General features: G+C 41.0%; 28 protein-coding genes, 1 tRNA gene and 1 pseudogene (2 of these 30 running past the window's edge). 21 read left to right on the forward strand and 9 right to left on the reverse strand.

Going from position 1 to position 57671, the window contains the following annotated elements; genetic code table 11:
- From GOP56_RS20715 to GOP56_RS20750, 8 genes are all read left to right on the forward strand, one after another.
- Positions 1 to 4823, forward strand: the 3' portion of a protein-coding gene (locus GOP56_RS20715) for a non-ribosomal peptide synthetase (RefSeq protein ID WP_163246507.1). It extends 9031 nt beyond the left edge of the window; 4823 of the gene's 13854 nt are visible here — the last part of the coding sequence; its start codon lies beyond the left edge, outside the window; its stop codon occupies positions 4821 to 4823.
- 29 nt (positions 4824 to 4852) lie between these two features.
- The gene (locus GOP56_RS20720) at positions 4853 to 12478 is read left to right on the forward strand and encodes a non-ribosomal peptide synthetase (RefSeq protein WP_163246509.1); all 7626 of its coding nucleotides are present in this window, start codon (positions 4853 to 4855) and stop codon (positions 12476 to 12478) included.
- Positions 12479 to 12507: 29 nt separating this feature from the next.
- Positions 12508 to 20088, forward strand: coding sequence for a non-ribosomal peptide synthetase (locus GOP56_RS20725; protein ID WP_163246511.1), 7581 nt, complete (start codon positions 12508 to 12510; stop codon positions 20086 to 20088).
- 27 nt (positions 20089 to 20115) lie between these two features.
- Positions 20116 to 27591: a non-ribosomal peptide synthetase gene (locus tag GOP56_RS20730; RefSeq protein WP_163246513.1), complete on the forward strand. Its 7476-nt coding sequence runs from the start codon at positions 20116 to 20118 to the stop codon at positions 27589 to 27591.
- A 60-nt stretch (positions 27592 to 27651) separates the two neighbouring features.
- A complete protein-coding gene (locus tag GOP56_RS20735) occupies positions 27652 to 28374 on the forward strand; it encodes an ABC transporter ATP-binding protein (protein ID WP_003335199.1) in 723 nt (240 codons plus the stop codon).
- Positions 28375 to 28393: 19 nt separating this feature from the next.
- Entirely contained in the window at positions 28394 to 29875 is a 1482-nt protein-coding gene (locus tag GOP56_RS20740; protein WP_101667534.1) for a hypothetical protein, read from the forward strand.
- Positions 29876 to 30009: 134 nt separating this feature from the next.
- A complete protein-coding gene (locus tag GOP56_RS20745) occupies positions 30010 to 31023 on the forward strand; it encodes an aldo/keto reductase (RefSeq protein ID WP_096886609.1) in 1014 nt (337 codons plus the stop codon).
- A gap of 86 nt (positions 31024 to 31109) precedes the next feature.
- Positions 31110 to 36353 (forward strand): SDR family NAD(P)-dependent oxidoreductase, encoded by a 5244-nt coding sequence (locus GOP56_RS20750; RefSeq protein WP_163246515.1) that lies wholly within the window; start codon positions 31110 to 31112, stop codon positions 36351 to 36353.
- 116 nt (positions 36354 to 36469) lie between these two features.
- Here GOP56_RS20750 and GOP56_RS20755 read toward each other — a convergent pair whose 3' ends face one another.
- Positions 36470 to 37189 (reverse strand): thioesterase II family protein, encoded by a 720-nt coding sequence (locus GOP56_RS20755; protein WP_051876104.1) that lies wholly within the window; start codon positions 37187 to 37189, stop codon positions 36470 to 36472.
- 490 nt (positions 37190 to 37679) lie between these two features.
- The gene (locus GOP56_RS20760; protein ID WP_254068489.1) at positions 37680 to 38306 is read right to left on the reverse strand and encodes a YdcF family protein; all 627 of its coding nucleotides are present in this window, start codon (positions 38304 to 38306) and stop codon (positions 37680 to 37682) included.
- Between the two features lie 42 nt (positions 38307 to 38348).
- On the opposite strand from GOP56_RS20760, the gene GOP56_RS20765 reads away from it, so the two are divergent.
- The 4 genes from GOP56_RS20765 to GOP56_RS20780 all read left to right on the forward strand — a co-directional run bounded on the left by GOP56_RS20765 (position 38349) and on the right by GOP56_RS20780 (position 41504).
- Positions 38349 to 39371: an aminoglycoside adenylyltransferase domain-containing protein gene (locus GOP56_RS20765; RefSeq protein ID WP_254068491.1), complete on the forward strand. Its 1023-nt coding sequence runs from the start codon at positions 38349 to 38351 to the stop codon at positions 39369 to 39371.
- Between the two features lie 206 nt (positions 39372 to 39577).
- Positions 39578 to 40615: a methyltransferase gene (locus tag GOP56_RS20770; protein WP_163246518.1), complete on the forward strand. Its 1038-nt coding sequence runs from the start codon at positions 39578 to 39580 to the stop codon at positions 40613 to 40615.
- Between the two features lie 257 nt (positions 40616 to 40872).
- Positions 40873 to 41067 carry a helix-turn-helix transcriptional regulator gene (locus GOP56_RS20775; RefSeq protein ID WP_101667539.1) on the forward strand — a complete coding sequence of 65 codons (195 nt, stop codon included), beginning with the start codon at positions 40873 to 40875 and terminating at the stop codon, positions 41065 to 41067.
- A gap of 41 nt (positions 41068 to 41108) precedes the next feature.
- Positions 41109 to 41504 carry a hypothetical protein gene (locus GOP56_RS20780; protein WP_101667540.1) on the forward strand — a complete coding sequence of 132 codons (396 nt, stop codon included), beginning with the start codon at positions 41109 to 41111 and terminating at the stop codon, positions 41502 to 41504.
- Between the two features lie 152 nt (positions 41505 to 41656).
- Here GOP56_RS20780 and GOP56_RS20785 read toward each other — a convergent pair whose 3' ends face one another.
- Complete coding sequence (locus tag GOP56_RS20785) at positions 41657 to 42007, reverse strand: BLB8/JUQZ-1 family protein (RefSeq protein ID WP_163246519.1); 351 nt, start codon at positions 42005 to 42007, stop codon at positions 41657 to 41659.
- A gap of 821 nt (positions 42008 to 42828) precedes the next feature.
- On the opposite strand from GOP56_RS20785, the gene GOP56_RS20790 reads away from it, so the two are divergent.
- Together GOP56_RS20790 and GOP56_RS20795 are read left to right on the forward strand one after the other, a co-directional pair.
- Positions 42829 to 44847 carry a serine hydrolase domain-containing protein gene (locus GOP56_RS20790; RefSeq protein WP_163246520.1) on the forward strand — a complete coding sequence of 673 codons (2019 nt, stop codon included), beginning with the start codon at positions 42829 to 42831 and terminating at the stop codon, positions 44845 to 44847.
- A gap of 307 nt (positions 44848 to 45154) precedes the next feature.
- On the forward strand, positions 45155 to 45706 hold the full coding sequence (locus GOP56_RS20795; RefSeq protein WP_101667542.1) for a GNAT family N-acetyltransferase: 552 nt from the start codon (positions 45155 to 45157) through the stop codon (positions 45704 to 45706).
- A 177-nt stretch (positions 45707 to 45883) separates the two neighbouring features.
- On the opposite strand, the gene GOP56_RS20800 is transcribed toward GOP56_RS20795, so the two are convergent.
- Positions 45884 to 46606 (reverse strand): copper amine oxidase N-terminal domain-containing protein, encoded by a 723-nt coding sequence (locus GOP56_RS20800; RefSeq protein WP_003339082.1) that lies wholly within the window; start codon positions 46604 to 46606, stop codon positions 45884 to 45886.
- Between the two features lie 353 nt (positions 46607 to 46959).
- On the opposite strand from GOP56_RS20800, the gene GOP56_RS20805 reads away from it, so the two are divergent.
- Positions 46960 to 47616, forward strand: a complete 657-nt coding sequence (locus GOP56_RS20805) for a DJ-1/PfpI family protein (protein ID WP_163246521.1) — start codon at positions 46960 to 46962, stop codon at positions 47614 to 47616.
- Positions 47617 to 47672: 56 nt separating this feature from the next.
- Here GOP56_RS20805 and GOP56_RS20810 read toward each other — a convergent pair whose 3' ends face one another.
- Together GOP56_RS20810 and GOP56_RS20815 are read right to left on the reverse strand one after the other, a co-directional pair.
- A complete protein-coding gene (locus GOP56_RS20810) occupies positions 47673 to 47855 on the reverse strand; it encodes a hypothetical protein (RefSeq protein ID WP_163246522.1) in 183 nt (60 codons plus the stop codon).
- A gap of 174 nt (positions 47856 to 48029) precedes the next feature.
- Positions 48030 to 48105: transfer RNA gene (locus GOP56_RS20815), tRNA-Ala, on the reverse strand.
- A 297-nt stretch (positions 48106 to 48402) separates the two neighbouring features.
- On the opposite strand from GOP56_RS20815, the gene GOP56_RS20820 reads away from it, so the two are divergent.
- Complete coding sequence (locus tag GOP56_RS20820) at positions 48403 to 49752, forward strand: methyl-accepting chemotaxis protein (RefSeq protein WP_163246523.1); 1350 nt, start codon at positions 48403 to 48405, stop codon at positions 49750 to 49752.
- Between the two features lie 139 nt (positions 49753 to 49891).
- Here the strand turns inward: GOP56_RS20820 and GOP56_RS20825 are convergent, their stop codons facing one another.
- Positions 49892 to 50230, reverse strand: a complete 339-nt coding sequence (locus GOP56_RS20825) for a TM2 domain-containing protein (RefSeq protein WP_022584535.1) — start codon at positions 50228 to 50230, stop codon at positions 49892 to 49894.
- 209 nt (positions 50231 to 50439) lie between these two features.
- Positions 50440 to 52458 (reverse strand): methyl-accepting chemotaxis protein, encoded by a 2019-nt coding sequence (locus GOP56_RS20830; protein WP_254068493.1) that lies wholly within the window; start codon positions 52456 to 52458, stop codon positions 50440 to 50442.
- Positions 52459 to 52772: 314 nt separating this feature from the next.
- Here GOP56_RS20830 and GOP56_RS20835 point away from each other — a divergent pair, with 314 nt between their 5' ends.
- From GOP56_RS20835 to GOP56_RS20850, 4 genes are all read left to right on the forward strand, one after another.
- Positions 52773 to 53270 (forward strand): cation:proton antiporter regulatory subunit, encoded by a 498-nt coding sequence (locus tag GOP56_RS20835; protein WP_003335176.1) that lies wholly within the window; start codon positions 52773 to 52775, stop codon positions 53268 to 53270.
- A gap of 7 nt (positions 53271 to 53277) precedes the next feature.
- Entirely contained in the window at positions 53278 to 54507 is a 1230-nt protein-coding gene (locus GOP56_RS20840; protein WP_003339076.1) for a cation:proton antiporter, read from the forward strand.
- 186 nt (positions 54508 to 54693) lie between these two features.
- Entirely contained in the window at positions 54694 to 55719 is a 1026-nt protein-coding gene (locus GOP56_RS20845; RefSeq protein ID WP_371807976.1) for an acyltransferase family protein, read from the forward strand.
- A 224-nt stretch (positions 55720 to 55943) separates the two neighbouring features.
- Positions 55944 to 57107 (forward strand): hypothetical protein, encoded by a 1164-nt coding sequence (locus GOP56_RS20850; RefSeq protein ID WP_163246524.1) that lies wholly within the window; start codon positions 55944 to 55946, stop codon positions 57105 to 57107.
- A gap of 149 nt (positions 57108 to 57256) precedes the next feature.
- Here the strand turns inward: GOP56_RS20850 and GOP56_RS24100 are convergent, their stop codons facing one another.
- Positions 57257 to 57400, reverse strand: coding sequence for a sigma factor (locus tag GOP56_RS24100; RefSeq protein ID WP_082457671.1), 144 nt, complete (start codon positions 57398 to 57400; stop codon positions 57257 to 57259).
- Positions 57401 to 57585: 185 nt separating this feature from the next.
- On the opposite strand from GOP56_RS24100, the pseudogene GOP56_RS24455 reads away from it, so the two are divergent.
- Positions 57586 to 57671: pseudogene (locus GOP56_RS24455) on the forward strand (siderophore biosynthesis protein); its annotated part runs 43 nt beyond the window's last position; the annotation flags it as partial.

The following is a 57671-nucleotide window of genomic DNA, read 5'->3' on the forward strand; positions in this document are numbered from 1 at the left end:
CGTTCACTTCTAATGGGAAGGTGAACAAACGCGCTTTACCAGAGCCGGAAGGACAAATTACTAGTGTATATGTGGCCCCAGAAACGGAGACAGAAGCAAAAGTAGCAGCGTTATTCCAAGAGATTTTGGGTGTCGAGAGAGTTGGTACACAGGACATGTTCTTTGAGCTGGGTGGTCATTCGCTAAAAGCGATGATGCTCGTTTTACGAATGAATAAAGAACTGGGCATCGAGGTGCCTTTGAAAGAGGTATTTGCACATCCTACTGTCAAGGAGTTGGCAGCAACGATCGACCTTCTTGATCGATCAGGCCACTCAGAGATTGAGCCTGCTCCAAGGCAGGAATTCTATCCAGTATCCTCCGCGCAGAGACGGATGTACGTGGTGCAGCATTTAGGAAATGTCCAAACAACCAGCTACAATATGCCGCTTTTCCTTGAAGTGGAGGGAGCTTTAGAAATTGATAAGCTTCATCTAGCACTTGAGAAATTGGTCGAAAGACACGAGTCGCTGCGAACCTCCTTTCATATGGTTGACGAAGAGCTGATGCAGCAGGTGCATGAAGAGGTGGCCTGGGATTTAGAGATCATGGATGGAACGGAAGGAGACCTTGCAAGCATCACAGCAGGATTTATACGTCCGTTTGATCTCAGCCAAGCTCCATTGTTCCGTGCAGGCATCGTGCGGATTAGCCCTGAGAGATTCCTTTTCATGCTAGATATGCACCATATCATCTCAGACGGAGTTTCTACCAATGTATTGTTCCAGGATATAACGCAGCTCTATCAAGGAAAGGACCTGCCTCCTCTTCCGATACAGTACAAGGACTACGCTGTGTGGCAACAAGCTGATGCTCAAGTGACTCGCTTACAAGATCAGGAAAGCTATTGGCTACATCAATTTGCTGGAGAAGCTTCTGTCTTGGAAATGCCGACAGATTTCCCGCGTCCTGCAGTCCAGCAGTTCGAAGGAGATGTATGGACCTTTGAGATTGATGCTGACATTCTCAGCCAGTTGAAAAAATTATCAGTGAGTCAGGGTTCTACTCTATATATGACTTTATTGGCGGCTTATCAGGTGTTGCTGGCCAAGTATACCGGTCAAGATGATATTATTGTCGGTTCACCAATTGCGGGACGCCCTCATGCGGATGTAGAGAGCATCGTCGGTATGTTCGTCAACACGCTAGCTTTACGTGGACAGCCTGTAGGAGAGCAGACGTTTATTTCCTATCTGGCACAAGTTAAGGAACAGGTTTTACAAGCTTATGCCAATGCAGAGTATCCATTTGAGAAATTGGTAGAGAAGCTCGATTTACAACGAGATATGAGTCGCCATCCACTCTTCGATACGATGTTTACTTTGCAAAACATGGAGATGACTGATATTGATTTGGCAGGCTTGACCTTCAAGCCATTTGATTTTGAATGGAAAAATGCCAAGTTTGACATGGATTGGACAATGCTTGAGGAAGAAACACTCAAGGTAGCTATTGAATACAGTACAAGCCTGTATACAAAAGAAACCATTAGCAGAATGGCTCAACATTTCACCTATGTTTTACAACAAATTATTGAGCATCCAGCCATTCGTTTGGCTGAAATCAAAATTGCTACTCTGCCAGAAATTGAACAGATTCTAACGCAATTTAATGATACTAGGGCCAATTACCCTGATAACCAAACCATTCATAGCCTATTTGAGCAACAAGTGGAGCGTACACCAGAACAGATAGCTGTTGTCTATCAGGATCAATCCATCACGTATCGTGAGCTTAATGAACGTGCAAATAGATTGGCACGTTGCTTGATCGATAAAGGGATACAGAGAAATCAATTTGTTGCAATCATGGCGGATCGTTCCATAGAAACCGTTATTGGAATGATGGGAATTCTCAAAGCAGGAGGAGCTTATGTTCCAATTGATCCTGATTACCCTCTAGATCGAAAGCTGTATATTCTTGAAGACAGCCATGCATCACTATTATTGTTCCAGCAAAAGCATGAGGTCCCCTCAGAATTCACAGGTGATCGGATATTAATTGAGCAGATGCAGTGGTACCAAGCGGCTGATACGAATGTGGGGATCGTCAATACAGCTCAAGATTTGGCGTATATGATCTATACCTCAGGTTCTACAGGTCAACCAAAAGGGGTAATGATTGATCATCAGGCAGTATGTAATCTATGCTTAATGGCCCAAACCTATGGAATCTTTGCGAATAGTCGCGTTCTACAGTTTGCCTCCTTTAGCTTTGACGCTTCCGTAGGAGAGGTTTTCCATACCCTTACAAATGGAGCCACTCTCTATCTGATGGATCGCAATCTGCTAATGGCTGGCGTTGAGTTTGTTGAATGGTTACGAGTAAATGAAATAACTTCTATTCCGTTTATCTCGCCTTCTGCATTACGTGCATTGCCGTATGAGGATTTACCAGCATTGAAATATATCAGTACAGGTGGGGAAGCATTACCTGTAGATTTAGTCAGACTATGGGGAACTGAGCGAATCTTCTTGAATGCATATGGTCCGACTGAAACAACAGTAGATGCAACGATTGGCTTATGTACGCCAGAGGATAAGCCACATATTGGTAAGCCTGTGTTGAATAAAAAAGCCTACATTATTAATCAGAATTATCAACTTCAGCCAATTGGGGTACCGGGTGAGTTATGCATCGGTGGAGTAGGGATTGCTCCTGGATATTGGAACCGCCCTGAACTAACTAAAGAGAAATTTGTGGATAATCCATTTGCCCAAGGCGAAAGAATGTATAAGACGGGGGACTTAGTACGTTGGCTTCCGGATGGAAATATTGAGTTTTTAGGACGTATTGATGATCAGGTGAAAATTCGTGGACACCGAATTGAATTGGGTGAAATTGAGACGCGGCTTCTTGAGCATGAGCAGGTAATAGAGGCGGTTGTGCTGGCGCGTGAAGATGAACAAGGTCAAGCTTATCTGTGTGCTTATCTGGTAGCAGCAGATGAATGGACGGTAGCAGAACTGCGCAAACATCTAGGAAAAACACTCCCCGATTATATGATTCCTGCTTATTTTATCGAGCTTGAGGAGTTTCCTTTGACACCAAGCGGGAAGGTGAATAAAAAAGCTTTACCAGAGCCTGATGGACAAATACAAACGGGAGTGGAGTACGTAGAGGCTACTACCGAAAGCCAAAAAATCCTTGTTGAGGTTTGGCAAGAGGTGTTACGTGTCGAGCGGATCGGTATTTACGATAACTTCTTTGAGCTGGGCGGTGACTCCATCAAAGCAATTCAAATCACAGCAAGATTGCGTCGTTACCACCGCAAGCTGGAAATCAGCCATCTGTTTAAGCACCCAACGATTGCAGAACTTGCTCCATGGATGCAAACCAGTCAGGCATTACTTGAACAAGGAACTGTTGAAGGCGAAGTTATGCTTACGCCAATTCAAAAAGCATTCTTTGAAGAAAATCAGGAACAGCCGCAGCATTTTAATCAGGATTCGTTACTGTACAGCTCGAATGGCTGGAACCAAGATGCGATCGAGCAGGTATTTGAAAAAATAACGGAGCATCACGATGCCCTGCGAATGGTGTATCCGCATACCGAGGGCAAGGTGACTCAGATCAACAGGGGACTTGAGGACAAGGCGTTCACATTGCAGGTGTTCGATTTTACCCAAGAACCAACTAATACGCAGGCAACGAAAATTGAGCAAATCGCTACTCAATTGCAAGCGAGCTTTGATTTAGAAAAGGGACCTCTGGTACGACTTGGCTTATTTACCACCAAGGCTGGGGATTATTTACTGATCGTGATCCATCACCTAGTGATTGACGGCGTCTCTTGGCGTATATTGCTTGAGGATTTTCATAATGCTTATCAGCAAGTCATTCAAGGTCAAGCAATTGTACTTCCTGAAAAAACGACCTCCTTTAAAACATGGAGTGAGCGCTTGAATGAATATGCAAATAGTCATGCTCTTTTACATGAGATTTCATATTGGAAGCAGATGGAAGAAATATCGATCGCCCCTCTTCCTAAAAAAGGAAACAATGACGGTAGATATTATGTGAAGGACAGCGAATATGCCACGATGAGTCTAACAGAAGAAGAAACCCAAAATCTTCTTACTCGTGTACATCGAGCTTATCGAACGGAGATTAATGATCTGTTGCTTGCTGCATTAGGATTAGCAAGTAAGGAATGGACAAAAGAGAATCGAGTGGCTATCCACTTAGAGGGTCATGGTCGTGAGGAAATAGGTGAAGGGGTAGATGTCAACCGCACTGTTGGATGGTTTACCTCACTATTCCCAGTCGTGATTGATTTAGAAAATGACGAATTGCCTCTCATCATTAAATCGGTAAAAGAAACCCTGCGCCGAGTTCCTAATAAAGGCATGGGCTACGGCATACTCAAGCATCTGACAAGCGATGCGAACAAACAGGAGGTAACCTTCTCGCTTCGCCCAGAGATCAGCTTTAACTATCTGGGGGTATTTGATCAACAAGAGGAGGAGAGCGAATCTGCTGGGATTCCTACTGGTCAGCCGATCAGCCCGCAATATTATGACACGCACCTGCTGGAGTTTAATGGAGCGGTCTCGAATAACCAGTTGCATGTAAATTGCCGATTTGCTCCTGCAGCCGTTGATCGAGCGATTGTTGAAATTTTGATGGAGCGCTTCAAGCACCATTTACTTCTAATTAGTAAGCATTGCTTGGAAAAGGATACCGTAGAATTTACACCTACTGATTTTACAGAAAAGGAATTAAGCCAAGAACAGCTTGACGATCTATTAGATGATTTGTTTGAAGACATAGATGATCTGTAATCGCAATGAGATAGGTGGTGCCACACATCGTGCAAAAAAAAGACAAGATCAAAGATATCTATTCACTTTCTCCGTTGCAAAAGGGTATGCTATTTCATTCCATGAAAGACCCGCAAAGCGATGCCTATTTCGAGCAGGTTACCCTTTTGCTGGAGGGGGTTGTAAACCCAACCTATTTGGCTGAAAGTATTCAGGGACTCGTACAAAAATACGACATGTTCCGAAGTGTGTTCCGCTATAAAAAAGTAGACCCTGTTCAGGTTGTGCTTAGTGAACGAAAAATAGATTTACAGCTTGAGGACCTTACTCAAATCAATGAAGAAGAGCAACGGAAATTCATTGAGGAATATAGAAAAAAAGACCGGGAAAGAGGCTTCGACCTTTCCCGGGATATCCTGCTACGTTTTACATTGTTTCAAACAGCCGCCAATCGGTATGAATTACTGTGGAGTCATCATCATATCCTGATGGATGGCTGGTGTACGGGTATCGTTTTTCAGGATTTATTTCAAATGTACCAACGTCGCTTGTCAGGACAGGCCTTACTTCCAGAGGTGGCCCCTCAATATAGCGAATATATACGCTGGTTAAAGAAACAAGATGACCAACAAGCATTGGCATTTTGGAAGGAGTATCTACAGGGGTTTGAAAACCTTACGGGAATCCCGCGTCTAAGGTTAGGCAATCATCCCTACAAGCAAGAGGAATTCATTTTCTCCTTGGGAGAGGAAGCTACACAAAAACTAACGCAAACGGCTCAAAAGTATCAGGTGACCTTAAATACTGTTGTGCAAACAATTTGGGGAGCGTTATTGCAAAAATACAATAACACGAATGACGCGGCCTACGGTGTGGTTGTCTCCGGACGACCCGCCGAGGTGCCCAATGTTGAACAAATGGTGGGGCTATTTAGTAATACCATTCCTATTCGTATTAAAAAAGAAGCAGGAAAAACGTTTGGGGAAGTGCTGAAAAACGTACAGCAAACAGCGCTGGAGGCAGAAAAATACGGATATCTTTCTTTAGCCGATATCCAGGCGAGCGCAGCTTATACGCATCAATTGCTTGATCATATTTTAGCGTTTGAAAATTTCCCGATGGATCAAGAAACATTTAATCAAGAAAACGTACTCGGATTTGCCGTGAAGGATGCCCACACGTTTGAGCAGACGCACTATGATCTGACCGTGCTAGTCATTCCTGGCAAGGAATTAATCTTTAAGTTTATGTATAACGAAAGTGTTTATTCAAAAGAGTACCTCAATCTTTTAGAGCTGAATATGAAAAAGCTGGTCTCTTTGGTTATTGAGCAGCAGGATATCTTTGACCCAGCTACCGAGTTAGTATCTGATTTGGAAAAGGATAAGCTTTTAACCATTTTTAATCGTACGGATGCAAAGTACCCAAGAGAAAAAACGATTCATGAGCTGTTTCAAGAGCAGGTTGACAAGAACCCTGATCAAGTGGCACTCGTATTTGGCGAGGCTCAACTAACATACCGCGAGTTGAACGAAAAGGCGAATCAAATGGCCCGCGGTTTGCGCAAACAAGGGGTTTTACCTGATCAGGTGATAGGGTTACTTACGGATCGTTCCTTAGAGATGATCATAGCCATTCTAGCGATCTTTAAAGCTGGTGGCGCTTATATGCCTATCGATCCATCTTATCCGAGTGAACGCATTCAATACATGCTAGCAGATAGTCGTACCCATTTGCTATTGGTGCAAAAAGCTGAAATGATCCCAGCTAATTATCAGGGCGAGGTACTACTGTTAAAAGAAAATAGCTGGATGGATGAGAATACAGATAATTTAGATTTGGTCAACCAAGCACAAGACCTTGCTTATGTTATGTATACCTCAGGTTCAACAGGTAAACCAAAGGGAAATCTGACAACCCATCAAAATATCGTCAAGACCATCATGAACAATGGTTACATGGAGATTACGCCAAATGATCGTCTTCTCCAGTTGTCCAATTACGCGTTTGATGGATCTACCTTTGATATATACAGCGCATTGTTAAACGGAGCTTCTCTTATTTTAGTACCAACGCATGTACTGATGAATCCGACTGATTTGGCATCGGTCATTCAAGACCAGCATATTACCGTGTCCTTTATGACAACATCTCTATTTAACACTCTGGTTGAGCTGGATGTGACTAGTCTCAAACACATGCGTAAGGTGGTGTTTGGAGGAGAAAAGGCTTCGATCAAGCACGTAGAAAAAGCGCTGGATTATTTGGGAGCTGGACGTTTAGTCAATGGGTATGGACCAACAGAAACTACTGTTTTTGCCACTACCTATACGGTGGACCATACGATCAAGGAGACGGGGATTATGCCGATAGGTCGCCCGTTGAACAATACGAAGGTGTTTATTTTAGGAGCAGACAATCAATTACAGCCGATAGGTGCATTAGGCGAGTTATGTGTGAGCGGGGAAGGGCTTGCCCGCGGGTATCTCAATCTTCCAGAGCTGACTGCTGATCGTTTCGTTGAAAATCCTTTTGTGCAGGGAGAGAGAATGTATCGCACAGGGGATTTAGCGCGTTGGTTACCGGATGGAAGCATTGAGTACGTAGGTAGAATAGATGAACAAGTTAAGATTCGGGGACATCGGATCGAATTAGGTGAAATTGAAGCTAGATTACTAGAGCATCCTGCTATTAGCGAGACTGTTTTGCTGGCAAAGCAGGATGAGCAGGGGCATTCCTTCCTATGTGCCTATCTAGTGACAAATGGTGCCTGGTCAGTCGCAGAGCTTCGCAAGCATATCAAGGAAACATTGCCGGATTCTATGGTGCCATCTTATTTTATCGAGATAGATAAAATGCCGCTCACTTCAAATGGCAAGGCAGACAAGCGTGCATTGCCAGAGCCAGATGTTCAACAAGTAAGCTCTTATATTGCTCCTGAGACCGAAACAGAGGAAAAGCTGGTTCAATTATTTCAAGAAATCCTAAGTGTTGAACAAGTCGGTACGCAGGATAATTTCTTCGAGCTGGGCGGACATTCGTTAAAAGCGATGATGCTGGTTTCAAGAATGCACAAGGAATTAGATATAGAGGTACCGCTCAAGGACGTGTTTGCTCGACCTTCAGTAAAAGAATTGGCCGCATTTCTTACAAACACAGAAGTGTCGGATTATATAGCGATTGAACCGGCGGCAAAACAGGAATTTTATCCGGTTTCTTCTGCACAGCGCCGAATGTATGTAGTAGAGCAAATCGGTAGCAGTAATACAACCAGCTACAACATGCCTTTTTTGCTTGAAATAGGAGGAGCCCTCGATGTAGTAGGGTTACAAAAAGCATTAAAGAAACTGGTCATAAGACATGAATCGTTGAGAACGTCCTTTCACATGGTTGATGAGGTATTAATGCAGAAGATCCATTCTGACGTGGAATGGGATTTAATGGTCATGGAAGCAAAAGACGAGGACCTTCCGCAAATCATTGATGGTTTTATCCAGCCGTTTGATTTAAGTGACGCTTCTTTATTTAGAGCGGGACTCGTACGAATGGAAGCTGATCGACATCTACTGATGCTTGATATGCACCATATTATTTCAGATGGGGTATCAACCAATGTATTATTCCAAGACCTGATGCAAATCTATCAGGGCAAGGAGCTCCCTTCTCTTAGAATTCAATACAAGGATTATGCTGTTTGGCAGCAGGCAGAAGCCCAGGTTAATCGTTTACGAGAACAGGAGCAGTATTGGCTTAACCAATTTTCGGGAGAGTTACCTGTACTGGAAATGCCTACCGATTACACTCGTCCATCTATTCAGCAGTCAGAAGGGGATATATGGTCATTTGAAATTAGTGCCGAGATCATAAACAAAGTAAAGAAACTGTCCTCCTCGCAGGGTACAACCTTGTATATGACATTGCTGGCCGCCTACCAAGTATTATTGTCAAAATATACGGGGCAAGAGGACGTTATTGTGGGTTCTCCTATTGCTGGCCGACCTCATGCGGATGTAGAAAAGATTGTTGGTATGTTCGTGAACACGTTAGCCTTCCGAGGGCAGCCAAAATCAACTCAAACCTTTAGTACATATCTGTCCGAGGTTAAGGAGCAGGTATTGCACGCCTATGACAATGCAGAATATCCGTTTGAGGAATTACTTGAAAAGCTTGATTTAGAAAGAGATTTAAGTCGTCATCCACTGTTTGATACCATGTTTGCTTTGCAGAATATGGAAATGGCTGAAATCAATATCATGGATCTCTCCTTTCAGCCGCGGGATTTAACATGGAAAAATGCAAAATTCGACCTGACATGGATGATGGCGGAAGCGGAAAATTTGTATGTCACCATTGAGTATAGTACCTCGCTCTTTAAGCCAGAAACAATTGAGCGATTAGGCAAACGATTCACCCATTTACTAAAACAGATCGGGGATGCTCCTGAACGTTTGATTGCTGACTTAGAAGTAGCGACGGAGGATGAAAAACATCAGATTTTATCGGTATTTAATTTGACTCAATCGGATTATCCAGTAAATAAAACAGTTCATCAGCTCTTTGAGGAGCAAGTGCAAAATATGCCTGATCAAAAGGCGATAGTATTTGGTGAAGAGCAAGTAACATACAAAGAATTAAACGCCAAAGCCAACCATCTGGCTACCCTCTTAAAACAAAAAGGCATAACAAACGAGCAACTTGTGGCTGTTATGATTGAGCCTTCCATCGAGTTTTTTGTAGGCATTCTAGCTGTTCTAAAAGCAGGAGGGGCTTATCTACCAATTGACCCAACTTATCCGGCGGAACGAATTGCCTATATTTTGGAGGATAGTCAATCAAAGGTTCTGTTAGTGAGAGGTCATGAACAGGTACAGACACAATTTGCTGGGGAAATCTTGGAAATTGATAGCAAGAAGTTGTCTACCGAAGAGCTGAAAGACGTACCTATGAATAACAAAGCAACCGATCTAGCCTATGTCATTTATACGTCGGGTTCCACTGGGCAACCAAAAGGTGTCATGGTGGAGCATAGATCGTTGATGAATCTTTCAGCTTGGCACGTTCAGTATTTTGGCATCACAAAGGATGATCGAAGCACCAAATACGCAGGGGTTGGATTTGATGCATCTGTATGGGAGGTCTTCCCTTACTTAATAGCTGGTGCAACGATTTACGTCATCGATCAAGAGACAAGATACGATGTAGAAAAACTGAATCAGTACGTAACAGATCAAGGAATTACGATCAGCTTTTTACCTACGCAATTTGCTGAACAGTTTATGCTGACAGATCATACGGATCATACTGCCCTACGCTGGTTGCTTATCGGCGGTGATAAAGCCCAGCAAGCCGTTCAGCAGAAGAAGTATCAGATTGTAAATAACTATGGGCCTACTGAGAACACGGTTGTAACAACCAGCTATATAGTGAGTCCTGAGGATAAAAAAATCCCGATAGGGCGTCCAATTGCTAATAATCAGGTATTTATCCTGAATAAAGAGAATCAATTACAGCCAGTAGGGATTCCAGGTGAACTATGCGTGAGCGGCGACAGCCTAGCACGCGGCTATCTGCATCGTCCAGAGTTAACGAGTGAGCGTTTTGTAGCTAATCCGTTTGTCCCTGGCGAACGCATGTATAAAACCGGAGATATTGCCCGCTGGTTACCAGATGGAAATATTGAGTATCTAGGTAGATTGGATGATCAAATTAAGATCAGAGGATACCGGGTTGAATTAGGTGAGATCGAATCCGCTATTTTGGAGCATGAAGCAATTCAGGAGACAGTAGTGCTCGCAAGACAAGACGATCAGAATCAGACATATCTATGTGCTTATGTTGTACCGAAAAAATCTTTTGATGTAGCCGAGCTTCGTCAATATCTAGGCAGAAAGCTACCTCATTTTATGATTCCGGCCTTTTTTACGGAAATGACAGAGTTCCCAATTACATCGAATGGGAAAGTAGATAAAAAAGCACTCCCACTACCGGATTTGTCCAAGCAATCAGAGATCGATTACGTTGCCCCAACCACCACGTTAGAAGAAACGCTGGCGGAACTATGGACAGAAGTGCTAGGAGTTTCCCAAGTGGGAATCCATGATAACTTCTTTAAACTGGGTGGGGATTCGATCAAGGCTATTCAGATTGCAGCAAGATTAAATACGAAGCAATTAAAATTGGAAGTTAAGGATTTATTCCAGGCACAAACGATTGCTCAGGTTATTCCATACATCAAAACCAAGGACAGTAAAGCTGAGCAAGGAATTGTTCAAGGAAAGGTAGAGCTAACCCCTATACAGGAATGGTTTTTCCAGCAATCCTTCGATATTCCACATCATTGGAATCAGTCCATGATGTTTTATCGAAAGGAAGGGTGGGATCAGCACGTTGTACAAAGGGTGTTCCAAAAAATTGCAGAACACCATGATGCCTTGCGAATGGCTTATCAGCAGGAAAATGGCAAAACGATTCAGATCAATCGCGGAGTGGAAGGCAAGTTGTTTGAGCTAAGCATTTTTGACTTTAGACAACAGGCGAATGTGCCAGAGCTGATCGAGCAAGCAGCTAATCGTCTACAATCCGCAATGAACTTGCAGGACGGTCCATTGGTTCAACTGGGACTCTTTCAGACATCTGAGGGGGATCATCTTTTGATAGCAATTCATCACTTAGTGGTCGATGCCGTTTCATGGCGAATCATTACGGAGGATTTCATGAATGGCTATCAACTAGATTTGCAGGGAGAGCCGATTGCATTTACGAGCAAAACAGACTCCTACCAAAAATGGGCCAAGAGCCTGCTAGAGTACGCTACTAGTGAAGAAATTCAATCAGAGCTGAAATACTGGCAAAGCATGATTGCAAAAGAGCTACCTGCATTGCCAAGAGATTCAAAAGTAGGTGCCTCGTATCTACTCAAGGATGTACAAGAGGTCGCTATCCAATTGACAAAAGAGCAAACGAATAAACTATTAACGGATGCCCATAACGCCTACAACACACAGATTAACGATCTTTTGTTGACAGCATTAGCTCTAACTATTCAGGAATGGGCACAAAGCAATTCAATCGCAATTACACTAGAAGGCCACGGACGCGAGGATATTGGGGTGGACATTGACATTAACCGTACAGTTGGTTGGTTTACGTCCATGTATCCAGTGGTATTTGATTTGCAGAAGCAAGGGATTGCAAATGCGGTGAAGCAAGTAAAAGAAGAGCTGCGACAAATACCGAATAAAGGGATTGGCTATGGGGTTGTTAGATACCTATCGAATCAAGGAAGTACAGAGCTGGATCTAAGCTCCCATGCGATAAATCCAGAGATTAGCTTCAATTACCTTGGGCAAATGGATCAATCTGGACAGGAAGAGGAGTATCAATTGTCCCCATTGTCTTCCGGTCAACAGATTAGTCAGATGAATCAAGGCTTGTTCCCGATAAATGTGAGTGGAATTGTAGTGGAAAATCAGTTGTCCATTCAAATATCTTATGATAGCCAAGCTTATCATGATTCTACTATGGAAAAGCTGATTCAACGTTATCAATATCACTTGTTGGAGATTATTAATCATTGTGTTCAGCAAACAGAAACAGAATTAACCCCGAGTGATTTTTCCACCAAAGAGCTTTCGATGGAGGATTTAGAATCAGTATTTGAGTTACTAGATGAATAAACTTTGGTTATGTCATTAGGAGGCTTTATATGTTAAGTAAAGCAAATATTAAAGACATCTATACATTATCTCCGCTACAAAAAGGCATGTTATTTCAGCATTTAAAAGAAGAAAGCACGGCTTATTTTGAGCAATTACACTTTACGATTAAGGGACAACTATATGTAGATAGCTTCGAAGCCAGTTTTCAGCATCTCATAAACAAATATGATGTGCTACGAACCGTTTTTCTGTATAAAAATATGACCCAGCCCATGCAAATGGTTTTAAAAGAAAGAAAAACAAGTGTGCATTTTGAAGATATCTCCCACCTAGATTCTAAAGCTGTGAGTGAATATGTTGAAGAGTTTAAAAATCAGGATCGGGAGAAGGGATTTGAACTCTCGAAGGACATTCTCATGCGTTTTGCTATTTTGAAGGCTGGTGCTGAGTCCTATCATTTAATTTGGAGCTTCCATCATATTTTAATGGACGGCTGGTGCATGGGCATTGTGTTACAGGATTTGTTCAGAATGTATCAGCAGCATCGTCAAAATATACCGATTACCGTTGAGAGCGTTCCTGCCTATAGCGAGTATATCCGTTGGCTTGAGAAGCAGAATGTAACAAAGGCAAGGGATTACTGGAAAAATTACTTAGAGGGCTATGAGGAATTAACAGGTATCATTCGTCTCGATACGAAGCATACAAGTCATAACAACGAGGTACAGGAATGCGCCTTTACACTGGATAAGGACATAACGGAAGGACTTACTCAGCTTGCTCGTCATTATTCAGTGACAGTAAATACGTTTTTTCAAACAATTTGGGGCATGCTGCTGCAAAAGTATAACAATAAGGATGATGTTGTGTTTGGTGCGGTCGTATCTGGCCGCCCCTCTGAAATCCATGGCGTAGAAAACATGGTTGGCTTGTTTATCAACACTGTCCCTATTCGTATTCAAAAACAAACGAATGATACCTTTAGCCATTTATTAAAAAGAGTTCACGAATCTACGCTATTGTCTAAACAGTATGAGTTTGTATCCTTGGCAGATATTCAAACCGATGCAGGATTTTCTGGTCAATTGCTAGATCACATCTTAGTTTTTGAAAACTATCCGATAAGTGAAGGTTCTTTTGAGGAAGAAGAATTTACGATGGATAGTATAAAAACCTATGAGAAAACAAGCTATGACCTAAACGTGATGATTCGGCCTAATGAGGATCAGCTTGATATTGCCTTCCAATTCAACGATGACGTGTACTCAAGCGAAAATGTAACAAGACTGTTCCAGCATATGAAGCAACTGGCTCTAGCTGTAATCAAGAATCCGGATGTCCGGTTGGAAGAAATAGCAATGATCACAGAAGAGGAACGCTATCAAATCTTGCACGATTTCCAAGGGGAGATAGTTGATTTTGTAACAGAAAAAACGCTCCCTGAACTGTTTGAAGACCAGGTGAAACGAACTCCAGAAGCAATTGCACTTCGATTTGAAGATCAACAATTGACCTATCAGGAGCTAAATCAGCGAGTAAATCAATTAGCTTGGACACTAAGAATGAAGGGCTTGCAGCAAGAAGAACTCGTTGGAATTATGGTGCAGCGCTCATTAGAAATGATCGTTGGTGTGCTAGCCGTTATAAAAGCAGGCGGTGCATACGTACCAATTGATCCGGAATATCCGCTCGACCGAATCCAATATATGCTGGAAGACAGTGGAACCAATTGGCTGTTAACCACGAAACAGAGCGAAATTCCTTCCATCTATCAAGGGCATGTCCTGTATCTTGAGGAAGATACGGTGTATCACGAGCGGTCTTCAGATGTAGAGATTGTCAATCAATCCAGCGACTTAGCTTATATTATCTACACGTCCGGTTCTACTGGTCAGCCTAAGGGTGTCATGATTGATCATCGTGCTGTTCATAATTTGCATTTGTCAGCAGGAATCTATGGAATCGCACAGGGAAGCCAGGTTTTGCAGTTTGCCTCTTTAAGCTTTGATGCTTCGGTGGGTGATATCTTCCACAGCCTATTAACAGGAGCTACCTTGCATCTTGTAAAAAAAGAGCAATTGCTATCCGGACACGCCTTTATGGAGTGGTTAGACGAAGCTGGCATTACGACTATTCCGTTTATTCCACCAAGCGTCCTAAAAGAATTACCATATGCAAAACTGCCTAAGCTCAAAACAATCAGTACTGGCGGGGAAGAATTACCGGCCGATTTAGTAAGGATTTGGGGAGCAAACCGCACATTTTTAAATGCGTATGGTCCGACAGAAACGACGGTTGATGCTTCGATTGGTAATTGTGTAGAGATGACGGATAAGCCTTCGATTGGTACGCCAACCGTTAATAAGCGAGCGTATATTTTGGATCAATACGGTCATATTCAGCCAATCGGTGTTCCCGGGGAATTATGCGTAGGTGGAGAAGGCGTAGCTCGCGGATATTTACATAGACCTGAGCTTACAGATGAAAAGTTCGTGAACGATCCTTATGTACCAAACGGGAGAATGTATAAAACGGGAGACTTAGCTAGATGGTTGCCGGATGGAACAATCGAATTTTTAGGCCGTATGGATGGCCAAGTAAAAATTCGTGGATTTAGGATTGAGCTTGGAGAAATTGAAGCTCGGCTAAACCAAGCCCCATCTGTAAAGCAAGCTGTGGTTCTAGCTCGTTCAGGAGAACAAAAGCAGGTATACCTATGCGCATATTTGGTGACGGACAACGATTTAAAGGTTTCAGCCTTACGTAAGGAATTAAGTCAAACGTTACCAGACTATATGATTCCATCGTTTTTTATAAAAGTCGATAAGATTCCAGTCACAGTAAACGGAAAGATAGACAAGAAAGCCTTGCCAGAACCAGAAAAAGAAGTAGAGCTGCAAACCGAATATGTAGCTCCAACGAACCCAACAGAGGAGATTCTTGTACAGATTTGGCAAAAGGTGCTGGGAATGGAGCGAGTAGGGATAGAGGATAACTTCTTTGAGCTAGGTGGTCACTCTATCAAGGCAATGATGCTTGCTTCCAATATTTATAAGGAATTAAAGATTGATCTGCCTTTGCGTGAGATTTTTAAGCATACGACAGTAAAAGAAATGGCGCGTTTTATCGACGGTCGGGATGAAGAAGAATACGTCGGAATTCAACCCGCAGCCAAACAAGAATACTACCCTGTCTCTTCTGCACAAAAAAGGATGTATGTCATTCAATCATTGGAAGATAAGGCTCAAGGCACGAGCTATAACATGCCGTCTTTCTATAAAATGAAGGGCTCGGTAGATGCAGAGAAATTAGAGAAGGTATTCCAAACATTAATGGATCGTCACGAATCATTACGAACCTCCTTTCATATGATCGAGGAGCAGCTAGTTCAAAAAGTTCACGAACAGGTTTCATGGAAAATGGACATGAAAACCGTCAGCGCCAATGATGTTTCAAGATTAAAGGATTCGTTTGTCCAACCGTTTGACATCAGTACAGCTCCTTTGTTCCGAGCCAGTCTTCTTACGATTCATAAAGATGAGCACATTCTTATGATGGATGTACACCATATTGTAGGAGACGGCGTATCGACTACGATCTTGTTCCAGGAGCTTATCCAGTTGTATCAAGGGCAAGCGTTACCTGAAGTGAAGATACACTATAAAGATTACGCTGTGTGGCAATTGTCCCAGCAGGATCGTTTGAAAGAAAGTGAAAATTTCTGGTTGCAGCAATTTTCTGGAGAGTTGCCGGTGTTGGAGCTACCTACTGATTATTCTCGTCCCCCAATTCGCCGATTGGAAGGAGATTATGTAAGCCAAAGCCTACGTGGTGATCTCCATGAAAGCGTAACAGCCTTCATGAAAAATCACGAAGTAACGCTATATATGGTACTGCTTGCGACATATAACGTTCTTCTGCACAAATACACGAATCAGCGCGACATTATTGTTGGTACGCCTGTTTCGGACCGACCGCATCCAGATGTCATGTCCACTGTCGGTATGTTTGTAAATACGCTGGCAGTCCGAAATCAGTTGGAGTCTGAGCAATCCTTCGAAGAGTTTTTAGCAAATGTGAAAAATAAAATGCTAGAGGTCTATGGTCATCAGGAGTATCCGTTTGAAGATGTAATTGAAAAAGTAAAGGTTCAAAGGGATACAAGCAGACATCCGCTATTTGACACAATGTTTGGTGTACAAAATCTGGAGATATCCCACGTGGAGCTACCCAATTGGGGTATAGAAGCATTGGATATTGACTGGACTAACTCCAAGTTTGATATGAGCTGGATGGTATTTGAAGCAGACGGTCTAGAAATTGGCGTGGAGTATAGCACAAGCCTATTTGAGCGCAATACGATTCAGCGAATGATCGGACACTTTGAACATATCATCGAGCAGATTATGGAAAATCCTCAAATTCGTTTAGCTGATATTCAGTTGACGACAGAAGATGAGAGAATCCAAATCTTAGAGGAATTCAATCATCAACCAACAAAAATAACCTACGATCAGGCAATCCAAAACAGATTTGAAGAACAGGCTATGAAGACACCTGATGCAGTGGCACTTGTATATAAAGGTCAGGAGTTAACCTATCGTGAGCTTAACCAAAGATCAAATCAGATGGCTCGTACATTAAGAGAGCATGGGGTCGGGCGTGATCAAATAATTGCGGTCATGATTAATCGTTCACATGAGCTGATCATTAGTATCCTAGCCGTATTAAAGGCAGGAGGAGCATACCTGCCAATTGATCCAACGTACCCGCTTGATCGTATTGAACACATGCTAGAGGATAGCCAGACTGCAATGCTGTTAACTCAAAAAGAAATCCAAATACCTACAGGATATTCGGGGGAAGTTCTCTTCGTTGATCAAGCTGATATTTATCATGAGGATGCTACGAATTTATCTAGTATGAATCAGCCTGCGGATTTGGCCTATATTATTTACACATCAGGCTCTACTGGAAAGTCCAAGGGAGTAATGATCGAGCATCGTTCATTACATAATCTGATTCATATTTCTCACCCCTATAAAATGGGAGCAGGAAGCAGAGTCCTTCAATTTGCCTCTAGCAGCTTTGATGCCTCGGTAGCAGAGATCTTTCCAGCTCTTTTAACTGGATCAACTTTATATATAGAAGAGAAAGAGGAGCTATTAACCAATTTAGTTCCCTACTTACTTGAGAATCAAATAACAACAGTAGCATTGCCGCCATCTTTATTAAGATCCGTTCCTTATAGGGAACTGCCAGCTTTAGAGTGCATAGTTAGTGTCGGAGAAGCTTGCACATTTGACATTGTACAAACTTGGGGGCAAAACCGCACCTTTATAAACGGATACGGCCCTACAGAATCAACTGTTTGCAGTACCTTTGGTGTGGTTACAGCAGAGGACAAGCGTATCACGATTGGTAAACCGTTCCCTAATCAAAAGGCCTATATCATCAATGAAAATCAACAGCTACAACCAATCGGGGTTCCAGGTGAGCTTTGCATAGCAGGGGCTGGATTAAGCCGTGGGTACTTGAATCGTCCAGAGCTGACACAAGAAAAATTTGTAAACAACCCCTTTGCACCTGGTGAGCGTATGTATAAAACAGGAGACGTAGCTCGCTGGTTGCCTGATGGCAATATCGAATATGTCGGTCGTATGGATGATCAGGTTAAAGTACGCGGAAATCGGGTCGAGCTTGGGGAGGTTACCAGCCAATTACTTACGCATCCTTCGATTACAGAAGCTGTTGTTGTACCAATAGTCGATACACATGGAGCAACGACACTATGCGCCTATTTCATCGAGGATAAAGAAGTGAAAGTCAACGATTTGCGCCATCATTTGGCTAAAGCTCTACCTGAGTTTATGATTCCTGCTTACTTTATTAAAGTAGATCATATTCCATTGACAGGAAACGGAAAGGTAAATAAACAAGCATTACCTGACCCTTCCGAATTCATTTCAGCACAAACAGGCCATGAAATCGTTGCCCCTTCTTCTCAGGACGAGGAAATACTGGTTCAGGTATGGGAAGAAGTCCTGCAGTTCAAACCGATTGGGGTAGAGGACAACTTCTTTGAACGAGGCGGAGACTCCATTAAGGCATTGCAAATCGTAGCTAGACTTAGCAAATATAATCGGAAATTGGATAGTAGACATATTTTTAAAAATCCAACGATTTCCATGCTGGCTCCTTACCTTGAACAAAGAGGTGCTTTGATTGAACAAGATTCAATTGAAGGCGAAGTGCCACTTACACCGATTCAATCCTGGTTCTTTGAACAACCCTTTGTGCATCCACACCACTTTAATCAATCTATGCTTCTGCCAAATGAACAAGGCTGGGATCGTCAACGAATAGAACAAGCATTTACAACCATTGTTAGACACCATGATGCCTTAAGAATGAAGTACCAGTTTAGAGAGAAGATCATTCAAGAAAATCAAGGTATCGAGGGAGAGTTTTTTACCCTGCATGAGGTGGATGTAACCAAGGAAAGAGACTGGCAAATGCGCATCGAACAAGAAGCGGATCAACTCCAAGCAAGCTTTGATTTGACAACAGGCCCTCTTGTAAAGCTTGGCTTATACCATACGGCATATGGCGATTATCTTCTGATTGTCGTACATCATCTCTTAATTGATGGTGTCTCATGGCGCATCCTGCTGGAGGATTTCCAGACGCTTTATGAGCAAAAGGGTGAGTTGCCGGCGAAAACCACTTCCTTTAAGGCGTGGGCTGTACAACTGAAGGGGTATGCTCGCAGCAAAAAGCTACAAGACGAGGCAAGCTACTGGAAAGGGTTGTTGAATAAATCGGTAAGAGAGCTGCCTGCGGATAAGGAATCAAGCGATACATTCCTTTTTGGAGATACAAAAGAAGTACAGCTTACCTTTGATATAAATGAAACCCAAGACCTGCTTACGGATGCCCACCATGCTTATAAGACAAAAGCGGATGATTTATTGCTGGCAGCGTTGGTTCTTAGCATAAATGAGTGGACGAAGCAAAGCGATATCATAGTGAATTTGGAAGGTCATGGCCGTGAGACGATCGTCGAAGGCATTGATTTGAGCCGTACAATTGGCTGGTTTACTACAATTTATCCAGTTCTGTTTGAAGTAGAGAACCATCAACTTTCCAGCGTGATTAAACATGTAAAAGAAACGCTGCGCAATGTACCGAATAATGGTATTGGTTTTGGGATCTTACAACACATGTCTCATTCTGATGTAAGCCAGAGCCAATTAAGTTCTCATCACATAAGCTTCAACTACCTAGGTCAGATGGGAGAAGATTCCGCTAGTCAGTCTGAGACGGATAATGGAGTCCTTATCAATACAGGAGACCAGATAAGCCCAATGAACGCAAATCCGGGCTCGCTTAATATGACTTGCCTTGTAATGAATAACACGTTGCTTGTTACTTTTGATTATAATCCGAAACGTTACGAACAGGAGACAATTCAACGTCTGGCAGATCGTTATAAGAGCAATTTAAAAGCAGTCCTCGAACATTGTGTTCAACGAGAGCAGACAGAGCGAACACCTAGTGATTTTAGTACGAAGAAGCTTTCTTTAGAGGACTTAGACGACGTGTTTGCAACACTTAAAAATCTATAAAGGTATCCTGAGGAGGAGAAGATTAACTTGATTAATACCTCAGACGTCAAAGACATTTATAGTTTATCCCCGATGCAACGAGGAATGTTGTTTCATACATTAAAAGACAAAGAAAACCTTGCCTATTTTGATCAGACAACTTTTCAAATAGAAGGTGACATATGTGTCGAATCCCTTGAGAAAAGTTTTAACGAGCTGATTCGCAAGTATGATGTTCTGCGTACGATCTTTTTATATCAGAAATTAAAAGAGCCGATGCAGGTTGTGTTAAAGGAGAGAACAGCAAGCATTCATTATGAGGATTTCTCTATGAAGAGCGAGTCGGATAAAGAAAAGGCTCTTCGAGTAGCAAAACAGAGGGACCGGGACGAGGGCTTTGACCTCTCCCGGGACATCCTCATGCGGTTATCTTTATTAAAAGTCGCCCCTAACCAATACGAATTAGTGATCAGTAGCCACCATATTATCATTGATGGATGGTGTACAGGAATTTTGTATCAGGAGCTGTTCTATTTTTATCAATGCTTCGTAGCAAATCAACCTATCCCTGCTGAGAAATCGATTCCGTATAGCAGATATATTCGTTGGCTTGAAGAACAGGATGAAGAGGAAGGAAAAGCCTATTGGGGTGAATATCTACAAGATTTCGAGGGGGCATCTGTTATCCCTAAGCAAAACGCTAAGGGAGAGAAGGAAGTATGCTCCATTGATAAGGTAACCTTCCACTTTGATAAAAAGCTGACGGAGGAACTGGTGCAGGTAGCAAAAGCTTGCCAAGTAACAATAAGTACCTTGTTTCAAACAATGTGGGGCATCCTGCTCCAAAAGTATAATAACTCGCAGGAAGCTATATTTGGATCGGTTATTTCAGGAAGATCACCAGAGATTCCTGATGTGGAAAAAATAGTTGGAATTTTTATTAATACCATTCCTGTTCGCATTCGTACATTGGACAAGCAAACCTTCAAGGAATTGCTGATCCAGGTTCAGGAGGCATCTGTCAACTCTGAAAAATATAATTATCTAACATTGGCTGATATTCAAGCGGTTACCGGATCGAATCATGCACTTATCCATCATATTGTGGCATTTGAAAATTTCCCGATTGCCTCGGACAGCTTCGTAGATTCGAGTGAGTCCGATTCAGAAGAATTGAAAGTTGTGAACGTCATAGATGATCATGAAAAGACCAACTTTGATTTTAGTGTGCAAGTTCAGCTTGATACAGAGTTACTAGTAAAAATCTCTTATAATCAACATCTTTATCATAGAAGCTTTATTGAAAATATCTTTCATCACCTGCAACAGATTGCTGGGTCTATCATTCATAACCTAGATATTCAAATAAATGAGATAGCTATTGTTTGTAAGGAAGAGAAGAAACAACTATTACGCTATTCCACTCCAGCCAAGTCAGATTTTCCAATGGATAAAACCATTCATCAGCTATTTGAGGAGCAGGTATCACGGACACCAGAGCAGATCGCGGTCGTTTTTAAAGGGGAGTCCTTCACCTATCGCGAGTTAAATGAAAAGGCAAATCAATTGGCATGGGTGCTAAGAAAACGGGAGGTAAGACCTAACGAGATCGTTGCGATCATGGCAGAGCACTCTCTAGAGATGTTGGTTGGGGTGATTGGGACTTTAAAGGCAGGAGCAGCCTATCTTCCTATTGACCCATCCTACCCAGAAAAAAGAATCGCTCATATGCTACAAGATAGCAAAGCGGAGCAACTACTTATCCAGCCTCATTTGAATATGCCACAGGACTTTAAGGGAAGTGTCTTATGGTTAACAGAAGAGAGCTGGGCGAAGGAGAGTACGACCGATCTGCCGCTTGCAACGAGTGCAAATGATCTAGCATACATGATTTATACCTCAGGCTCAACAGGACTGCCGAAGGGAGTTATGGTTGAGCATCAAGCCCTGGTTAATTTAGTTATGTGGCATAACGAGGCATTTGGCGTAACCAAGACTGATCAATGCACGAAATTGGCGGGATTTGGATTCGATGCGTCGGTGTGGGAAACCTTCCCTCCGCTTATACAGGGAGCTACGCTTCATGTGTTAGAGGAATCGAGACGCGGGGATATTTATGCTCTGCATGAATACTTTGAAAAGAATGCGATCACCATTAGCTTCTTGCCTACTCAATTAGCCGAACAATTTATGGAGCTTACAAGCAGTACATTACGTGTGTTACTCATTGGCGGTGACCGAGCTCAAAAGGTTAAAAAGACAGCGTATCAAATCATAAACAACTACGGTCCAACCGAAAATACAGTAGTTACGACGAGCGGCCAACTGCATCCTGAGCAGGATGTCTTCCCTATTGGAAAGCCGATCACCAATCACAGCGTTTATATTTTAGATCAGAACAGACATCTTCAGCCGATCGGAATACCTGGCGAGCTGTGCGTCAGTGGTGCAGGGCTTGCTAGAGGCTACCTCAATCAGCCTGAACTCACCGTAGAACGCTTTGTTGATAATCCTTTTGTACCTGGAGAGAGAATGTATCGCACAGGGGACTTAGTTCGTTGGAGAATCGATGGTAGCATCGAATATCTGGGAAGGATTGACGAGCAAGTCAAGATTCGAGGATACAGAATTGAGTTAGGTGAGATCGAAACAAAGCTTCTTGAACATCCTTCCATTAGTGAGGCGCTCGTCGTGGCTCGAAATGACGAGCAAGGTTATACCTATCTATGCGCTTATATGGTAGCGACTGGGGCCTGGAGCGTATCTTCATTACGTGAGCATTTAATCGAAACATTGCCCGAATATATGATTCCAGCTTACATGATGGAAGTGGAAAAAATGCCGCTTACGGCAAACGGAAAGGTAGATAAGCGAGCGTTACCAGTGCCTGATAGGCAAAGAATGAACGAATATGTGGCACCTGCAACAGAGACAGAGGAAAAGCTAGTTCTACTGTTCCAAGAGATTTTAGGACTTGAGCGTATTGGTACTAAAGATCACTTCTTTGAATTAGGGGGACATTCGCTGAAGGCGATGATGCTTGTGTCTCGTATGCACAAGGAGCTAGGTGTGGATGTGCAGTTAAATGAGATGTTTGCTCGTCCAACGGTTAAAGACCTAGCTGCTTACATAGATCAGATGAATGGCTCTGCTTACACAGCAATTCAACCAGTGGAGGAACAGCCTTATTATCCTGTTTCTTTTGCACAAAGAAGAATGTATGTTGTACAGCAAATGAGAGATAGTGAAACAACGAGCTATAACATACCGGTTACGTTTGAGCTAAAAGGAAAGCTACATCTGGACAAGCTGAGAGAAGCGTTACAGATTCTGGTTCTACGACATGAAAGTCTGCGTACATCCTTTCATATGATTGATGAAAATCTTGTTCAAAAAGTGAATAAAGATATTTCATGGGATTTAGAAGTAATAGAAGCTCAGGAGTCAGAGATAGAAGTAAAACTGGAGGAATTTATCAGACCGTTCCATTTAAGTGAGGCTCCGCTTTTCAGAGCTCGTTTAATTTGCTTGAATCCACAGCATCATCTTTTGAGCTTGGACATGCATCATATTATTTCAGATGGAGTATCTATGAACCTGTTCCTACAGGAATTCATGACACTCTATCAGGGAGAAGCATTGCCAGCGCTCTCTATTCAATACAAGGATTACGCCGTATGGCAACAATCAGACAAGCAGCGAGCTAGATTAAAAGAGCAGGAAAAATATTGGTTACATCATTTTTCTGGAGAGCTGCCTACCTTAGAATTGCCAACAGATTTTCCACGCCCTGCAATACAGCAATTTGACGGAGATGAATGGGCGTTTGAAATGAATGCTGATCTTTTAGCGAAGGTCAAACAGATCTGCTCTAGCCAAGGCACGACGTTATATATGACGCTTCTCGCTGCTTATCAGGTGTTCTTAGCCAGATATACCGGGCAGGAGGATATCATTGTAGGTTCTCCAATTGCTGGACGTTCTCATGCTGATTTGGAAAACATGATAGGTATGTTTGTCAATACATTAGCTTTGCGCGGTAAGCCAAAGGCAGATCAATCCTTCCTCTCCTATTTAAAACAGGTAAAAGAGACCGTATTCCAAGCATACGCGAACGCAGAATATCCATTTGAAGAGTTGATTGAAAAACTCGATTTAGAACGAGATATGAGCCGTCATCCGCTATTTGATACCTTGTTCTCTTTGCAAAATATGGAAATATCTGAGTTCCAAATGAATAAGCTAGAGATTTTTCCTTATGAAACGGGACAAAAGAATGCAAAATTCGCTCTTAGCTGGTTAATAGCAGAAGGAGAGTCCCTTTATGTAACAATCGAATACAGCACCAAATGCTTTAAGCGAGAAACCATTAAACGCATGGCAAGTCATTTTGAAAAACTGCTAGCCCAAATTGTTGAGCAACCGGAAGCGCGCATTGGCCATCTGGAGTTAGTAGCAGATGCGGAAAGAAAAATGTTACTGGAAGACTTTAATCTGACAAAAGTCGACTATCCACGAGAAAAAACAATTCAAGAATTATTTGAAGAGCAGGTGGACAAAAACCCTGATCAAATCGCGCTTATATGTGGAGAGCAACAGTTTACCTACGAACAATTAAATGTGAAATTTAACCAATTAGCTCACGTATTAAGAAGAGAAGGCGTTCAACCTAATCAGGTAATAGGGCTAATTACGGATCGATCGCTGTCGATGATTGTAGGTATTTTTGGAATTATAAAAGCAGGTGGGGGCTATCTGCCAATCGATCCGACCTATCCAACCGAAAGAATTCAATACATGCTTGAAGATAGTCAAACTCACCTATTGTTGGTACAACACAGAGACATGGTTCCAGCAGGTTATCAGGGAGAGGTTTTGATAATAGAGGATGAGATAAGTCGAGATGAACAAGTAGCTAACATAGAATTGATCAATCAGCCGCAAGACTTGGCTTATGTCATGTACACATCTGGCTCTACAGGTAAACCAAAGGGGAACCTGACTACTCATCGAAACATTATCAAAACGGTATACAATAACGGATATATTGAGATAACGACTGAGGATCGTCTTTTGCAGTTATCTAATTATGCTTTTGACGGCTCTACCTTTGATATATTCAGCTCGTTATTACACGGAGCAACGCTGGTACTGGTACCAAAAGAAGTGATCTTGAATCCAACAGACTTGATTACATTGATACGCGAACAGCAGATCACTGTATCGTTTATGACTACCTCATTGTTTAATGCATTAGTGGAACTGGATGTAAGCAGTTTCCAAAATATGCGCAAGATCGCATTTGGAGGAGAAAAGGCTTCCTTTAAGCATGTGGAAAAGGCATTGGATTTCCTCGGAAATGGACGATTGGTGAATGGATATGGTCCCACAGAAACAACCGTTTTTGCTACAACCTACACTGTGGATGAGCGCATAAAGGAATGGGGGATTATACCGATTGGTCGACCGCTACATAATACCACGATCCACATTTTAAGCACTGATGACAAGCTACAGCCAATTGGAGTCATTGGAGAGCTGTGCGTAAGCGGTGAAGGATTGGCACGCGGTTACCTTAATCTACCAGAGTTAACGATGGAGCGATTTGTTGAAAATCCATTTAGACCTGGTGAAAGAATGTACCGCACAGGGGACTTGGCTCGTTGGTTACCAGATGGGGTTCTTGAATATGTAGGACGCAAGGATGAACAAGTGAAAATTCGCGGACATCGCATTGAGCTTAGTGAAATTGAAACAAGAATATTGGAGCATCCCGCGATCAGTGAAACGGTTCTGCTAGCCAAGCGAAATGAGCAAGGCAGCTCATACCTGTGCGCTTATATTGTTGCCCATGGCCAATGGAATGTCCAAGAATTGCGCAAGCATGTAAGAGATGCTTTGCCAGAACACATGGTGCCTTCTTATTTTATTGGCTTAGACAAACTACCACTTACCTCCAATGGTAAAGTCGACAAACGAGCATTGCCAGAACCAGAGGGCAGCTTGCAACTGACTAGAGAAATTGTCGCTCCACGCAATGAATCTGAAAAACAGTTAGTTGAAATTGTTGCTGAGGTTCTGGGACTAGAAGCTAGTGAAATAAGTATTACCGATAATCTTTTTGAGCTAGGTGGACATTCCCTAACGATTCTAAGAATCCTTGCTAAGGTTCATACATGTAACTGGAAGCTTGAAATGAAAGACTTCTATAATTGCAAGAACCTTGAGGAAATAGCAAGCAAGGCATCTGATATGCAGGAAAATCAAAATCTGTCTGGCAGTGGCTCAGTCTTTAAAAAGGGTGGGAAGAAATCAATCCCGGTAGTACCCGTCTGCGATAGACAAAAAGAGATGGAGCATGTTTTATTGCTCGGCTCCACTGGCTTCTTAGGTATTCATTTGCTACATGAGCTGCTACAGAAAACAGAAGCGACAATTCTTTGCGTCATTCGTGCAGAAAATGATGAGGCTGCTATGCAACGACTACGCAAAAAAATTGATTTTTACTTTACCTCACAGTACAGTAGCTCTCAAATTGATGAGTGGTTTACCCGCATCCAAATCATTCACGGTGATATTACGCAAGACAACTTTGGATTAGAGGCAAAACATTACGAGTCACTAGGAGCTGTCGTTGACACTGTCATTCATACGGCTGCATTGGTGAAGCACTACGGGCACTATGAAGAGTTTGAAAGAGCAAATGTACATGGAACTCAGCAAGTAGTTACCTTTTGCTTGAACAATAAATTACCAATGCACTATGTTTCAACCCTGAGCGTTTCGGGAACCACCGTTGAAGAAGCAACAGAGCTTGTAGAATTTACCGAGAAGGACTTTTATGTTGGTCAAAACTATGAGTCAAATGTATATCTGAGAAGTAAATTTGAAGCCGAAGCCGTACTTGTTGGCGGAATGGAAAACGGACTCGATGCACGTATCTACCGGGTTGGCAATTTAACAGGACGCTTTCAGGATGGATGGTTCCAGGAAAATATCAATGAAAATATGTTTTATCTCCTATCGAAAGCCTTCCTTGAGCTTGGAGGTTTTGATCAGGAAATTATGCAGGGTATGGTTGATTTAACCCCTATTGATATATGTGCACAAGCTATTATACACATCATCAACAGCAAAGGAATTGAGGAAAGAGTCTTCCATTTACAGAATCCGCACTTGGTAACATACGATGATATGTATCGTGTATTTGAAGGGCTTGGCTTTTCTAGACGGGTACAAAGTCGAGAAGATGTTACACGTGAACTAGATGTAATGATGTCTCAGGGTAATGAAAAGCTATTTTTGGCTGGGATTTTGACCACGATGTTGGATGATGTAGAGCGTGCTGAACAATTTAATGTTGCAGTCGATTCAAGTAGGACATTGCAGCTATTAGAGGATACCTCGTTTACCTATCCTGTTCCTGATGATGAGTATTTGCGCAAGCTGGCTATGCATATGATCAAAGTTGGGTTTGTTACTCCTAATCATACTGTTGCTGAAAAGATAGGAACTAGTCGTTAGCGCTATGCTAGCGACTGGTTCCCAACCTAAATGAATAGCTAAAGGAAGGAGAGGGAACCCATGGCAGTCATTGAACTAAAAAACCTTACGAAAAAGTATAATGAGGTCTATGCTGTTGATCATCTAAATATAGAAGTACCTCAAGGACATATTTATGCGTTTTTAGGTAGCAATGGGGCGGGAAAGACAACCACAATTAAAATGATGACGGGCCAATTGAACCCTTCAGAGGGAGAGGTTCTATTTCTAGGACGCAATATTTGGCAGGATCGTGAGGCAAGAAGAATTGCGGGCTATGCTCCAGACGTTCCACTTCTTCATGAAGGATTGACAGCCAGAGAAATGGTACGCTTTGTGGGGGCTCTTTATGATAGTGACGAAGATCTGAATAAACGTGTTGACACGTTGTTAGAACATTTTGAGCTGGCAGATAAAGCAGACCAGCTTATTAAAGAATACTCATTAGGAATGAAACGAAAGGTTTCGATTGCTTGCGCATTGATTCATCGCCCCAAAATCTTGCTATTAGACGAAGTTACGAATGGATTGGACCCAAAGGCGACCCGTGAAGTGAAAAATTATATTCGACATTTTGCCAAAGAAGAGGGTGGTACTGTTTTTATTACAACCCATATTTTGGACATTGTTGAAGAATTAGCCGATACCATTTCCATCCTGCATAAAGGAAAAATCAAAGTGACGGGAAGCATGGAAGAATTGCGCCATGTGGCAGGCAATGAAGAAGGTCGATTGGAAGATATCTTTTTATCCGCTATCGAGTAGTAGGAGGTGACAGAATTGTATGTGGGCACAAACGAAATGGATTAGTTTCTTTTACACAAGACCCTTCTTTAATCGCTTTTTTATCCATAGTCCTTCTAAATGGATCATTTATGTGGGCTTGGGAACCATTGCTATTGCCATGTACTTTTCGGAGAATTTTGGGCAGCTTCTCTTACATGCCAGTCTCAGTGCTAGATTGATGCTTCTCATAGGGGAATGTATTTTTGTCGGTTTGCTTCGTGGCATGAATACGTTGACACAACAAATGTACGCTGATCGATTACTGACATTGTTTTATGTATCGGGAGTTTCTCCGTTTCGGATGATCCTTGGGCAATCTACTTCAAGTCTACCTCTGTACACGTGGTCATCCATTATGATTGCTATTCCATTAACGATTGGCTATTCCGCCATGGAAAGAGTTCTGTATGTTTTGTTATTCCTAGTTGTTTCTCTATTGATGATTTGGTTAACAGACATCTTAAGCCGATTTTTAATGGTTCTGACCATGCGGTTTTTCCCTATTATTGTCAAAACATTCGTAGGTATCTCCTCACTTGCCTATGTTGCTTTAATTGGCCTATTGGTTTGGGCATTGATTGAGGTTGAAACAATTTCTCCAGAAGCTTGGCAGAGCTTAGAGCGTTTTATGGTATATGTTTTGTGCATTTTCGCGGTCGGTCTTGGAGCGTTGTTTCTATTCTCTGAACAAATTGGAAGGTTTTATTACGAAAGCTGGCTGAACCATGCGGAGTCGCAAGATAGGACCAGACCAGAAACACAGGAAAATCTATCGAATTTGGTCAAAAACGCTCATGATGCCATCGTTTTTAAAGACATAACGCTATTAATAAGAAACCCCATCACAAAAATCCGCTTCTGGTTTTGGGTGATTGCTATTATTACTGGAGCAGTTGTAGCGAAGTCGGGCGTGGCCAGTTCCTTTTTAACGGAAGCGAACCAAGCCTATTATGTCCTGTTGTTCGTTTCCCTGCTTACAGCACTCGTTTTTGGTGAGATTGTATCAGCTCTCTACCAATTTGAAGAACAAAACTACATTCTTTATTATGTAGCGGCTGTAAAGGGAAGTACGATTTTCTGGGCAAAAACAATGATAGCTTCGCTCTTGGTGGTAGCCCCAGCGATTATAGGTCATCTCATTCTAGCCATTGTCCTGCAATTCTCTTTCATGGAGTGGCTACTAGGTGGATTCCTTATTCTTGGCTTTACCTTTGGCTCCATAATCGTTCAATTAAGTATAGCCTCCCTTGATAAGAAGGGGAGAGGTGGAGTTAATCTTAAAGAAGGCTCGGAAGAAGAGGAAATGCTTAAGCAATCCCCGAAAAAGCCAATTGCCATCGTATCGTCTATTATGGGATTGATTTATCTAGGCGTATGTCTTTGGTTATATTGGATCAATATTGGCATTCCCATTCTAGCAACAATCGTACTGCTTACCTTGCTATTGAGTCTGGTTGGAGTTCGTTATAGCGCGAGATAAAAAGAGAATAATGTAATTTTGTGTCATAAATTGACTTTTAAGGTCAAAAATGTAAATATTAAAATAAGTTGTGTTCTACTTCATTTGTCTACTTATCTGTCAAGAGTGAAAAATATGATAGCGGAGGTCGTTTTATGGATTATGTACAATTAGGTTCATCTGAGTTAAAGTGCTCCCGTATTGGATTAGGAACCTGGGCCATTGGCGGTTGGGCTTGGGGAGGTACCAATGAAAAAGATGCCATTCAAGCGATCCATCGTGCTTTCGATATCGGGATAAATACGTTAGATACAGCTCCCATTTATGGATTTGGTTTATCAGAAGAAATATGCGGTAAAGCTATTAAGCAATATGGTCAAAGAGACAAAATTCATATCGCCACCAAGGCTGGCGTAGAGTGGGTAGGAGAAGAAGGCGTTTACTGGTGCAATTCCTCTAAAGAGCGTATTCTTCAAGAGTTCGAAGATAGCCTACGCCGTTTGCAAGTAGACTATATTGATTTATACCAGCTTCATTGGCCTGATCCGGGCTTACCGCTTGAAGAAACAGCAGAAATTTTTGCTCAGCTTCATAAGGAAGGCAAAATTAGAGCGATTGGGGTAAGTAATCTTTCCATTGAACAAATAGAACAGTGGCAAAAAGTAGCCCCGCTTCACAGTAGCCAAAACAGACTTAATCTGCTTCAAACAGAACATAAGGATACCTTCCTTTATTGCGATAAGAATCATATTAACACCATTACGTGGGGAACATTGGCACAAGGCCTGTTGACAGGAAAATTCACGAAAGACTCCACATTTGCTGAAGACGATTTACGCCATGGATATCCTTTATTTGCGCCAGAATATTTTGATCAGTATCTACAAGCAGTGGATCGTTTAAAAGAAATAGCTCAAGAAAAAGGAAAAACAATGGCACAACTGGCTGTACGTTGGACGTTAGATCACCCTGGAGTAAGCATATCTCTTTGGGGGGCAAGGAAGCCGTCTCAGTTAGACGAGGTATCTGGAGTAATGGGATGGTCTCTTTCAGCACAAGATGTAGAGCAAATTGATCAAATCATAAAAGAATCTCTGCATGATCCATTCCATGATCCGACATTGGGGCCACCTACTAAGGAAGAGTGGCAGGAGATGGGAGTTCTGTAAAAAAGAAAATACCTTAGTTCTTCTTCATGGACTAAGGTATTTCTGTATAGATTTTTCATGATACGAACATAGAGCAGGAGGAGACAATGAGTATACAAAAGCAATCTCAGATCGTTTTGGATATGGAGAAGAGTCTTAAAGGCCTAGAATATATCGATGAAGTTCGTGTGGTACAGGAAGAAAAAAATATAGGCAACCGAATATTGCATGCAAAAGATTTAATCCCAACCATGATGAAAACGGACAGGGTAAAAGTAGATACACCAAAATCAGAGCTGCTGCGGCAAAGCGAACGGATTGAAAGCTCTCTTCCCTTAGCAATTAGTCATGGGGATGAATTAAAGAGAACGTCTAGCAGTCCTACTACGTTAATTGATGTATTACTCAATGCTGCTAAGCTGGAGGATAAGGGAATCATCTATGTTTTGGATAACGGAGATGAAATTGAAACGAGCTATCGACAGTTATTTGAGCAAGCTAAGCGCCTATTAAAGGGACTGCGGAACATGGGGATCAAGCCTCAAGATCGGGTTATTTTTCAATTTCAAAAAAATCAAAACTATGTTCCTATGTTTTGGGCTTGCGTATTAGGTGGGTTTATTACTGTACCGGTTGCTACGTCTACCTCGTATGCAGAAAAGAATGCTGATACTATGAAGCTATACAATATCTGGAACATGTTAGATAAGCCAGTCATCATAACGGATGAAGATTTGCTGGAGGAAGTTAACAAGTTATCGGCAGTTTGGGAAACAGAAGAGTTTGTTATCAGCACGGCTGAGCAGTTAATGAATAATGATGAGGAACAAGAATTTTATACGTATCAAGAGGAAGATTTCGTCCTGTATTTGTTAACCTCGGGTAGTACTGGTTTGCCTAAATGCGTGCAGCATAGAAATGCTAGTCTGGTGGCGCGATCAATGGCCACAGCACAATTTAACCAATTTGACAGCGAAGAGGTTCTTTTATGCTGGATGCCATTAGAGCATGTTGGCGGATTGGTCATGTATCATATTTTAGGTGTTTATTTAGCCTGCCAACAGATATTACCACGAGTAGATTCATTTATTTCTCAGCCGCTGAATTGGTTGCATTGGATGGACAAGTATAAGGCTACCTTAACATGGGCTCCTAATTTCGCCTTTTCTCTGGTAAATGACCAAGAAAAGGCTATTGAAGAAGGTAGCTGGGATTTATCCAGTGTCAAACATATCTTAAATGGTGGAGAAGCAATTGTTGCTAAGACAGCTAAGCGATTTTTATCCATATTGCGTAAACATCAACTCCGTGACGATTGCATGTACCCCTCTTTTGGAATGTCTGAAACCTCTTCCGGTATTGTATTTTCCAAAACGTTCCGCAGTAAGCCTCAATCCGGCGTTCATTATGTAGATAAGATTTCATTTGAAACCCTACTTCGATTTGTAGATGATACGGAAAAAGAACATATTTGCTTTACAGAGGTAGGAGGACCAATCCCGGGTGTAAGTGTTCGAATTGTTGACGATAATAACCAGTTGCTACATGAAAATCATATTGGCCGCGTGCAAGTCACAGGCCCTACAATCATGGCAGGCTATTATCAAAATCAAGAGGCCAATCAGGAGGCCTTTATTGGAGATGGCTGGTTTTTCACAGGGGACCTAGGATTCCTCAATGAAGGTCGATTAACCGTTACAGGTCGTCAAAAAGATATCATTATTATGAACGGCAAAAATTATTATAATTACGAAATTGAATCATTAGTAGAAAGTGTTTACGGGGTTCAATCTACGTTCGTAGCCGCCGCAGCGTTTATTGATACCTCCAAAAGCGTTGAGGAGCTAGCGATCTTTTTTACTCCTATAAATAATATAGATGAAAGATTCCTAGGTTTTATCATTACAGAAATTAGACGAACAGTAAGTAGGAATTTAGGTATAACACCGAAACACATCATTCCGATTAGGAAGGAAACCTTTTCGAAAACGGAATCTGGAAAAATTCAACGAAATAAATTCACGGAGAGACTATATGCTGGGGAATTTGATGAGATTATAAAGCAAATAGAGACACAAAATGAGGACCCGCATCAAACCTTTCCAGAATGGATGTATGCAAGAAAGTGGGAAGAACGCCCTATTTCTGTACTAGCCTCCCCGCTTCCGCAAGAAACGTATCTTATTTTCCGCGATAAATTAGGGCTGGGAGATCAATGGTCAGCCTTGTCTCAGAATGGTTCTAGCACGATGATTATAGTGGATCAGGGAGAAAGCTTTAAAAAGCGAGGAGAATTCCACTACGAAATAAACCAGCATGAGCAAAAGGATTATCAGTTACTATGTGAGGAACTAAAAAAAGAATCGGTAATCATTCATCATGTTCTACATCTATGGACATATCAGGAGGACTTGGATGAAGCAAAAAAAGAGCTGTCCTATTTAAAAGAAAGTCAATTTTTAGGTAGCTTTAGCCTTATTTTCTTGTTACAAGCTTTACATAAAGAAGTAGGTATGCCAAAAACGTTGACATTCGTTTCTTCCAATGTATTCTCGTTAGAAAATCCTGAACATTCAGCTTACGAGAAAGCAACAATTCCAGGAATCATTAAGACAATGAAGCATGAATTTCCTAATACAATCGCTAAATTTGTAGATATAGACACGAACCATCCTCCTTATCATCCATTGCAAGCGTTACAAGCAGAGCAGGGGCTTCCGGACGAGGAAAGCGTGGTTATTTATTCAAAGGGCAAACGATTTGTCCCGAAACTGCAACAGGTAAATCTTCAAGAAGCTAACAAAAAACCATTGCCGCTGGTAGAAAAAGGATTTTACGTCGTTACAGGTGGTCTTGGCGGGGTCGGCAAGCAAATTGCTCACTATTTGATTCAAAAGTTAGATGCAAATATTCTACTACTCGGAAAGACTGCGCTTCCAGGTGCAACTGACACAAATACCGGTACACAGAGTGAGCGCTATCGAGCACTTCGCGAATTAGAGAAGCTGACTACTAGAGAAAATCAAATCATCTATAAAAGCACGGATTTATCAGATGCAACAGTATTGGAAGAGGCAATTCATGAATCAATGTTAGGTATGAATGCGGAAAAAGTGGATGGCATTATTCATTTAGCTGGCGTCTATTATGAAAAACCATTATTGGAAGAATCTATTGAATCACTGGAACATATGTATGAATCTAAAGTAGCTGGAACCTATCTATTAGGCAAATTGGTTGAAAAATACCCTGAAGCTATTTTGGTTACCTCCTCTTCCTCCAGTGGCTTGTTATCAGGCTATGGAGTGGGAGCCTATACTTCCGCCAATATGTTTGTGGAGACATTTACGGATTATGTAGCACAAAAACGTGATGGCGTACAGTGCTTTGCATGGAGCTTATGGAATGATATCGGTTTAGGGCAACAATTTACAGATATGAAAGATTTATTGATAAGAAAAGGACATCAACCGATCTCTGCACAAAAAGGAATCTTTTCATTTGAAGTAGGCTTGATGCTTGAACATAACATGCTGTATATCGGGCTGAATAAAGGGGTTTCCGAAATTGCAACGCTATGTTCTGAGGTGGTAGAAAAGGAACTAGTAACGACGGTTTATTTCTCCACTACCCATAATCAATTCTCCTTATCTGAAATGTACAACACTATTAGATTACACACCATTGATGAAAAGGGCCATTCCACAAAGGTTATTTTTAGACAGGTCGATCAGCTCCACTCAGATCAGGCTGAGGATCACCTTGTAAGTAATAACCGAAGAGTGGAAGAGGAAATCAAGCAGCTATGGTCTGAAATCCTACAGGTCGACCAGCTTCAGGCTTTTGATAGTTTCTTTGATTTGGGAGGAAGCTCACTAAAGGCAACGCAATTACTCTCCTCTGTACAGTCACGTTTTGGTGTAGCCATTCCTCTAAAGGTATTTTTTGAAAATCCTACAATTAAGGGATTAATCCATCGCATGGGAAATGTAGCTGGGACCAAGGCCAACGTCATGCGAATCTATGAGCCAGCTAAAAAGAGGGAAAAGATCATCGACTTATCTTCATCGCAAAGAGGGCAATGGTACTTATATCAAACGCGGCCAGACAGTCCTTTTTATAACATCACCTTCACTCTTACCTTTGAGGAAAATGTGAATAGACAAGCTTTATTAAAAAGCATACAGGCGGTTATTCAATCACAGGAAGCACTACGTTCCGAAATCAGAATGATCGAGGATGATCCAAAGCTATTTATCCACGATACCTATGTAGTGGGGATACCGATTATCGATTTATCCTCCTATCCTTTGGAACAAAAAGAACAGAAACTGGCAGCCTTGATTGATACGGAAGCAAACACTCCTTTTCAAATGATGCAGGAGTCTCTGTCAAGGTTTACCCTTATTCATGTTGGCGACAATGTACACATCCTATTGGGAAGCATGCATCATATTATTTCAGACGGCTGGTCAATACATGTATTTACCAAAGAGCTATTACGTTTTTATAAGGAAATACAAGAAAACGGTGTGATTGATAGGAAAGAGCTAGATTATACCTATACAAACTATCTGCTAGACCAAAAGGAATGGCTGACAAAAGAGAACCCAGAATATGCTGATCAACTATATTATTGGAAAGAGAACTTGGCAACTGAAACAGCACCATTAACCCTGCCTATTCAACTCTCACGCCCAGCTATTCAAAGCTATCAAGGGATGACCATTGAACAGCTTGTGACCCAGGAGTTAACGCAAAACATCATGGAAGCAAGTAAACATATGAAATCTACACCGTATATGTTTTTACTTTCTACTTTTGCGGCGCTATTATTCCGCTATTCCGGGCAGGATACCTTCCGTCTTGGGACGGTTTTAGCGAATCGGAACATGCCGCAAACAGAAAAGATTATCGGCTATCTAGCCAATACGGTGATACTATCCTTTGATTTCAAGGAAGAGCTCACTTTTGACCAATTACTAGATAAGGTAAGAGGAATGGCGTTAGAAGCGCATGATAATCAGAATGTCCCACTAGAAACTGTTTTACGTGAGTTACAAGTAAGGCATACTGCCGATATGGCGCCTTTGTTCCAAATTGTCTTCACAATGCAAAATGCGGTACAGCATCTCTATCAAAATGAACAAATAAAAACCTACTTGGACATTGTTTCCAATAAAACCTCTAAGTACGATCTAAGCTTACATGTTTATGAAGAGGAGCACCAATTGCGACTTAAGCTGGAATTCAATACCGACTTATTTGAAGAAGAAGCAATGAAAACCTTGTTGGGACATTACCTGAATTTTATTCAAGTGATCACCAACGATAAGGTACACACAGGATAATCCAGAAAGAAAAAACGCTCAACAATGTCTGCTTTTATAACGGTAAAAAGGCATTTCCTCCAGATCGGGTAGGAAATGCCTTTTTTATAGGTATGATGAGATAGCTAACGTATCGTTTATACCTTGAGCATAGTTGAGAGCAAGGTTTGATTAACTAGGCTGATCACAGCCTGCTCGTGCTCCTGAATGAAGAAATGCCCGCCGTCAAAGGTGGCAAAGCTGATATCTTCACTTGTATGTCTACTCCATTCTGTCATTTTATCTACAGATACGGTGTCATCCTTTGTCCCATAGAGAACTGTAACCGGTGTGGTAATAAGCTCTCTATTCAGATTAGGTGCATACGTTTCTACTAATTTAAAATCTCGTTTAAGAATAGGCGTGAAGATGTCCATTAACTCTGTGCTTGTCATCAGTTCGGCTGGAGTTCCGCCCATTGATCTAACTTCCTCCCAAAACGCTTTGCCTTCAAGCTTATGGCGATTCGTTGTGGGTGCGATATGGGGAGGATTTTTTCCAGAGAAAAAAGTGGTGATTGGCATAGGAGCATTTTGCTCTTTTAAAGCATGAAGCACTTCAAAAACGAGCAAGGCCCCCATGCTATGACCAAACAATGCATACGGGCTGGAATCTAATTTACTCTGTAAGAACGACAAAATATCGGACACCGCTTGCTCTATATTTTCGTACAGAGGCTGGTTAAATCGACTTCCTTTCCCGGCAAGCTCAATAGGGATTAGCTCTATATTTGGGAGAAAAGCTTTTTTCCAACTGGTGTATACGCTAGCAGATCCCCCGGCATAAGGGATACAAAATAATTTCATTTTGGTTGACACTTGTAACCTCCTTGTTTTCCTACCAGTACTAGTTGCAGGATGTATGTTTTGATAAGTCAGTATTTTTACATTATACAATAAATGAAGGGTATTTTTTACTTTTTTGCTCATTTTTGTGCCCTAAAATATGATGCAATCAGAAGCGGAGGGAACAAAAGTGAAAATGCCGGTAAGAAATGTAATGCCAATTGGAAGCGTAAAATGCGAATACATTTTTAAAAAAAGACGGCTTAGTTCTGCAATGGAAGGGATATCAGACACATAATCCAAAAAGACTATGACTTTTTAGTTAAATGAATAGGTAATATGAGTAAAGAACTAGGTGAAATACACTTTTAGTGAAAAAAATAGCGGCTAATGTAAAAAAAGTACGGTATTCTAAAAGAATATGAAAAATCATCTAGCAATATATAGATATTTTTGCATGAATTCATGGGAATTCAGTCTCTGTTGTTTTTAAAACATCTGACCGAAAATGAAAGAAGGGAAACTATTTATTTCCCTTCGCCTTTTCTTGGGCAGGCAGTACCAAAAGCTTATGATAGATCCATTTGGTATACGCAAAGCCTTCCTTCACACGATAGTAAGGGATATAGATGCTTGCTGAGTCGGTTCCAACCGGGTATGCATCCATTGCTAATACATTGGCCATTTCCATGGCACGCATTAAATGATAATTATGGCTTACGATCAATGCTGTGTGATAGCCATTTTCCTGCATGATTTTCTGGCTGAAGCTGAGGTTTTCTAGCGTATTTACAGCCTTGTTTTCTAGGTAGATGCTGGAGGCAGGGACCCCTTTCTTTAAAAGATAAGTACTCATAACATCAGCTTCGCTATGCTCTTTCCCTTTTCCAAGTCCGCCAGAAACAATAATGGATTTTATGTATTTTTGCTGATAAAGCTCGAATGCTTTTTCTAAACGTTCTGCCAAGGCGGGACTGGGCTGATCACCATGGACAGCGGCGCCAAGGACAATCGCAACATCGGCAGGCAGTGGCACAGCGGAACGTTCTACTTGAGCCATTCTATAAAAGATGAAGCTAAACCATAGGATGGCCAATAAAAAAATAGGGACTCCCACGCGTAGCATCCCTTTTTTTAGGAACAGTAACAATTTACTCGCCTCACTATTCAATAGAATTATAGGATGATGGAAATGACTTGGTCAAAACCTAGTAAAACTGCATATGTAACCACAAGCGTACTTCAAGATTTATCCGATCAGTCGGCACCAGATGATGTATATGCTTCTTCTGCGCCTACGAATGTCGGTTTTGATAAATTGATACGTGGAAACAAAAGAAAAGGATTTTTATCTTCAGCGGCCTATCGAAACGCTAACCATTCGTTTGATTCTTGCCATTCTGATGATCGGCTTGCTGCGTCTCACTCTTCTAAAAGAGTACAAAAGCTGCCAAACGAAATTGAGCGCCCTCTTCAAAGCTTTCTGAATGGGCTGCAAAATCTCCTTGGATCACAGCTCATCGGCTTTTATCTATATGGTTCTATTGCGTTAGATGCGTATGTTCCTGGCGAGAGTGATATTGATTTCCTCTGTGTTACAGATGGCGATTTACAAGAGGTGGATATGTGGCTGATCGAAAAGCTATTTTTCGATCAGATGGCTATATATCCAATTCTCGCTAAGCTAGAAGGAAATTTCCTCGCGGTACATCGGCTACCATTACATAATCGCTGCGAATGCGCCCAGTGCTTTGAGGGGGCTTATTTAGTCAAATCGCCCCGAGATTGGAACGCCATTACATTACTATTATTACGTAATCATGGAATCCCTTTGCTAGGACCAGCTACAACTGAAATAATACCAGAGGTTTCAGCCTCAGAGTTAGCGAATAACATGATTGGGAACCTACTGTATTTTGAAATAAATAGGGAGCATTATTTTAATCGAGGTCTACATGACCAGGTTTTTGCGGTACTAACGCTTTGCCGGATTCTATATACGATGCGCACCGGTGAAGTTGTGAGTAAGCAAGCCGCTGCTGAATCGGTATTGTCTCAGTTGCCAGCTCTCGGAAAGGTCATCATCAAGAGAGCGCTACGTGTATGGGAAAAACGACCAGATACAGTTAGGATGGCAAAAACCGGTACGGATCTCGCTCCAAAGGATAAGCTGCTAGAGTTTGTTTCGATTGTAAAGAAGCTTGCAGTGGATTAAAGGTAATCAATCTCTCACAAATAGTAAGACGTAACATAGATGATGAACGTAACGTCTTTATGTAAAAAAACATGTAACGTGGATTTTGCATGGAGAAGCTACTATTCACATTTTTGTGCGTCTTTTTTTGTTTTACAAATATACATTTAATGACAATAGAGTTATAATTATGAATATTTCATCTAAACAATGGGAGGTGCTTGTTCATGTTTTTAAAGGAAAAGGATACAGCCGAAATGCCGGCACATGTAGCTCTTCTTGAGAAACTATTTATGCCTTTCATGTTTCAAGCGATCTATGTAGCCGCAGATTTACACCTTGCTGACCATCTCAAGGATGGGGCAAAAAGTATTGGTGAACTAGCTCAAGTAACACAGACAGATGAATCAGCTCTTTATCGTCTACTACGCTCCTTAACTAGCATGGATATTTTCAAAGAAAGCGAAAAGGGAATCTTTGAGTTGACGCCAATGGCTGAATGGTTAAGAAGTGATGTGGAGGGTTCACTACATTCCATGGCATTGATGTTAGGTGGACAACCAATGTGGAACCTATTACCGGAATTACTGACGAGTGTAAAAACAGGCGAATCATCCTTCGAGAAAACCTTCAAGCAATCCTTTTATGAATATTTAAATCAATCAGAGAACAAAAAAGCTGGAGATATCTTTAATCTAGCGATGTCTCATAATACACAACGACAGATTAAACAAATCCTAGCCAATTACGATTTTTCCTCTTATCGTCAAATCATAGATGTGGCAGGTAATCATGGACAATTACTTACAGCGATTTTAAAGGAAGCATCGGATAGTAAAGGGATCATATTTGATCAGCCTTATGCGCGTGAACTCGCTTTAGCTAACCTAAATAAGGCACAAGTATCCGATCGATGCGAATTTGTAGTAGGTGATTTTTTCAAAGAGATTACAAAAGGCGGAGATTTATATATTCTCAAGCATATCCTACACAATTGGAATGATGAGAAAGTGATTGAAATTCTTACGCAATGTAGAGAAGCAATGGGGGATAGCAGTAAACTCTTAGTGATTGATTCCGTCATTGAAGAAGGAGACTCAAAAGATTTTGCGAAATTCCTTGATTTACAAATGCTACTTCTACTGGGAGGAAAGGAACGGACGCAGGAAGAATACTCCCAATTATGCGAGGCAAGCGGATTGTTTATTCACAGGGCGATTAAACTACCGATGAGCATGTCTTTACTGGAGATTTATCCAAAGTAGAGTATTTTATCTAGCATGGAAAAAATATCGGAATAGAACGGCCCCTATGTTTAGATGCGAGCTGATGGGCTGATAATGCTGTCTGAAGCGAAGAAATGTTCGCTCTCAGGCATTTTTTTTGTGTAGTCAATCTGGATTCATCCTATGATTGAGAGGGAGCAGGCAGGGGGAAAGTTTTGTAAAATATATTTGACATTTACATTCCTTTCTTAGTAAGATGATGTCAAATGTGTTTTACATTTTTGAGAGGGGATTTCATGGAGAATAAGATAAAGGAATATCGGAAAGCGCTTGGGCTGTCCCAAGATGATTTAGCCAAAGCATGCGATGTTTCAAGGCAGACGATAAATGCAATTGAAAATAACAAATACGATCCCAGTCTGGTTCTTGCTTTCCAGCTTTCTTATGTATTGGGCGGTAGTGTTGATACCATTTTTTTGTTTAAAAAATGAAAAGTCATAAGACTAGCAATGAAGGATGAGGAGTGCGTCAGATGCCAATTGGAAATAAAAGACTTATTGGGGGAATTATTTCGGGGATCGCAGTGCTTGCTATCGTAGGCTATAACCTTTTTAAATATATGCAGGGTCAGCAGTTAGGATTCAGTGACCTGATTAGTATCCCCATTATTTTGATGTTTTTTTTCAATACAATTTCATGGAATTCAGCAGAAGAGCAACGGGATGAGCTAGGTCAGTTAATCACATGTAAAAGTGCCAAGATTAGTTATTTTGCTCTGATGATCGTAATTCTTATTGTTTTCCTATGCGAGGAAGCTCCGTTCCATTCTCATCAGCCCATAAAAAATATGTCTTTGTTCCTGGTGCTTTGTGCATCAACCGTTATTTTACCGGCAGTTGAATTTATCGTCTCTAGACGATTTCGCTAACGATCCTGCAGCGTGGATTTATCATGAAAAGATTGGCAGGTAGTAAAATACCAATGTGTGAATATCTTCAGATTAAATTTTATATTTGAACCCAAAAATCTCTCTAATCGATCAGAGAGATTTTTTGTATGCAATCCTGTATCTAATCCTGATTAGTAGGGAACAGTTATATTCCGGATATAATTCAATGTACCGTTTTTGTAGACATAAATGGACGCATTGCCAGGCTGAACTGCGGTAAATTTATTAAACTGAGTACTACTATCGTATTCAACCCTGATAACCTCACGACTTTGAAATACTTTTTGCGACCAGCCATCCTTCGTGCTTATTCTGATATGTGACCCAAGATTCCATGTTTCATTAGAGGTGCGAATTGATGCTGTGACGTTACTAGAGTGTTTGGCTGGTGTAGCCATTGCACTTGATGCTGGTAAAAATGGTGTTACTGTGATCCCAAGAGCTAAAGAGAAAGCAAATAATGTTGAGACAGCTTTTTTCATCAAGGAAGCCCTCCTTACATTTTTGAATATTACAACAACTATGTTACCTTTAAAATCAAATTATGTAAATTAAATCCATAAAAATCAGAAATCTCTCTAATCCGATTACTTTTTATACTAGCTTTTTGTTTACGACCAAGAAGTATGAAAAGCTTCTATAAGGATTTTCTGATGTCTATTGGAGAGTGGCAAGCTATTACGCATATGCCTTTTACTCTTTTAGCAAACTAAGGAATAGATTTTTTACCTTTTACCATAGCTTCCTCGCAAATCCTTGACCTGTAGCCTGAGAACAGATGGAGGAATTTTTGATTTGTATAAAAGCATTCGTTTGATTGCGAAGCCCTCCCTCTTAAGCATGAGGGTATGGCCCTCGCTTCCTCTCGGGAAATGATCCCTCGCCTCGAATTGCCATGAGTGTTTCTTGTTAATGTGCTCGCGATAAAGGAAAAGTGATTCACTGGCATTCGAACAGATTAATAATACAGAGCAGGGAGCACAACCTAATGTTTACCTCGACTTATACCCCGTAGGATAGGCAAGAAAAAGCCTATGCCATCACCTCACTAAAGCCACAGTGATGTAGAATAAAACACATTTTTATGACTCTAATCAGCATACAACGAACGGGAATAAGCTTTATTGGTTACGACAGCTATTTTTGTAGCTTCGTGATAGAAATCTCACAGCTCACAAAAGAATAACGCATGTCAGTTCTTACAAAAGGAGTGATCTTGTGATCTTCTAGACGAACTCAGAACGAATGGAATGTCGGACGAAACGGCCATGTACGTGAAAATAAAACCAAAAGGAGAGTATCTATGCCTATCCATGAAATGCTTCGGTTAAAAATATGTAAGGTACTAGGTCTGACCCTGCTTATTTTTTCACTGATTGCTACACCGATGATTTATGCAGCGGAGACGAAAGTAAACCCGACTGGGCCCACGAATGCAAAAGAAGTAGAGAAGTTTGCTGATCAATTTTTCAACCGTCCCAAAATCAAAGAAAAGCTCACCGGTGCTGCTTTTGTTGTCGTGAAGGATGACCAAGTATTGTTCAAGAAAGGCTATGGATATGCTGATCTGGAGAAAAAGCGGCCTGTTGATCCAGACTCTACTGTATTTCGTATCGCTTCGATTTCTAAAATCTTCACGTCCACAGCAGCTATGCAGCTCGTTGAACAAAATAAGCTAGACCTAAATAAGGACATTCAGGAGTACCTGAAGGATTTCAATCTCAACAATAAAACAGGCAAAAAGCTCACCTTGGATCATTTAATGTCACATATGACTGGCTTTGAGTATACCGATCTTCCTTCTATGGATACAGAATCACCCAACAAGTATTATCCATTGGATGAATTTGTTAAACAGAATGCTCCAAGCATTGTATCCAATCCTGGAGAGGTGTTTCGGTATGACAATTATGCTTTCGTCTTGCTAGGATACATTGTACAGAGCATGACTGGTGTACCATTTCATCAGTATGTGGAAAATCATATTTTTAAACCTCTAGGCATGAATAGCAGTAGTTTTATCATGAGACCCGATATACATGCTAATCTGGCTACTCCATATGATGGCGCAAAAAAACCAATTCCTGAATATGGCTCGATTCCTACAGATGCACCAGACGGGAGTATGCTATCGACTGCAGGTGACATGGCGAAGTTCATGATCGCTCATCTTAATGGTGGTAAGCTTGCAGGGAAACAGATTTTGCAGGAAAAAACGGCAAAAACCATGCATCAGGTTCGCCATAATCTCCACCCTAAAATTCAAAATGGCGCATACGGATTCGAAACATTTTTCCAAAACCATTACAATCAACAAGCTGTGATAGGCAAGGGCGGGGATTTGCCTGGATACCATTCTTGGATGTGGCTTTTACCCGAAAAGAAGGTGGGGGGATTTGTTGTTTTTAATGGAGATGGGGCGAATTTTCGTGAAGAGCTGTTCAAAGCGTTTATGGATCATTACTATCCAAAACCAGTAGAAGATAAGGTAGATGTACAAACCACCAAAAAAGGGCTGCAACGCTTTGTCGGCGTTTATCAGGATTTACGCTCCCCGTATTGGGTGTTTCGAGTCAATGTATTAGATGACGGACAACTGATGGTTAAAGACCCTTTGGGTAATCATAAGTTTCGGCAAAAGGACCCGTTTTTGTTTGAAGATGAGCAAGGAATGAAAGCTGCGTTTAAAGTAAATCCGAATGGCTCAGTTGACTATTTTTATTACAATAAGGTGGATAGCTGGGCGCAAAAGAGACCGGAGCCAAAACCATATAGTGATGTCGCCAAAGACCACGAATTTGCCAAATATATTTACGATGCTAAACAGCTTGGGTATCTAGTTGAAACTCCCGACAATAAGTTTCACCCCGAAAAGCCAATTACTCGGGGAGAATTTATTGCTCAATTACTACGGGTTATAGGAGTTCCGCCTTCTAAAAAACCGCCAATGTTTAAGGATTTACCTGGTAATGAATACGCTGGGGAAATTCAAAGCGCTCTAGATTACGGGCTCGTAGAAAAACCAAATCATCAACGAATTGAGCCAAATAGACCAATTACCCGAGAAGAGGCGGCAATACTCGTTTGGCGGGTGGCCAATAAAAAACAGGTACCTCCTTCTGCAAAAGTGTCTTTGAGCGGCAAAACAGATTCCTGGGCTATGGATGGCGTTAACTATGTAGTCTCAAAGGGCTTGTACGGTCCAGAGGTTAAACCAAATAGTCGAGGAGAAATCGATTATAAATCCAAGCAGCCAATGCTTCGTCAGGAGGCGGCTGCACTGATCAGCTTATTTGCACAACGCTTTGTTTCGAGCGAATAGGAAAGGAGAAATGCAGCTCTGCTACCTTTGCAAGGTTTGACGCCTAAGAAGGACTGTATGTCTAAGGAGCAGAGGATACACATGACTCCACAGAGAACAGAAGGATTCTCTGTGGAGTTTTATTTGTAGTCAGGTTATGAGAAAGTTCAGGAAGTAAGCTGGGATTAATTAGAAAAATATCTTGTTATAAAAGAAGAAATACGTAATAATGTCTGTAGCTTTATATTTTTCTTATGAAGGGAATGAGTTATGCCAGGTAGCTGATGGTCTTTTCTTACTCAACGTATAAAACATTGGAGGTAAGACCATGAAAACAGAAGTAATCATTGTAACAGACAGATTGCTAGTAAGGGAAATGACGCTTGAAGATGCAGAGGTTTTATATCGCTATTGGTCAGATGAGGAAGTAACAAAGCATATGAACATCTCTTCCTTTACACAGGTTGATCAAGCTAAAGAAATGATACAACTCCTCCTTGATTTAGGGAAGGAAGGGAAAGCATATCGTTATTCCATTGTAGTAAAGGAAACAAACCAAGTCATTGGAACTTGCGGGTTTAATTATATAGATCGAGAAGATAATCGAGCTGAGATTGGATTTGATTTGGGGAGACCATTTTGGAAGAAGGGCTATGCTAGAGAAGGCCTAGAGGCGCTGGTTCGCTATGGATTTGATGTCCATAAGCTTAATCGAATTGAGGCAAAGGTTGAACCAGAGAATGTCAATTCAAAGATGGTTCTAAATAAGCTCTCCTTTGTGCACGAAGGACTGCTACGAGAACACCAAAAATCAAAAGGAAAGTATGTTGATTTACACATGTTTTCGTTACTGAAAAAAGAGTATCTTGAAAAGGAATAAAGAATTTCTCTTGAGATAGAGCATATAGTTGGTATCCTGAATAATGAGTAAGATCCCCTTTACGTAACCAGGAAGAGAAGTACCTTGCTGTTACATAAATGGGAATTATAATGGGAAGTAGAAATTAACATGAGAAAGGGCGATCCTAATAGGTCGCCCTTTCTTATATTAGCTTTATTAGTTTTCCGTAAGCGTAATCTTACCAGTGGATGCTTTTCCTTTGAAATCATACAAATCTTCATCTTCATCGGTATCAGTAATGGTACCTGTAATGTCTGCATCTTCAAAGGTAGAATCTTTCCATACCATTTTACAAATCTTTGTTACAAAATCCTTTAAATCATCCTCATCTAGATCATCGTACAGGTCTCCGTCCTCGTCCCTATCGAACTCAATCGTGATTTCGATATCATCTTCATCACCGTATAAGGTAATATCCCAGTCAATATCTTCCCAGTCAGCGTATTTTTTCTGGATATCATATTCAAGATCGTCTAAATCGTCGCTTTTGCTACTCTTTTTGCTTTTATCCAATTCATCTTGAGCATCCCGTAATTCTCTTTCCAAATCAGCAATTTTAGCGTCTTTGGTAGCCAATTGAGATTTCAATGAAGAGAAGGTTGGGTCTTCACGGTCTGTTACAGATACTGTGTAGGTTGCTTGATCCCAATCCACGTTTTTGTTGAACACATCTGCCATCATACGGATTGGAATGTAAGTTGTGCCATTCACAATAAATGGTTCGGTTGGAGTTGAAACCTCATAGCCGTTATGTTTTACCTTTACATTATTATACGTAGCTTGTACCGTTTTTTTCATAACAGCTGCATCAGTTGTCGCAGGTAGTGCCCCAATTAATAGAGCAGAGGATAATACGAGAATTGCCTTCTTTTTAAACATCAAGATCCCTCCAAGTAATCGTTCTTTCTAGTGCTGAATTTTGTACCAAAGCAAGAAGTTTGTCTGTTGTAAGAATAGAAAAATGCTGAAATTCTTTCCGGTTCTAACAATTTAGAACCTCAACTCCTTGGCTAACCCTTGTCATTTTACAAAAGAAAGAAGTCATGCAGATGTCAAAACAAAATGTTTTTTAGGGAATTTATGACAATGATGTAGTCGGGATTGAGTAATCAGCAACGAAAGAAGCCCCAACGTGGAAATGTGCTCTTCACAAAACCGACACTAATATACTATAGAGGGGTATAGTACAATGATTTTGAGTTGATAAATCATTATGTTGGAGGAGAGATATCATGAAAGTCGCAATTATGCTTTACAATGGGATTACTGCGCTAGATGCAATAGGGCCGTATGAAGTATTTGCTGGTGTAAAGGGCAACGAAGTGAAGTTTGTCGCCAAAGATAAGGGTTTAATCAAGCTTGATTCTAAAATGGGGTATTTGCATGCGGATTTTAGTTTTTCTGAGGTTACATCGGCTGATATTCTTGTCGTCCCTGGTTGTTGCCCTCCTAACTATAAGTCTTTGATGAATGACGAAGACACATTGAATTGGATTCGGAAAATACATAAGACGACGAAGTGGACCACATCGGTGTGTACCGGTTCTCTGATTTTGAGTGCGGTAGGCTTGCTAAAGGGATTGAAGGCAACCAGTCATTGGAGTTCCTTAGATTTACTTCGGTCCCTTAGTGCTATCCCAACTGATGAGAGAGTGGTTCGGCAGGGCAAAATCGTTACAGCGGCCGGTGTTTCCTCCGGTATCGACATGGCCCTCCAGCTAGTAGCATGGGAATCAGGAGAAGAGATGAGCAAATCAATCCAACTGCTTATGGAATACGATCCTATGCCTCCGTTTGATACTGGATCACTAAAGAAAGCTCCAGCTTCCATGGTAGAACAATTACGAGCGATGCTTCAAAAGCTTGAAAACAAAGAGCCTGAATTATAAATCACATATAAGACGTAAGTAATCTAGCTGAGCTTAATGAGTTTGCCCTCAACCAGTTACTGTGTAAAGTATACCAATGTTAAGTGGTATCGATGTAGCTCCAGCTCCAGCTTATCGTCATTATCATGAAAATAGATATCTACATACAAAAAAAGCATCATTCTTTCTTTATACTCATAGAAAGGATGATGCTTTTTTGGCCTAGCTGGGGGCAATAAGAGTAAGTCCCTTACTGCCAAAACAAAAACGCTCCTTTTCGGTATATTCACGGGTGAGTGAAGAGTGAACTAACACCGAAAAGAAACGTTTTATAAAAGCGTGTAAGCCGTTGAATGATCCGATCGTTCTCCTCTGAACTTAGCGAATTACCAAGGATAAGAATCTGGATTAATCTTGGCTATGATAAAAAATGATGGTGGACCCTATCGGGATCGAACCGACGACCTCTACACTGCCAGTGTAGCGCTCTCCCAGCTGAGCTAAGGGCCCACATTTAGTGAACTTATGGAAAAAGTATAGCATAGTGTCTTCTTCTTATGCAACAAAAAAACTTAAAATTTTGCCATTTATCATTCAAACATGTACATATTATAAATATAAGACTAAAATATTCCGATAACATTGATGACAACTGGAAAGGAACGGAAATATACCTCTTACTAACTTATTTGCTACAATCGACCAGTAATTCCGATTTCCAATCCAGAAAACACTTAAACGAGTTACCCAGTTATACGATCGAATATCGATCATGCCCAAGCCCAACAAGCCTAAGGAGGAGTTACCTTGTTTACAATTTGGAATAAAAAAAAACCATCACCAGCACATGAATCATCAGAAGTAGATAAGCAGCAGACGAAAATCCGCTTTTCTTCAGGCACTTCACCAGCTATAGCATCTACCAATATGAATTCTGTGGCCCGTACACATCCATTGATAGAAGCTGATACACATAATCACTTGCTTACAAGCATTGGTCTCTACGAACAAAATATGAAGCTAAGTCAAAGCGGCAAGCTTTTAGACGAGCTACAAGAGACAACGAAGCGGGCCATTCACGTGAGTAAATCCTCCGAGGAATTAGCTTGTTCGGTAGTCGACGTAGCCGAAAGTACAAGCAAAATGGCGCAGTTTACCGAAGAGACAACAAACAAGGCATATCAAAGTGGCAAGAGTATCAGTGAATCGCTGGCTATCTTTCGTGAGGTAGAAAATTCCGTTTGTTCTATGAACAATACCTTCGACAGCTTGCAACAGGGTATCATCTCAACACATAAAATTGTTGATACCATTCAGAGTATTTCTAACCAAACCCATTTACTAGCGCTGAATGCTTCGATTGAGGCAGCAAGATCGGGTGAGCATGGGCGAGGCTTTGCTGTCGTTGCGCAGGAAGTGAGAAAGCTGGCTGAGGAGACGAAGCGTGCTCTGGCGGATATTTCTACTCATATGGAAGAGGTCATGAAAACATCTCTGACAATGCGTGAACAGGTGCAAGCAACACAACAGCAGGTGGCAGTAGGGGCTCATCAGGCTACGGAGGCGGAGGTTTCATTGCGGCATATGATTGAGGAGATGCGCAGTATTGAGACACAGACCAGTAATATCGCATCCATTACGGAGGAACAAGCCGCAGCTACGCGCGAAATTGACGAGCATATACATAATATCGTGGAACAGATTTCAGAATCTAGTGAATCCTTGCGAAATATGGGAATAGAAGTGAATGCGCTTTCGCAAAAAATAAATCAGAATAGGCTATACAACATTGAGGAGTATGGGAAGCAACATGATTGGCATGACCATCCTGATTTGTTAAAGCAGGTCGTCATTCAAGATCATCTTTGGTGGGTGTGGAAGGTATACAATGCGATTTATGGATTTGAGGTATTAAATCCTCATGAAGTGATAGATCATACGGCATGTCGATTAGGGCGTTGGTATAAGCTAGAGCAAGATCGTGTTCCAAAAGCATTAAAGTCTGGTTTTGAGAAAGCGCATCACAATGTCCATCGCTTAGCAAAAGAGATTGCTGTCGCACTTCAGAATGGCGATAAACATCGAGCTAAAGCTTATCAAGCAGAGCTAGAGCGGGCTTCTAGTGAAGTTGTACAATTTATTGAGAAAATGATGTAACAGCACAAACGCCATATTTTCCTATTATAAATCTCTATATTCAAAAAAGCTCTCTAGGCCGATTAAACGTCCAGAGAGCTTTTTATTATCACTAAACCTGATTAATTGCCTTCATTTCCTATACAGTGCCTGCACAACCTTATGTAGTTGTTACAATGTTAATCATTTTTACCTTTTGAATAATCGTTGTTTCCAACTGTTCATTAAGCTTATCAATGCGTTTTCCGATGAGAAAAACATCAATAATGGCCCAAACAGTAATTGGAATAAACATAAGAAACCAACTGATGACACAAACAACGATCATACCAATAGCAATTCCATTGTCACCGCTATAAAATCGATGACCTCCGAAGATGCCTAAAAAAATCCACAGAAGATAGGTAATCAGTTTTGATTTTTTTCGTTTTTCAAATTCTGCGTTTACCATAAGTTGTTGATTGGTAGTTAAGCTTCGCCTTGCAGTCAAATTATCCATGACATTCCTCCCGACAGAATGAGCACATACCCAAGCTTTTATAACATCAAAAAGAATAGACAGCTCGTGGCTGTCAAATTCTTTGGGCATATGCATCTATTCTATGAGGGGGGATGAATAAATTTGCTTGTTTGTGGTGGATGTCTAAAAATATTCAAAATCGCAAAATGAACCACAAAATACATAAGGAATGGTGCTTTCATTACAAATTAAACTTTAAATCGCTTCAGTTCTTCCTGCAACTGCTTCGTCATGTTAGCCAACGTACTAGCGGTAGCATGTACTTCCTGAGCAGAAGCGGAGGCTTGCTCGGACGTAGCCGCAATTTCCTCTGAGGAGGCAGCGACTTCCTGCGAGATACTGGAGCTGGATTCCACTTTCGAGATAATATCTTCTTTTTGCTGCTGCATGTGCTGTGCAGATAAGCTAAGTTCCTCCAGCTTAGGATTAATGACGTCAATTTCTGCCATGATGTTACGGAAAGAGGCAGTGGCTGTGTCCATTTCTGATTTTTGCCCGGAGATAGCTTCTTTCATTGATGTTGCATTCATAAGCATTTGATCTGAATCGGCAGATACCGCGCTAATCATGTCTGCGATCATTTGAGAAGATTGGCGGGATTGCTCTGCTAGTTTACGTACTTCATCGGCCACAACAGCGAAGCCTCTGCCAGATTCCCCTGCTCTTGCTGCTTCAATAGCTGCGTTTAATGCTAATAGATTTGTTTGTTCAGCAATTTGATTAATGACAGTAGTGATATGATGAACATCCTTTAGGTTATCGTTGGCTGTGACAATATTATTGATGAAATCCTGGAAAACCAGATTAACCTCATCGACCGATGTGATGAGCTGATTCAGGTTTTCGTTACTTTCATTTGCTAACGTATGAATATTTTTTCCGTTAGTGTCTACTTCTTCGATCGCACGCACCATCTCATCTAATTGTGTACCATACGAGCTGAGAGTCTCACCGATCTCAATCAAATCTTCTGTTTGGGAAGTAACACCCGTTGCTACATCTTGAATGGAGATCGACACACTTTCCGTAGCGGTACTCATTTCATTGGAAACGTTACTTAGGCTCTGAGAAGATTGATCGATTTCCGTCGATTGCTTTTGTACAACACCAATTAAATTACTAAAGGAGTTCTTCATATTTTGTAGCATGTGAGACAGCTCACCAAACTCGTCTTTACGCTTGAGTAGCTTGTCATCGATTGATGTGTTTAGCTCGCCTTGTGCCATTCTTCCTAGAATGTCTTTAAAGGAGTGGATGGAACGACTTAGCGTATAAGCATACCAATAGGCAACACCAATAGAAGCTAACAAGAATAAACAAGAAATTACCATTAAATAATTTCGCATGCTAGTAATGCCGCTAAGTAGATCATCGGAATTGATATAGATCACAATTCCACCGCCTGTAAGAGGGATCGGGGCGTATCCAACATATTTTTTTATTCCTTGATAATGATAAGAGCCAGAACCAGCATTTCCCGTAATCAAATCGGACAAAATGGTAGCGAGTTCTTTAAAGCTGTCATCGGTCTGAGACATCACAATCAAGTTTTCTTGTTCTTTCATTTTTGGAATATCATCAGTGACGACAATCGTTCCGGTTTTATCTACAACAAAGCCTTGTCCTGTTTCACTGAAACTAAGCGTAGACAAAAACTTTACCAATTCATCAGCAGATTGAACGACGTATACAACACCAATAATCTGATTTCCCGTACGGATAGGTGCAGCAAACACGATAATAGGTTCTTTCGTTTGGCTGGCGATAAATACGTCTGATGTATTTGAAGCTCCGGTCAATGCTTTTTGGAAATAGACCTTTTTACTAATATCTTTCCCTTCATTACTACCAATCACGGTCTTACCTGTAGCGTCTGCAATACCCCAATCTATTGCACCATGCTCTTTTACTAGGGTATCAAGATTCTTTTTAATTGTTGCTGAATCTGTTTGATATTTTTTAACTGCTTCTCTAGCTGCTAAACTTTCTACAAATGTTATGTCATCTGTCAATTGAGCCTGATAATTTCCCGCTGCTTGTTGGGCAAGAGGCAAAAGCATTTCCTCTGCACTTGTGACCATTTGCTTTTGCGCTTCAAAAAAAGAAAGGCTTGTAAGTCCTAAGCAGGTAATGATCAGCAAGCCACAAATCATAAATAATAGCTGCCCTTTAATCGATTTAAACTGAAAGATTCCTTTCAATTTCAAAATAATCCCTCCATTTTTACACTTGTTAAAACAAGCATGTCTTTACATTTTCGTACTTTAACATTAAAAAATTTATGGACAATTTGTTACAGATGTGTAAAATAGCAAAAATAAAAAAATACGCAAGCTATTTAAGTGCTTTTATTTATAAATAAGTAAACCTATAGGAATTATGAAACTTTTTCGGGCTTGATTCGTATACCAAAAAAGTAATCAGCCCAAGAAATGATCAATAGTAATGTTTCGTAATAAAAAGGGTAAACTGATTACAGATTCTACATTATTTTTTATGTAGCGAGGAGGGCATTACAGCAATGGATATTCGTGAAATTGAACTACCTGGCATCGGTCGAAAATTCGAAATGATTACAAGAAATAATGAAAAAGTGGTTATCGTTATCCACGATGATGGTCGAAGAGAGATTTATCAATTCGATGCAGATGATCACGACGAGAGTATTTCTAGTGTTATTTTTAACGATGCCGAAGCTAGAAAAGTGGCTGAGATTCTAGGAGGAGTCGTTTATAAGCCAAAAGCGCTTGAGACAGTAGAAATGGCATTTCATGATTTAGTAATTGAATGGTTTAAGGTATCACCAAATGCTTTAGCGGTTAATCGGTCGATTCTGGAGGTGGATATTCGCAATAAGTACAGTGTGACTGTGATTGCTATTCTGAAAAAGAATTTGAAAAAAGTTCTGAATCCGGGACCTGAGGCGATTATAGAAGCTGGAGATACGTTAGTCCTAAGTGGGGAAAGAACTCATTTAAAGGCGGCGATTCGTGAATTATTATCGAACGAGGGGGACTAAAATATAGATGGATCATTTGGTATTTGAGGTCGGAACGGCACTTTTGTTGGTAGCGATTGCAGCATTGCTGGCGGGAAGATTAAAATTCTCGATTATCCCATTTTTAATTGTTTTGGGAATGATAGTAGGGCCACATGCTCCTACGATTGGAATTTTTGATTTTACCTTTATTGAATCCCAGGGAATCATTGATTTTATGGGTAGGATTGGCGTTTTGTTTTTACTGTTTTATCTTGGGCTGGAATTCTCAGTCGGTAAGCTCATCAAATCAGGGAAATCTATAGCCGTTAGTGGAACCATATATGTAGCTCTTAACTTTGTATTGGGGCTTCTCTATGGTTTTATAACAGGATTCCCAATGCTAGAAACATTAATTATTGCTGGTTTTGTGTCAGTGTCTTCCAGTGCGATTGTAGCCAAAATCTTAGTAGATTTGCGGCGAACGGGAAACTCAGAGACAGAACTTATCCTCGGAATAATTCTCTTTGACGATATTTTCCTCGCGGTATTCCTTTCTATTATGTCAGGATTGTTGCTAGGTGGGGCAACATCGATTGGAGGAAGCATTCTATCTGTCCTCATTTCAATCGGATATATGCTATTGTTTTTTGTAATTGCGCGTAAGGGAACCCCTATCTTAAATAAACTACTTAATATTGCTTCAGATGAAATTTTTATCATTGTGGTGTTTGCAGCTTTATTCTTTGTTGCTGGTTTTTCTGAAACCATTCACGTAGCAGAAGCAATCGGCGCCTTATTATTCGGCTTAGCATTATCAGAGACAGAGCACAGCAAACGCATTGAAAAACTCGTTATTCCATTCCGTGATTTTTTTGGAGCCATATTTTTCTTTAGCTTTGGGCTCAGTATTGATCCATTAACACTAGGCGGTGCCATTTGGCTTGCGTTAGGTGTTGTTATTTTAACTGTAGTGAGTAATTACGTTGCCGGTATGATTGCAGGCAGACGCTCTGGACTGTCTCATAAAGCATCTAGTAATATCGGACTTACGATAATGGCTCGCGGTGAGTTTACTATTATTGTAGCGAATCTTGGTATTGCAGGCGGGCTAATGCCTATTTTAAAACCGTTTTCTGCCTTATACGTGTTGATTCTTGCTATACTGGGACCTTTACTCACCAAAGAATCTAAGTATGTGTATCAGTTTATGAACAAGATTTTTGGCTGGAGTCAAAAAACAGCAAAAAAGGCAGAGAAGAAGATTGAAAACTCATAACGAGAAGAGAATACAGGCTTCGGCTTAAAGTATATAGAAGGCTAAATAATGGGGCTTAGTTCAGTACATATTGGACTAAGTTCTTTTTTTATTGGTTTTCCACAGAATTTCCACGTTTATTTGATAGAATGATAATAACAAAGAGTAAAACAAATACAAAAACAGAAATCGGAGACTAATATGTATATGGATTCGAGAATCGTCAAATCGTTGTTTATACTACAGTTGCTCTCATCATTTCTAGTATTTGCTGGGCATTATACCGCATTAGTGCTCAACTATACTGATCCATTCTGGGTTATTGCTTTAAATCAAATCAGCCGTTATGGAACTGTATTTTTAGCAATTATTACTGGATTTTTTACTGCAAGATCCCTAGAACGATTAAAGGGGAGTGGCTGGAGCTTTTTTTCGGGAAAAATTACTTATATTTTTATCCCGTTCCTTTTATTTGGTGTTTTGTATCACTATTTATTAACGGAACAGCTCCCTTCACAAGGAACTGATTTTCTAAATATCATACTTGGTAAAACAGGCGGACAGCTTTATTTTATCTTCATGCTGTGCCAATATTATGTATTCGCTTACATTTTTAGGAATATTATTAACAAAAAGAATATTCTTGTGCTGATCTGGGTGTTTATGATATTTCAATATGTGTATATTAATTACCTACACCAGCCTTGGCTTGGACTGAGTACACGGCATGCTTTCCCGACCTGGATTTTCACGTTTTATTTGGGACATATCATATATTGGTACAGGGAAGAAATCATTCTCTTCATGAAGAATAATCAGCCTATTCTGGTAGGCTTTGCTGGAATCTCCTTATTTAGTGCCATATTGTTTGTTCTATCTGAAACAACCTACGTGGCTGTTCATATGCGGTTTGTATTAGCGACACTTGTTACGTTGCTTACTGGCTTACTTTTTCTATTCGATTGGGCAGAGTATATTCCTTTGACCTTTCGTAAAGGTCTGACCTTCTTCATATACCTGACACACTCGGCTGTTACGATTATAGTAAATAAGACACTGATAGGTTATCTAGGTGATATTGCTTGGATTTTTGAAAGCACGTGGTATACGCTAGTTTATTTAGTCATTATTTATTGCATCACCTTTGGAATTTCCATGCTTTTGTCTAAAATGATGAACCTGATGGAGACACATAAACGGCGGAAGATTAGACAAATAGAAGGATCGATGTAAAAAAATGGTTGATGCATGTGTTCAGGATGCATCAGCCATTTTTTATTTGCCGACGTTTGGCTCTGATATTCAACCAGTAATTCATCGTCTCTTTTTTGTTTCATTCGTAACGTTTATAATAGATAAGTAATTTTTGTTTCCCTTCTTCTTAGCAGATTTGTATCTACGTGCATTCTGCTTGTGATAGGCGGGGTATCATCTAAGACAAATACATGGAGGTTTTCATGAATAAAAAAGAAGTGGCAGCTTGTCTGTCCGCGTTCTTGCTCCTATTATTGCTGGGCTGTCAGTCTGTGGAACAGCAAGCCCAACAAGCCTACTCTGAACCCAAACAGCTAGAATCGATGAATAAAACAGACATACAAAACATTTGTACTGATGAGCAAGATTGCATAGAGTTAGGCAATAGACTGGTTAAGGAAATCAGTGTAAACATACCCGAGCTACTTTCGATGGAAGAGTATGAGAAGGATAAAAACGCTGAGTCGAAAGCCAACGAGAAAGGCTTATCCATCGACGCAAAAAGACAAAATGCTATTGAAACACAAGTGCTGATGAAATACAAGATTAATGCACAAGATGAATTAGTAGAGCCGTATCAGCAAAAGCTGGATACCCAAAAATGGAGGAGCAACTCTTTTGCAACTGATCTAAAGCGTGAGGAGCTTGAAAAATGGCAAAAAGATACTCGGCTGCATCATGAGATGTGGAACTTCTATAAGGCGTTAATTCCTAAGGAGCAACGAAAACAGCTTACAGAATTCACGGTGATGACAGATGGGAAACAGCATGTCCTTGCGAATCTAATTCAATCAGAGGATGGTTCGAATAAATGGAGATTGGCGATGGATGCGCTAGATTTCCATAAAGCTGATCCACAGCTAGTTAAAGAACTGATCCATGAGACTGCCCACCTGATCTCGCTAGGAGAGGATCAGATGCAAAGTTACATAGAACATGATAAACCAAGAGCGCGGGCGAGTCAGAGTCGGTCAAAAAATAACGTAAAGTGTGACAGTCTACATGTAAACGAAGGCTGTACGAAAAAGGATTCTTATCTAAATAAATTTTATCAGCAATTCTGGTCGATGTATGAAAAAGAATGGGAACAGACAAATGTAGAGACCGATGCAGTAGCTAAACGGGTCTTCTACGATACCTATCATCAGGAATTTGTATCCGAATATGCCATCACCAACGTGGTAGAGGACTGGGCAGAGACCTTTACCATGTTTACACTACATGATTTTAGCCAAAATGAAACGACATCAGAAAGCCAGCAGAAGTTCGCGAAAATGAAATCGTTGTATGCATATTCTGAACTAGTTAAGGTGAGAACAGAAATTCTATATCAAGTGTATAAGCTGCTACCAGAGCTAAAGCAGTAGCAGAATTAAAGGACTAGCAGATTAAAGGACTAGCTTATACAAAATGAACCAAAAGCCAGAGGTCCCCAGTAACGGATATCTGGCTTTTGGTCTGTCATTTTTGTCAGTACGGTATGATGGGGATAGAGCCGCTATATGTATGTTCTTCTTTAAAGCGGCGAAATACATTCATTTGATAGGAGGCTTTTTTCGGAACAGGGAAGCTCGCCACGAAAGCTCTCGACACTGCGATAAGCCTTGATAAATACCTCCTGGGTAATATCCTCTGCCAGCGCATGGTTTTTGACAATCATACAAACCAGATGGAAGACGCGTTCCCCATATTGGTGAATCAAATCCTGAATCGCATTTGTAAACAATTTGTTAAGACAGAATATTGCTAGTGGTTTCTAGTGAATTTATAATAAATGAAATGTTTCGTGTTTATGTACATATACGGTTAGAGAAACAAACTTTGAAAAGGGAGCGGCGTTATCAAATGAAAATTCCTCAAGCGTTTTTCAAGGCTTTTCCAGCGTATGAAGACGTATTTTATGACGAGATAGAACAACACCGCAAGCATTT

Origin of the sequence: Brevibacillus sp. 7WMA2 (assembly GCF_010748895.1) — a bacterium.
Taxonomy (GTDB): domain Bacteria; phylum Bacillota; class Bacilli; order Brevibacillales; family Brevibacillaceae; genus Brevibacillus_B; species Brevibacillus_B halotolerans.

Excerpts from the sequence above, each read along its gene's own strand:
- GOP56_RS20750 (WP_163246515.1), top strand. The coding sequence starts at position 31,110 with ATGAGTATACAAAAGCAATCTCAGATCGTTTTGGATATGGAGAAGAGT.
- GOP56_RS20795 (WP_101667542.1), top strand. The coding sequence starts at position 45,155 with ATGAAAACAGAAGTAATCATTGTAACAGACAGATTGCTAGTAAGGGAA.
- GOP56_RS20765 (WP_254068491.1), top strand. The coding sequence starts at position 38,349 with ATGACTTGGTCAAAACCTAGTAAAACTGCATATGTAACCACAAGCGTA.
- GOP56_RS20725 (WP_163246511.1), top strand. The coding sequence starts at position 12,508 with ATGTTAAGTAAAGCAAATATTAAAGACATCTATACATTATCTCCGCTA.
- GOP56_RS20845 (WP_371807976.1), top strand. The coding sequence starts at position 54,694 with ATGGATTCGAGAATCGTCAAATCGTTGTTTATACTACAGTTGCTCTCA.
- GOP56_RS20775 (WP_101667539.1), top strand. The coding sequence starts at position 40,873 with ATGGAGAATAAGATAAAGGAATATCGGAAAGCGCTTGGGCTGTCCCAA.
- GOP56_RS20850 (WP_163246524.1), top strand. The coding sequence starts at position 55,944 with ATGAATAAAAAAGAAGTGGCAGCTTGTCTGTCCGCGTTCTTGCTCCTA.
- GOP56_RS20780 (WP_101667540.1), top strand. The coding sequence starts at position 41,109 with ATGCCAATTGGAAATAAAAGACTTATTGGGGGAATTATTTCGGGGATC.
- GOP56_RS20790 (WP_163246520.1), top strand. The coding sequence starts at position 42,829 with ATGCCTATCCATGAAATGCTTCGGTTAAAAATATGTAAGGTACTAGGT.
- GOP56_RS20825 (WP_022584535.1), bottom strand. The coding sequence starts at position 50,230 with ATGGATAATTTGACTGCAAGGCGAAGCTTAACTACCAATCAACAACTT.
- GOP56_RS24100 (WP_082457671.1), bottom strand. The coding sequence starts at position 57,400 with ATGATTGTCAAAAACCATGCGCTGGCAGAGGATATTACCCAGGAGGTA.
- GOP56_RS20785 (WP_163246519.1), bottom strand. The coding sequence starts at position 42,007 with ATGAAAAAAGCTGTCTCAACATTATTTGCTTTCTCTTTAGCTCTTGGG.
- GOP56_RS20745 (WP_096886609.1), top strand. The coding sequence starts at position 30,010 with ATGGATTATGTACAATTAGGTTCATCTGAGTTAAAGTGCTCCCGTATT.
- GOP56_RS20740 (WP_101667534.1), top strand. The coding sequence starts at position 28,394 with ATGTGGGCACAAACGAAATGGATTAGTTTCTTTTACACAAGACCCTTC.
- GOP56_RS20835 (WP_003335176.1), top strand. The coding sequence starts at position 52,773 with ATGGATATTCGTGAAATTGAACTACCTGGCATCGGTCGAAAATTCGAA.
- GOP56_RS20770 (WP_163246518.1), top strand. The coding sequence starts at position 39,578 with ATGTTTTTAAAGGAAAAGGATACAGCCGAAATGCCGGCACATGTAGCT.
- GOP56_RS20735 (WP_003335199.1), top strand. The coding sequence starts at position 27,652 with ATGGCAGTCATTGAACTAAAAAACCTTACGAAAAAGTATAATGAGGTC.
- GOP56_RS20800 (WP_003339082.1), bottom strand. The coding sequence starts at position 46,606 with ATGTTTAAAAAGAAGGCAATTCTCGTATTATCCTCTGCTCTATTAATT.
- GOP56_RS20805 (WP_163246521.1), top strand. The coding sequence starts at position 46,960 with ATGAAAGTCGCAATTATGCTTTACAATGGGATTACTGCGCTAGATGCA.
- GOP56_RS20840 (WP_003339076.1), top strand. The coding sequence starts at position 53,278 with ATGGATCATTTGGTATTTGAGGTCGGAACGGCACTTTTGTTGGTAGCG.